We start from the raw sequence: 57,671 nt of genomic DNA, 5'->3' as shown, positions 1-57,671 counted from the left end.
CGTCGTGGCGGGCGGCGGCGAGGAGCGCGTTCTCGGTCACCGTGTCGCCGCGCTCGGTCAGCACGATCGGGCGGTCGGGGACGACCGACGGCTCGACCTGCGCGTGGTAGAGGCCCTCGGTCGCGGTGATGTCCAGGCCGAAGCGGCGCAGCGCGATCATGTGCGGCTCGATGGTGCGCGTACCGAGGTCGCAGCCGCCCGCGTACGGCAGCTTGAAGCGGTCGAGGCGGTGCAGCAGCGGGCCGAGGAACATGATGATCGAGCGGGTGCGGATCGCGGCCTCGGCGTCGATCGCCTCCATGTCCAGCTCGGCCGGCGGAACGATCTCCAGGTCGACGCCTTCGTTGATCCAACGGGTGCGTACACCGATGGAGTTGAGGACCTCCAGGAGCCGGAAGACCTCCTCGATCCGGGCGACGCGGCGCAGGACCGTACGGCCCTTGTTGAGGAGCGAGGCGCAGAGCAGCGCGACACACGCGTTCTTGCTCGTCTTGACGTCGATGGCGCCGGAGAGCCGACGGCGGCCGACGACCCGCAGATGCATGGGGCCGGCGTAACCCAGGGACACGATCTCGCTGTCGAGTGCTTCGCCGATGCGTGCGATCATCTCAAGGCTGATGTTCTGGTTGCCGCGTTCGATGCGGTTGACGGCGCTCTGGCTGGTGGCCAGGGCCTCGGCGAGCTGTGTCTGCGTCCAGCCGCGGTGCTGGCGGGCGTCACGGATGAGCTTGCCGATGCGTACGAGGTAGTCGTCTGCCATGGCGTCACGTTATCTCAGATATGAGATGACGCTCGCGAGGGGGTGGACCGTCAGGGTGACGGAGTGTGCGCAATGGGGTGACGCGGTTCATAGAGCGGCAGTTCGGCGCCGCTCGGCAGCCGGATGGCGGCGAGCAGCCCCCAGCCCTGATCGGTGATGGGCCGTGAGATCTCGGTCCCGCGGTCCTCGAGCGTGGTCAGCGTGCCGGTGATGTCGTCGCACATCAGATAGAACTCGTGCTTCGATTCGGCCGGGGAGGGGTGTACGGCGACCTCCGCCGGCGGCAGCCTGAAGATGAGCCAGCCCTCGCCCGCGTCGACGTGGTCGAACTCGAGCACGTCCCTGAGGAACGCGCGATCCGCGTCCGCGTCGGAGGTGTAGAGGATCACATGCGCGCCGCTGAACATGGACCGATCCTCGCCTCCCGCCCGGAGCGCGGCAATCGCTCCGCGGCCGTACGGGGGTCCTTCCTCCGGCCCCGTCGCGGCCCGAGCGCTCCCGAGTGCTCGCCGCCCCCGGGTCGACCCCGGTCATGCTTTGTGCGCCCGAGGGCATGCCGGGCATGACCCGGCGGCGGTCATGTACTAGAGTTATCTCGACATCGAGATATCTGCCGAAAGACGCACCGCAGCCGCGCCAGCCGGTAAGGGTTACCTAACTAAGTCTTACCTTAGCGGACCGGCGAGGAGCCATCGCGGCAGGATGCGGTCAGAACGCGCACATTGATGAAGGAGACTGTCGTGTCGGCGAACAGCTTCGACGCCCGCAGCACGCTGCGCGTGGGCGACGAGTCGTACGAGATCTTCAAGCTGGACAAGGTCGAGGGCTCCGCGCGCCTCCCCTACAGCCTGAAGGTGCTCCTGGAGAACCTGCTCCGCACCGAGGACGGCGCGAACATCACCGCCGACCACATCCGTGCGCTCGGCAGCTGGGACTCGCAGGCGCAGCCCAGCCAGGAGATCCAGTTCACGCCGGCCCGCGTGATCATGCAGGACTTCACCGGTGTGCCCTGCGTCGTCGACCTCGCCACCATGCGTGAGGCCGTCAAGGAGCTCGGCGGCGACCCGGCGAAGGTCAACCCGCTCTCCCCGGCCGAGCTGGTCATCGACCACTCCGTCATCGCCGACAAGTTCGGTACGAAGGAGGCCTTCGGCCAGAACGTCGAGCTGGAGTACGGCCGCAACAAGGAGCGCTACCAGTTCCTGCGCTGGGGCCAGACCGCCTTCGACGACTTCAAGGTCGTCCCCCCGGGCACCGGCATCGTCCACCAGGTCAACATCGAGCACCTGGCCCGTACCGTCATGGTCCGCAACGGCCAGGCGTACCCCGACACCCTCGTCGGCACCGACTCGCACACCACCATGGTCAACGGCCTCGGCGTGCTGGGCTGGGGCGTCGGCGGCATCGAGGCCGAGGCCGCCATGCTCGGCCAGCCGGTCTCCATGCTCATCCCGCGCGTCGTCGGCTTCAAGCTGACCGGCGAGCTGCCCGCCGGCACCACCGCCACCGACCTCGTGCTCACGATCACCGAGATGCTGCGCAAGCACGGCGTCGTCGGCAAGTTCGTCGAGTTCTACGGTGAGGGCGTCGCCGCCACCTCCCTCGCGAACCGCGCCACCATCGGCAACATGTCGCCCGAGTTCGGCTCCACCGCCGCGATCTTCCCGATCGACGGCGAGACCCTGAACTACCTCAAGCTCACCGGCCGCTCCGAGCAGCAGGTCGCGCTCGTCGAGGCGTACGCCAAGGAGCAGGGCCTCTGGCTGGACCCGTCCGCCGAGCCCGACTTCTCCGAGAAGCTGGAGCTCGACCTCTCCACGGTCGTCCCCTCCATCGCCGGCCCGAAGCGCCCGCAGGACCGCATCGTCCTCGCGAACGCCGCCGCGCAGTTCGCCCAGGACGTCCGCAACTACGTCGACGACGTGGACGAGGCGGGCAAGGAGTCCTTCCCGGCCTCCGACGCCCCGGCGAACCACCCCGACGGCGCCCCGTCGAAGCCGGTCACCATCACGGCCCCCGACGGCTCGACCTACGAGATCGACCACGGCGCCGTCACCGTCGCCGCGATCACCTCCTGCACCAACACCTCGAACCCGTACGTCATGGTCGCCGCCGCGCTCGTCGCGAAGAAGGCCGTGGAGAAGGGCCTGACCCGCAAGCCGTGGGTCAAGACCACCCTCGCCCCGGGCTCGAAGGTCGTCACCGACTACTTCGACAAGGCGGGCCTGACCCCGTACCTCGACAAGGTCGGCTTCAACCTCGTCGGCTACGGCTGCACCACCTGCATCGGCAACTCCGGCCCGCTGCCGGAGGAGGTCTCCAAGGCCGTCAACGAGCACGACCTCGCGGTCACCTCGGTGCTGTCCGGCAACCGCAACTTCGAGGGCCGGATCAACCCCGACGTCAAGATGAACTACCTGGCCTCCCCGCCGCTGGTCGTCGCGTACGCCCTCGCGGGCTCCATGAAGGTGGACATCACCAAGGACGCGCTCGGCATCGACACCGAGGGCAAGCCGGTCTACCTGGCCGACATCTGGCCCTCGGAGGCCGAGGTCAACGACGTCGTCGCCAACGCCATCGGCGAGGACATGTTCAACAAGTCCTACCAGGACGTCTTCGCGGGCGACGCCCAGTGGCAGGCGCTGCCGATCCCGACCGGCAACACCTTCGAGTGGGACCCGCAGTCCACCTACGTCCGCAAGCCCCCGTACTTCGAGGGCATGACGATGGAGACCACCCCGGTCACCGACATCAGCGGCGCGCGCGTGCTGGCGAAGCTGGGCGACTCGGTCACCACCGACCACATCTCCCCGGCCGGCGCCATCAAGGCCGACACCCCGGCCGGCAAGTACCTCACCGAGCACGGTGTGGAGCGTCGTGACTTCAACTCCTACGGCTCGCGCCGAGGCAACCACGAGGTCATGATCCGCGGCACGTTCGCCAACATCCGCCTGCGCAACCAGATCGCGCCGGGCACCGAGGGCGGCTACACCCGCGACTTCACGAAGGACGGCGCCCCCGTCTCCTTCATCTACGACGCCTCGCGCAACTACATCGAGCAGGGCATCCCGCTCGTCGTGCTCGCGGGCAAGGAGTACGGCTCCGGCTCGTCCCGCGACTGGGCCGCCAAGGGCACCGCGCTCCTCGGCGTCAAGGCCGTCATCGCCGAGTCGTACGAGCGCATCCACCGCTCGAACCTCATCGGCATGGGCGTCCTGCCGCTGCAGTTCCCGGAGGGCGCCTCGGCGGCCTCCCTCAGCCTGACCGGCGAGGAGACCTTCTCCTTCACCGGCGTCACCGAGCTGAACGAGGGCCGCACCCCGCGCACGGTCAAGGTCACCACCGACACCGGTGTCGAGTTCGACGCGGTCGTCCGCATCGACACCCCGGGTGAGGCGGACTACTACCGCAACGGCGGCATCATGCAGTACGTGCTGCGGAACCTGATCCGCGGCTGATCCACACGGCCACCCGGCACACGGACCGGCCGCCACCCCGCTCGGGGTGGCGGCCGGTCCGCGTCGTTCCCGCGCCCTATCCTGCGCGCCATGGACGGTGACAACGGCCTCGACAGCGATCTGGACCGGCTCGACCGCGACGCGCTCGTCGCAGAGGTGCGGCGGCTGCGGGCCGGTATCCGCGCCCACCGGGACAGCTCGGGCCACGACCTGTGCTGGCACCACCCGCGGCTGTGGGGACTGCTGCCCGAGCGCGTCGAGCCGGAGGTGGCCGTTCCGCCCTGGCCCCGGTTCCTGCGCGGCTGCGTCCGCTACCGCGAGGCCCTGGACCGCGAACTCCCGGCCGCGCCCACGCACGACCGGGAGTACGAAGGCCCCGGGAGCTAGGCGCTTGCGTTCAGATCATCCGATCGTCGGGCCGGGTGTGCCGACGGTGCCTCGCGGCAGAGGGGGATAGGATGCCCGCTCGACCCGTTCCCGTGCGAGGAGGAGCACATGCTGGATGAGGTGACCACCAGGTTCATCGGGACAGCGGCGAAGCTGGCCCCCGACGTGCTCGCCTCCGTCTACGAACACATGGTGCGCCTCCGCGGCCAAGGAGGCCGCGAGGCGAGCCGCGCGCTCAAGCTCTCCGCTTCGCACGAGTCCGAGTTGCAGGCCAAGGTCACGTCGACCCTGCTGGCGCGTGCCGAGGAACTGAACTCGTTCCGCTCCGGCCTGCTCTCGAACGCCAAGTCCGCGTACGTCATTGCCGCACGGGCGGTTCACCGTCGCGAAACGCTCGCGCGAGAGCATTACGACGTGATCCTCCGGCCTTTCGCCGCGGCGGGCGTCGAGATCCCGCTCCGCGAGGACGATCCGGCGTCATGACCGTCGGTCAGTGCCAGTTTTCAGCCCGGTAGACGTACCAGAGCGCCGCCAGGCCCTCAGCCCGTGAGGCCTCGGCCGCCATGGCCATGGCCTCGGCCCGGTCGTAGGGATCTTGAGGCCTCCTGTCCGGCACGGACCGTGTCATGACCAGGTACCCGCACGCTGTGCGCTGCCACGCCGCGTGTGAGGCGGCCGAACCGCTCGACACGGCGTCGTAGGACGGATCGCCCGACGGGGACCGCGACGGATTCACGAGCGGCTCGCCCCGCGGTACCGGCCACTCCCGCACCCCCTCGCCGTCCCTGTACACGGCCACCTTCTGGGCATGGCGAAGAACCATGTAGCCCATGGGGATCCACTGGACCAGATGTCCGCCGTAGTCCTTGTCGGGATCGGCGAACGCGTACGTGGTCCGGCGCCAGCCGTAGATCAGGTACGGCGCGGTCTCCCCGTCGCCCTCACCGCTCAACGGGTCGATGCGGTCGGCCTCGACGGGCGGGTAAGGGTAGGGATCTTCCATACCCCGATCGTGCCAGACGGCTCGTCGCGCTCGCCGGGCAGTCGTCGCAATGGCCGTCCGGCTCAGCCGGGGCCCCTGTGTGGGGCCCCGGCCGCGTGCCGGTGAGCGCGAACGGTCGTGGAGTCCACCGAGACCGCCCGGTTCGACAAGGTGTCGCCGTCCGCCGCCAGGGCTCGCGGACCAGGCGAGACTTCCACGGACACGACCTAGGACAGCAGCTCCACCTCCGCCAGCGTCGCGCCCGCGCCGGCCGCCACCAGGCGATACTTCGCGTACGTGCCCGGTGCGGCGACCGTGAAGGCCCGCGTCTGACGGTCCCAGGTGAAGGACTCGCCCGTCCGCCGGTCCAGGTCCGTCCAGCCGGCGCCGTCCGCCGAGCCCTGGAGGACCCAGCCCGCCGGCGCCTTGTCCCGTACGGACGAGGTCAGCGTGTACTGGACCGCGCGGACCGGCTTCGCCACCGGCAGCTCCACGGAGGCGACGGGGGCCGCCGTGGCCGAGGTGTCGTCGAAGAGCGCCCCGGTCCCGCTGATCGCGTCCGTGCGCGGCGCGGGCACCTTGTCGTCCCGGGTGATCGAGACCGGGCCGGCGTCGGCGCCCGTGCCCCAGGCCGACGGCCTCGGGCCCATCTCGAACTTCAGCGTGCCGCCCCGGGCGAGGAGGTTGTGCGGCAGCGCGGTGGAGTTCCACCGCTCACCGTTCACCTTCACCCCCTGGACGTAGATGTTCCGCGCGCTGTTCCTGGGCGCCTCGACGACCAGCGTGCGTCCGTTGTCCAGACGCAACGTCACCTTCTTGAACAGGGGCGAGCCGATCGCGTACTCGCCGCTGCCCATCACCAGCGGATAGAAGCCGAGCGCGGAGAAGAGATACCAGGCGGACTGCTCGCCGTTGTCCTCGTCGCCGTGGTAGCCCTGGCCGATCTCACTGCCGGTGTAGAGCCGGGAGAGCACCTCGCGGACCTTCTCCTGCGTCTTCCAGGGCTGCCCGGCCGCGTTGTACATGTACGGGACGTGGTGGGCGACCTGGTTGGAGTGGCCGTACATGCCCATCCGGACGTCGCGTGCCTCGGTCATCTCGTGGATGACGCTGCCGTAGGAGCCGACGAACTCCGGGCTCGCCGTCTCCGGGGTGGAGAAGTACGAGTCCAGCTTCCCGCCGAGGCCGGAGCGGCCGCCGTAGAGGTTCGCCAGACCACGCGAGTCCTGCGGCGCGGTGAACGCGTAACCCCAGCCGTTGGTCTCGGTGTAGTCGTGGCCCCAGATCCTCGGGTCGTACCGGTCGGAGGGCACCCGCCACGCGCCCTTGAGGTCGCGGCCCTGGAAGAAGCCGGCCTTCGCGTCGAAGAGGGAGACGTACTTCTGGGCCCGGGAGAGGAAGTACGCGGCCTCCTCCTGGTACCGCTTCTTTCCGGTCTTCTTGTGCAGCGCCTCGGCCATCTTCGCGATGCCGTAGTCGTTCAGATAGCCCTCCAGGGACCAGGACAGTCCCTCGTGGGTCTCGGTCGAGGCGTACCCGAGGAAGGGGGAGGTCTCCATGCCCTTGCGGCCGACACCACGGCTCGGCGGGACGACGGTCGCGTTCTTCAGAGCGGCCTCGTACGCCGCCTCGGCGTCGAAGTCCACGCCCTTGACGTAGGCGTCGGCGAACGCCACGTCGGAGGAGGTGCCGGTCATCAGATCGGCATAGCCGGGGGAGGACCAGCGGGAGATCCAGCCGCCGTCCTTGTACTGCTGCACGAAGCCGTCGACCAGCTCACCGGCCTTGTTCGGGGTGAGGAACGAGTAGGCGGGCCAGGTCGTGCGGTAGGTGTCCCAGAAGCCGTTGTTGACGTACACCTTCCCGTCGACGATCTTCGCGCCGGTACGGGTCGGGGTGTCGGGGCCGGCCATGGGGGAGAAGGGGCTGGCGTACTGGTGCTTAGAACCCACCTTCTCGAAACCGGAGTTGGGGTAGAGGTAGAGCCGGTACAGGCTGGAGTAGAGCGTGACGAGCTGGTCGTGGGTGGCGCCCTCGACCTCCACCCGGCCGAGGATCGCGTCCCAGGCGTCCTGCGCCCGGTCCTTCACCGTCTCGAAGCCGGTGCCGGCCGGGATCTCGTCCGCGAGGTTCGCCTTGGCCTGGTCGACGGAGATCAGTGAGGTGGCGAGGCGCAGGGTCACCGTGCGGTCCGCGCCCGCGTCGAAGCGGAGATGCCCCTTCACGCCCTGCGCGGCGGAGGCGGTGACCGGGGCGTCGAAGACGCCGTACACGAACATCCGGGTCGCGCCGGTCGAGAGGCCGCTCTTCACGTCGGAGAACCCGGTGAAGGAGCCGGTCGCCGCGTCGAGCGTCAGGCCGCCCTCCTCGGTGACGTTGTCGAAGACGACGCTCGCCTCCTGGCCCGGGTAGGTGAAGCGCATCATCGCCGCGTGATCGGTCGGGGCCATCTCGGCCTTCAGGCCGTTCTCGAAGGTGACGCCGTAATAGTGCGGCCTGGCCGTCTCCTTCTCGTGGCGGAAGGCCAGAGCCCGCTTGACCCGGTCGGTCTCCGGCGTTCCGGCGGCCGCGGACGGCATCACCTGGAAGGTCTGGCGGTCGCCCATCCAGGGGCTCGGCTCATGGCTCGCGGCGAACGCCTGCACCGTGGGCAGATTGTCGGCGTTGTTGCCGCGCGCGTACTCGTACAGCCAACTCTTGGAGGCCGAATTGGTGACGGGTGTCCAGAAGTTGAAGCCATGCGGGACAGCGGTGGCGGGGAAGGTGTTGCCGCGCGAGAAGGAGCCGCTGGAGTTGGTGCCGCGGGTCGTCGAGGCGTAGTCGGAGAGCCGGTCGAGCCGCTGCTCCGGCGCCTTCGGCCGCAGCTCGATGTCGTCGATCCAGCCCTGGAACTTCGCGGGCCCCTGGGGCGAGTCGTACGCCACCAGGATCCGGTCCACGGTCTTGCCGGCCGCGACCGAGCCGATCCGTGCGCTCACCTGGTTCCACTGGTTGACGTAGAGCCGCTTGGCCGCGCCCTGGCCCCGCGGGGTGAGGAGCCCGCCGTGGGTGTCGGTGGCGCGCAGCTCGCTCAGATAGGTGCCGTCGGTGAAGGCCAGGTCCACGGAGACGTGCGTGGCCGGATAGTCGAGGTCGGTCTCGGGGAGCGACGGGAAGATCCGGTACGACAGCTCGGTGTTCCGGACGATCGCCGTGTCCACGTCGAACACCTTGTTGTACGAGTAGGCCCGCCCGTCCGCCTTGTGCGTACCGGCGTAGCGCAGCGCCCGCTTGCCCGTGAAGCCCGCGTTGGCCTTGGCGGTGGGGGAGCCGCCGGGGCCGCGGTCGACATGGCTGCGCATCTCCTCGGGGACGGGGGTGGAGGTGTCCCCGTTCGAGAACTGAACGTCGGCGAGCTGGGTGAGACCTGCGCCGCCGTTCTTGGTGATCTCCAGCCGGTAGTGGGAGTAGGCCGTGTCACCGGTGAAGTCGTACGTCTTCGTCTCGAAGCGCTTGGCGAAGCTCTGGCCGGCCCTCGTGTCGAGGACCTTCCACTCCTTGCCGTCCGCCGAGCCCTTGAGGGTCCAGTCGCGCGGGTCGCGCTCGGCGGCGTCGTTGGCCGACGTCATCGCGTACGTGACGACCTTGACCGGCTCGGCCAGGTCGAACTCGATCCAGGCGGTCGGTTCGAAGACCAGCCACTTGGTTCCCGGCTGGAGGTCGACCAGGTTCTCCTTGGTCTCGCCCGCGCTCGCGTGTTCGCCGCTGGCGCGCAGCTCCACCACCTTGTCGGTGACATTGCCGGGGATGCCACTGGCGAAGCCGCCGTCCACCCCCGATGTCCTCTTCGTTCCGTCAGGACCGACTTCGACGGTGTCACGCCAGGTCGGCTGGGTTTCGTCCGGCTCGAAGGAGGTCGTGAACTCCCGCACCGGCGTGCCGGGTCGAGCGGGGAGGGCGAAGGAGGTGGAGGGCGCCGCCGTCACGATCAGCGCGGCGGCCGCGAGGAGGGCGGCCGCCCGGGTGTGCGGGTACACGCGCCTGCTTCTGTGCGTGGGTCGAGGTCTCGGTCCGGGGCGAAGTCGGGCCTGCATTCGGTGTCGTCACTCCCGCCGCTCTTTAGACAACGTTGTCAACTGAAACGCGCAGGCTTCAGTAGGGGGCCAAGTGGCGCCATGTGTCAAGGGTGTTAACGGAAACGCGAGGGAGAAAACGGTGCAGATGCGGCGCGGATATCCCCGAGGTCTCAACTCGGGAAAGACTGCCGCTCAAACCCGCTTTCGATCTTGCTCAGTCGAAGGGAAGTGGACTATACCTGTCGGCGCACGACCCAAGCTGCATTCGAATGCGGTGGCGGGGCCCTTCGCCTGCGGCGAGAGTACGGGCGACCGGTACACCGCCTGAGTCCTGAATGAAGGCGAGGACTTGAGCATGGGATCCACCTCCGCGCACAACAATGAGGGCCTCGGCCGCCGCGACCTGATCAAGCGCTCCGCCGCTCTCGGTCTGATCTCGGTGCCGACGATGAGCTTCCTGTCGGCCTGCGCCTCCGGTGGCGGCGGCAGCAACGACAAGGTCGAGAAGGGGACCACGTCGGCGAAGAACCCGCTCGGCGTGAACGAGTCGGCTCCGCTGGACTTCGTGCTCTTCGACGGCGGATTCGGCCAGCAGTACGCCAAGGACGCGGTGAAGGTCTACGAGACCAACTACCCCAAGGCGAAGGTCAAGTTCACCGCCACCCAGAAGATCACCACCGAGCTCCAGCCGCGCTTCAACGGTGGCAACCCGCCGGACCTGATCGACAACTCGGGTGCCGAGCAGATGGACATGGGCGTGCTCGTCGGCAAGCAGCAGCTGGCCGACCTCACCCCGCTGCTCGACGCCGCCTCGATCGACGACCCGAACAAGAAGGTCCGCGACACCCTGCGCCCGGGCATCGTGGAGATGGGCCAGTTCGACGGCGACCCGGTCTGGGTCCTCTACTACGCCTACACCGTCTACGGCGTCTGGTACTCGCAGAAGCTGCTCGACTCGCTCGACGCGAAGTACCCCGAGACCTGGGACGAGATGCTGGCCGTCTGCGAGAAGGCCAAGAAGAAGGGCATCGCGGGCTGGACGTACGCGGGCAAGCACCCGTACTACATCCCCTTCTCGCTCTACCCGATGATCGCCAAGGTCGGTGGCCGCGAGGTCCTGGACGCGATCGACAACCTGGAGCCGAAGGCCTGGGAGCACCCTGCCGTCAAGACGTGCTTCGAGGCGTACTACGAGCTCTACAAGAAGGGTTACATCCTTCAGGGCACCCCCGGCCTCGATCACATCCAGTCGCAGACCGCCTGGACCGAGGGCAAGGCGCTCTTCATCCCGAACGGTTCATGGGTGGAGAACGAGGCCGCGAAGACCATGCCCGCGGACTTCGACCTCGCCGTCTCCGCACCGACGGGTATCGACGCCTCCGACAAGATGCCGTTCGGCACCATGTGGGCCTCCGGCGGTGAGCCCTTCATCGTCCCGGCCAAGGCGAAGAACGTCGAGGGCGGCATGGAGCAGCTGCGCATCATGCTCAGCGAAGCCTCCTCGAAGAACTTCACCAAGTCCGTGAAGTCGCTGACCGCGTACAACGGCGGCACCGACGGCATCGAGCTGACCCCGGGCCTCAAGTCCGGTGTCGCGGCGCTCGACAAGGCCGGTCAGAACGTCGTCAACCCGCGCCTGCAGGACTGGTACGTGGCGCTGCAGAAGGAGAAGATCGGCGTCGCCGGCCTCGGCGAGATGATGGCGGGCCGCGCGACCCCGGCCGAAACGATCAAGAAGATCCAGAAGTACGCCGACGAGGCGGCCAAGGACTCCTCCATCAAGCACTACAAGCACCAGTGAGCTGTGCCGGGGCCCCTTCCCGCCGACCGGGAGCGGGCCCCGGCTCCTTGCGTACGGCACTCGGGCCACGCACGGCACCAGCGGCTTCTCCGCGGGAAGATCGGGGTCGGTAGGAATGCAACACGGCAAGTACCGTTTCATCGTGGGGTTCCTGGCGGCCCCCCTGGCCATGTACGCGCTGTTCGTCATATGGCCCTTCATCCAGTCCATCTATTACTCGTTCACGGACTGGAGCGGCCTCAGCCCTGATTTCCAGATGGTCGGGTTCGACAACTACAGCAGAATGCTGGACGACGACATCTTCTGGAAATCGCTGCAGCACAGCCTGACCTTCGCGGTCGTGCTGCCGCTGGTGACGGTCGGGCTGGCGCTGTTCTTCGCGTTCATGCTGAATGTCGGCGGTCGGCGCCGCAAGGGAGCGGCCGTCGCCGGTGTGCGGGGCTCCTCCTTCTACAAGATCGTCTATTTCTTCCCGCAGGTGCTGTCCATCGCGATCGTGGCGCTCCTCTTCCAGTTCGCCTACAACCCCAACAGCGGCGCCATCAACTCCGTACTCAAGGGAGTCGGGCTCGGCAGCGTCCAGCCGGACTGGCTGGGCGACCCCAACCTCGCCCTCATCTGCGTGATGGTCGTCCTGGTCTGGTCCACCGTCGGCTTCTTCGTGGTCCTCTTCTCGGCGGGCATGGCCTCCATCCCCAAGGACTTCTACGAGGCGGCGCTGCTCGACGGCGCGAACCGGATCACCACCTTCTTCAAGATCACCCTGCCGCTGCTCTGGGACACCGTGCAGTCCGGCTGGATCTACATGGGCATCCTGGCGCTCGGCGCGGAGTCCTTCGCCGTCGTCCAGATCATGACGGTGGGCCCCAACGGGGGTGGCCCGGACTACTCCACCATCGTCATGCCGCTGTACGTCTACCAGAAGGCCTTCCGGGACGGTCAGGCCGCCTACGCCACAACGATCGGTGTCGCGCTGCTCGTCGTCACGCTGGCCTTCGCGGCGGTCGTGATGCGGTTCGGCCGGCGCGAGCGGCTGGAGTACTAGATGAAGACCACCGACACCCCGTCCACCGGCACCGGCGACCTGCCCGGGCCGCGCGAGGCCGCCGACATGTCACCGCGGAAGACCGCGGGCCCGGCCGGCCCCGCGCCCGGCAAGGAGAGCAAGGGCGAAGGCGCGACCCTCAACGTCTTCTCCCACGGCATCCTGATCCTCTGGGCGATCATGGTGGTCATGCCGCTGCTGTGGGCGGTCATGACCTCCTTCAAGACCGACCGGGCGATCTTCACCTCGCCGTGGGCGCTCCCGGACAAGCTGCACTTCGAGAACTGGGCACGAGCCTGGACCGAGGCGCACATGAGCGACTACTTCCTCAACACCATCCTGGTGGTGGGAGGTTCGCTCACCGGCACGCTGCTCTTCGGGTCGATGGCCGCCTATGTGCTCGCCCGCTTCGAGTTCCCCGGCAACCGCTTCATCTACTTCCTCTTCATCGGCGGGATGAGCTTCCCGATCATCCTCGCCCTGGTGCCGCTCTTCTACGTGCTGCAGAACATGGCCCTGCTCAACACGCTGCACGGCCTGATCCTGGTCTACATCGCGTACTCGCTGCCGTTCACCGTCTTCTTCCTGACGGCCTTCTTCCGCACCCTGCCGACCTCCGTGGCGGAAGCGGCCTTCATGGACGGCGCCTCGCACACCCGGACCTTCTTCCAGGTGATGCTGCCGATGGCCAAACCCGGCCTGATCAGCGTCGGCATCTTCAACTTCCTCGGGCAGTGGAACCAGTACCTGCTGCCCACCGTGCTCAACACGGAGCCCGAGAAGAAGGTGCTCTCCCAGGGCCTGGTGCAGCTCGCGGTCAGCCAGGGCTACAAGGGCGACTGGTCGGGTCTCTTCGCGGGACTGGTCATGGCCATGCTCCCGGTGCTCGCCGCGTACATCATCTTCCAGCGACAGGTGGTGGCCGGTCTCACAGCCGGCGCGGTCAAGTAGGAACCGCTCGACCCAGGCCCCGGCGGGCGTTCCCGCCGGGGCCTCGCGCATGTCCGCGGGGGCGCCGGCCACCCGGCTCGTCCGAGCTGCCCCCCGCTCAAGGTCTTGACGGGGCACACCCCGAACAGCTCATCTTAGAGTTCACAAGTTGGAGAAGGAGCCGGGGTCTCATTGGCGCGGCCCCAGCAGGCGGGAGTGGATGAGTCGATGGAGACTCCGGGGTCGCAGACATCTCTGCACAGGGCCAACCTCGAACGGGTCGTGCGCGCGGTGCGCATGGCCGGCTCGCTCACCCAGGCGGAGATCGCCCGTGCGACCGGCCTGTCGGCCGCCACGGTGTCCAACATCGTGCGGGAGTTGAAGGACGGCGGGACCGTCGAGGTCACCCCCACCTCCGCGGGCGGCCGGCGGGCCCGCAGCGTCTCGCTCTCGGGTGACGCGGGCATCGTCATCGGCGTCGACTTCGGCCACACCCACCTCCGGGTCGCCGTCGGCAACCTCGCCCACCAGGTCCTCGCCGAGGAGGCCGAGCCACTGGACGTGGACGCCTCCTCCGCGGAGGGCTTCGACCGGGCGGAGACGCTGGTCAAGCGGCTGATCGCGGCCACCGGCATCGGCCAGGACAAGGTCATCGGCGTCGGTCTCGGCGTGCCCGGCCCGATCGACGTCTCCTCGGGCACCCTCGGCTCCACCTCGATCCTCCCGGGCTGGACCGGGATCAACCCCGCCGACGAGCTCTCCGGCCGCCTCGGCGTGCCCGTGTACGTCGACAACGACGCCAACCTCGGCGCGCTCGGCGAACTCGTCTGGGGCAGCGGCCGGGGGGTCAAGGACCTGGCCTACATCAAGGTCGCCAGCGGTGTCGGCGCCGGCCTGGTCATCGACGGGCGCGTCTACCGCGGCCCCGGCGGCACCGCCGGCGAGATCGGGCACATCACCCTCGACGAGTCCGGCCCCGTCTGCCGCTGCGGCAACCGCGGCTGCCTGGAGACCTTCACCGCCGCCCGCTACGTCCTACCGCTGCTCCAGCCCAGCCACGGGCCCGATCTGACCATGGAGCGGGTCGTCCAGCTGGCCCGCGAGGGCGATCCCGGCTGCCGCCGGGTGGTCGCCGACGTCGGCCGCCACATCGGCAGCGGCATCGCCAACCTGTGCAACCTGCTCAACCCCAGCCGGGTGGTGCTCGGCGGCGACCTCGCGGAGGCCGGCGAGCTGGTGCTCTCCCCGATCCGCGACTCGGTCTCCCGGTACGCCATCCCCAGCGCCGCCCGCCAGCTCTCCCTTGCCCCCGGGGCCCTCGGCGGCCGCGCCGAAGTGCTCGGCGCGCTGGCTCTCGTACTGAGCGAAATGGGCGATTCGACCCTGCTCGAGAGCGCCCTTCCCGCCGCCGCTCCGGCCTCCACCCCTGCCTTCACTTAGAAAACGGATGGCACCGTTGTCATCTCGTTAAGGATTTACTCCTTGACGTCGACGTTGCGGCCGAGTTGACTTCCAGCCACCTCGGCCGCAACGTCGCGGCCTCGTCAGGGAGGCAACCCCACATGAACGCAATGATGCGTCGCGTCGTCATAGGCACGGCCGCGGTATCCATGGCCCTCTCCGTCGCCGCCTGTGGCAAGGCGGGCGACAGCGGCTCGGGTTCGGGCGGCACCAGCGGGAACGGCGGAGACGGCAAGACCATCGGTCTGCTGCTGCCGGAGAACAAGACCACGCGCTACGAGACCTTCGACCGCCCGATCATCGAGGCGAAGATCAAGGCCCTCTGCTCGGACTGCGAGGTCAAGTACAACAACGCCGCGCAGGACACCGAGACGCAGAAGAAGCAGTTCGACGCGCTCGTCACGCAGGGCGTGAAGGTCATCATCCTGGACTCGGTCGACTACAAGGCCACCAAGTCCTGGGTCCAGCACGCCAAGGAGCAGGGCGTCTCCGTCGTCGCGTACGACCGCCTGGCCGAGGGCCCGATCTCCGCCTACGTCTCGTACGACAACGAGAAGATCGGCCGCCTCCAGGGCGAGGGCCTGGTCAAGGCCCTCGGCGACAAGGCCAAGGACGCCAACGTCGTCATGATCAACGGCTCGCCGACCGACCCGAACGCCCCGCTGTTCAAGAAGGGCGCCCACAGCGTCCTCGACACCGGCGTCAAGAAGGTCGTCTACGAGCAGGACATCCCCGACTGGTCCCCGGACGAGGCCAACAAGAAGATGGGCGCCGCCATCGACTCCCTGGGCAAGAGCGGCTTCCAGGGCGTCTACTCCGCCAACGACGGCATGGCCGGCGGCATCATCACCGCCCTGTCCAAGCAGGGCATCAAGGTCCCGGTCGGCGGCCAGGACGCCGAGCTCGCCGGTCTGCAGCGCATCCTGAAGGGCGACCAGGCCTTCACGATCTACAAGCAGATCAAGCCGGAGGCCGAGACCACCGCCGAGATCGCCGTCCGCCTGCTCAAGGGCGAGAAGATCGACGACCTGGTTCCCACCAAGGTCACCAGCCTGACCGGTGAGTTCAAGGACATCCCGGCGAAGCTGTACGACGCGCAGGTCGTGACCAAGGAGAACATCGGCTCCACGATCATCGCCGACGGCGTCTACGAGGCCGGGGCCCTCTGCGTCGGCGAGTACAAGGCGGCCTGCGAGGCGGCGGGCATCAAGTAACCCCACCGCCGGCACGCCCCCAGGAGGCCCGCACAGCGCCTCCGGAGGGACCGGTCCGGTCCGGCGCACCCCGCCCCGTTCAACGCCCCGCAAGCGGGGGCGGGGCGCCGGACTTCTCTCGCACCCCTCATGTGCTCCCCTGCACCACCATCCCCGCCGGTCAGGCGGCGAAGGAGATGATTCACGTGTCCGCTACGCCCGTGCTGGCGTTGCGCGGGGTCTCCAAGCGGTTCGGCGCCGTCCAGGTGCTCACCGATGTCGAACTGGAGATCCATGCCGGAGAGGTCGTCGCCCTGGTGGGCGACAACGGCGCCGGCAAGTCGACCCTCGTCAAGACGATCTCGGGTGTCCACCCGATCGACGAGGGCACCATCGAGTGGGACGGCCGGCCCGTCCAGATCACCAAGCCGAACGACGCCCAGGCCCTCGGTGTCGCCACCGTCTACCAGGACCTGGCGCTCTGCGACAACCTCGACGTCGTCGCCAACCTCTTCCTCGGCAGCGAGCTGCGCTCCGCGTCCGTCCTCGACGAGATCGCGATGGAGAAGCGCGCCAAGGAGCTTCTGGACACCCTGTCCATCCGCATCCCCTCGGTCCGCATCCCCGTCGCGGCGCTCTCCGGCGGTCAGCGCCAGGTCGTCGCCATCGCCCGCGCCCTGATCGGCGACCCCAAGATCGTGATCCTGGACGAGCCGACCGCCGCCCTCGGCGTCGAGCAGACCGCACAGGTGCTCGACCTGGTGGAGCGGCTGCGCGAGCGCGGCCACGGCGTCATCCTCATCAGCCACAACATGGCCGATGTGCGCGCCGTCGCGGACCGGGTCGCGGTCCTGCGCCTGGGACGCAACAACGGTGACTTCAAGGTCGCCGACACCAGCCACGAGACGATCATCGCCGCCATCACCGGTGCCACGGACAACGCCGTGACCCGTCGGCAGGCCCGTACGGCCTCGGCCACGGCCACGAAGGAGGACGCGAAGTGAGCGACCTCGCCAAGACCCCCGACACCGGGACCGCCGCGGCCCCCGAGGCCACGGAGACCTCCGCCGCCCCGATCCCCGCCGTCGACCCGCGCCTGCTGGTCCGCGAGGAGGGCATCAAGGGCTACTGGACCGAGTTCAGCCGCAAGATCCGCGGCGGCGAACTCGGATCCCTCCCCGTCGTCCTGGGCCTGATCGTCATCGCGATCGTCTTCCAGGTCCAGAACGGCAACTTCCTCTCCGCGAGCTCCGTCGCCAACATCGCGGTCTACTCCTCCGGCCTCGGCATCATGGCCGTCGGCATCGTCTTCGTCCTCATCCTGGGCGAGATCGACCTGTCGATGGGCTCCGTCGCCGGCGTCGGCGCGGCCGTCTGGGCCGTGCTCAACGTCACCAACGGCGTGAACGACCTGCTGTCGGTCGTCCTCGCCGTGGCCTCCGGTCTTCTGATCGGCCTGCTGCACGGCTTCTTCTTCGCCAAGATCGGCGTCCCGGCCTTCGTGGTCACCCTCGCCGGCTTCCTCGGCTGGAGCGGTCTGCAGATCTGGCTGATGGGCAAGGAGGGGTCGATCAACGCCCCCTCCGGCTCCATCGTGGAGAACCTCACCGCGTACTACTTCGAGGACAAGGCCGCCGCGTACGGCCTCGCCCTCGTGGCGGTGCTCGCCTACGCCGGCTCGCTGCTGCTGGACGCCAAGCGCCGCAAGGCCGCCGCCCTGCCGTCCCGCCCCGTCAGCGAGATCGTGCTGCGGACGACCGTCGTCGCGATCCTCTGCTTCGTCGTCGCCTACGTCTTGAACGAGCCCCAGGGCGCCCGCGGCCTGCCGCTGGCCCTCGTCCTCTTCGTGGCCGTCCTCGTGATCGCCGACTTCGTCGCCCGCCGCACCCTGTTCGGCCGCAAGGTCTTCGCGGTCGGCGGCAACGCCGAGGCCGCCCGCCGCGCCGGTATCAACGTCGACCGGATCCGCATCGTCGTCTTCGGCGTCTCCGGCATGCTCGCCGCCTTCGGCGGCCTGTTCGTGGCCAGCCTCTCCGGCGGCGCCACCAAGAGCCTCGGCAGCGGCAACACGCTGATGCTGGTCATCGCGGCGGCCGTCATCGGCGGCACCAGCCTCTTCGGCGGCCGCGGCAAGGTCTGGTCGGCGCTCCTCGGCATGATCGTCATCCAGTCGATCCAGCAGGGCCTGAACATGATCGGCATGGCCAACGAGATCCAGTACATGATCACCGGCGCGGTGCTCCTCGCCGCCGTCGTGATCGACTCGGTCTCCCGCCGTACGCAGAAGACCGCGGGCCGCGCGTAGCCGCGGCGCGTAACCCTCACCACAGTGCCCGGCGCCGCAGAACCGGCGCCGGGCACTGCTGCGTCTGGCCCTGTGTACCGCCTGTACGCCCACCGGCGTGTCGGCCGCACGAGTGGCGCGGAACGCACCGCCCGATGACGAGGGCCACGGGCGGAACATTAGACTCGACAAAATCGGCAAGCTCGACCAGCTCAAACGCAAGGAGGCACGGGTGGCATTGCTGACCCGTATCAGGGGACCGCGCGATCTGGACCGGCTCTCCCCGGCACAGCTGGAGCAGCTGGCGGAGGAGATCCGGACGTTTCTCGTGGACGCCGTCTCCAAGACCGGCGGTCACCTCGGGCCCAACCTCGGCGTGGTCGAGCTGACCATCGCCCTGCACCGCGTCTTCGATTCCCCGAAGGACAAGGTCCTCTTCGACACCGGCCATCAGAGCTACGTCCACAAGCTGCTCACGGGCCGCCAGGACTTCTCCCGGCTCAAGATGAAGGGCGGCCTGTCCGGCTACCCCTCGCAGGCCGAGTCCGAGCACGACGTCATCGAGAACTCGCACGCCTCCACCGTCCTCGGCTGGGCCGACGGGCTGGCCAAGGCCAACGAGGTCCTGAAGAAGGACGACCACGTCGTCGCGGTCATCGGCGACGGGGCCCTCACGGGCGGCATGGCCTGGGAGGCGCTGAACAACATCGCCGCCGCCAAGGACCGCCCGCTCGTCATCGTCGTCAACGACAACGAGCGGTCCTACGCGCCGACGATCGGCGGGCTCGCCAACCACCTGGCCACGCTGCGTACCACCGACGGCTACGAGCGCTTCCTCGCCCGCGGCAAGGACATCCTCGAGCGCACCCCGGTCGTCGGCAGGCCGCTCTACGAGACGCTGCACGGCGCGAAGAAGGGCCTCAAGGACTTCATCGCCCCGCAGGGCATGTTCGAGGACCTCGGCCTGAAGTACGTCGGCCCCATCGACGGCCACGACATCGAGGCCCTGGAGTCCGCCCTGACGCGCGCCAAGCGCTTCGGCGGCCCGGTGATCGTCCACTGCCTCACCGAGAAGGGCCGCGGCTACCAGCCCGCCCTCCAGGACGAGGCCGACCGCTTCCACGCCGTCGGCAAGATCCACCCCGACACCGGGCTTCCGATCGCCTCCTCCGGCGCCGACTGGACCTCGGTCTTCGGCGAGGAGATGGTCAAGCTCGGCAAGGAGCGCCAGGACATCGTCGCGATCACCGCGGCCATGCTCCAGCCCGTCGGACTCGACAGGTTCGCCAAGGCGTTCCCGGAGCGGGTGTACGACGTCGGCATCGCCGAGCAGCACGCCGCGGTCTCCGCCGCCGGCCTCGCCACCGGTGGGCTCCACCCGGTCTTCGCCGTCTACGCGACCTTCCTCAACCGCGCCTTCGACCAGGTCCTGATGGACGTGGCCCTGCACAAGTGCGGCGTCACCTTCGTCCTGGACCGGGCCGGCGTCACCGGCACCGACGGCGCCTCCCACAACGGCATGTGGGACATGTCGATCCTCCAGGTCGTCCCCGGCCTGCGGCTCGCCGCCCCGCGCGACGCCGACCAGGTCCGGGCCCAGCTGCGCGAGGCCGTCGAGGTCACCGACGCCCCGACCGTCGTCCGCTTCTCCAAGGGCGCCGTCGGCCCCGCCGTACCGGCCCTGCGCCGTATCGGCGGCATGGACGTGCTCCGCGAGCCCGGCAGCGACCGTCCGGACGTCCTGCTCGTGTCCGTCGGCGCGCTGGCGCCGATGTGCCTGGAGATCGCCGGCCTGCTCGACGCGCAGGGCATCTCCACCACCGTCGTCGACCCGCGCTGGGTCAAGCCGGTCGACGAGGCGATGGCCCCGCTCGCCGAACAGCACCGGGTCGTCGTCACGGTCGAGGACAACATCCGGGTCGGCGGTGTCGGCTCCGCCGTCGCGCAGGCGCTGCGCGACGCGGGCGTGGACGTACCGCTGCGCGACTTCGGCATTCCGGCGCGCTTCCTCGACCACGCCTCCCGCAAGGAGGTCATGGCCGAGATCGGGCTCACCGCCCCGGACATCGCCCGTCAGGTCACGGGGCTCGTCTCGCGCCTGGACGGTCGCTACGAGGACAGCGCGGAGGCCGTGGAGCCCGCTCGCGACTGACCCCCGCCACCGAGCATCGCCATTGGGCCGGTCGGACCACCTCAGGGGTGGCCGACCGGTCCTTTCGTGTGAAAGCCGCTCTCCTGGACGCGCGCCGTCACCCCCGCCTCTCGATCATGGGTCCTGTGACCGACGGCACGGAGGTACGACGGTGAGCACGGACCAGCAGCCGCCACAGGCGAGCTCCGGGATGTTCCGGACCAAGACGGTCGAGCAGTCGATCCGCGACACGGAAGAGCCCGAGCACGCGCTCAAGAAATCGCTCTCCGCCTGGGACCTGACCGTCTTCGGCGTCGGAGTGATCATCGGCACCGGCATCTTCGTGCTCACCGGCAAGGTGGCCAAGGAGAACGCGGGCCCCGCCACCGCGCTCGCCTTCGTCGCCGCCGGCATCGTCTGCGCGCTGGCGGCCCTCTGCTACGCCGAGTTCGCCTCGACGGTCCCCGTCGCCGGATCGGCGTACACCTTCGCGTACGCCTCCATCGGCGAGCTGCCCGCCTGGATCATCGGCTGGGACCTCGTCCTGGAGTTCGCGCTCGGCACTGCGGTGGTCGCGGTCGGCTGGTCCGGATACGTCCGCTCCCTGATGGACAACGTCGGCTGGCATCTACCAGCGGCCCTCGAAGGGCCGGACGCGCCCGGCGGCACCTTCGACATCCTGGCCTTCCTGCTGGTCCTGGTGCTGACCGTGATCCTGGTCCTCGGGATGAAGCTCTCGGCCCGGATCACCGCGCTCGTCGTGGCCATCAAGGTCACGGTGGTCATGATCGTGATCATCGCGGGTCTCTTCTTCATCGTGGGCGACAACTACGACCCGTTCATCCCCCCGGCGGTGTCCCCGCCCGACGGCGCGTCCGGCTGGGACTCCCCGCTGGTCGAGCTGATCTTCGGCTATGAACCGACCAACTTCGGCGTCATGGGCATCTTCACCGCCGCCTCCGTCGTCTTCTTCGCCTTCATCGGCTTCGACGTGGTGGCCACCGCCGCCGAGGAGACCAAGCTCCCGCAGCGCGACATGCCCCGCGGCATCCTGGGCTCGCTGTTCATCTGCACCGTGCTGTACGTCGCCGTCGCGCTTGTCGTGACCGGTATGCAGCACTACAGCCGACTCTCGGTGAGCGCCCCGCTCGCGGACGCCTTCAAGGCCACCGGGCACCCCTTCTACGCCGGCGTGATCAGCTTCGGCGCGGCCGTCGGTCTCACCACCGTCTGCCTCATCCTGCTGCTCGGCCAGACGCGTGTGTTCTTCGCGATGAGCCGTGACGGACTCCTGCCGCGCTTCTTCTCCGTCACGCACCCCCGCTTCAAGACCCCGTACCGCCCCACCATCCTGCTCGGCGTGCTCATCGCGATCGTCGCCGGCTTCACCAGCATCAACGAGCTGGCGACCCTGGTGAACATCGGCACGCTCTTCGCCTTCGTGATCGTCGCCGCCGGTGTGATCGTCCTGCGCCGCAACCGCCCCGACCTGCCCCGCGCGTTCCGCGCCCCGTGGGTGCCGGTGCTCCCGATCCTCTCCATCGCCGCGTCGCTCTGGCTGATGCTCAACCTGCCCGGCGAGACCTGGTTCCGTTTCGCCGTCTGGATGGCCATCGGCATCGTCGTCTACTTCCTGTACGGACGCGGCCACAGCCGCCTCGGCAAGGCCGGCAAGGACGCGGTCTACTAGCACCTGACCCGCCGGACACTCCCTAGGCCGGCAGGGCGCTCGGTCCCACGCACCGGGCGCCGTGCTCGCCCACCCGCCGCCGCAGTTCACGGTCGGCCGTGACCACCAGGCACGGCCGGCCGGCCGCGTCACGGGCCAGGTCCACGATCAGGTCGTCACCGCTGCCGGGCGCGTCCTCGACCCGTACGCCCGGCACCGACTCCACGCCCCGCGCCCGTCCCTCCACGACGAGGACGATCTCGAAAGGGCCGCCCTCCGGGCCACCCCGGCCCGCGAGCCGGTCGCGCAGCCGCTCGGCGGCGCCGCGCCGGTCGCGCCACCACCCGTCGGGGACGGCACCGACGACATTGGCACCGTCGACGATCAGAAGAGGCAGATCCATACGCCCAGGATGTCAGCCCCCGGTGGCCGGGGACTTCTTCGCCGACTCCGGTATCGGCAGGTCCGCGCGGATCGCCTGCCACAGCCGGGAGGCGTTCGGCTCCGCGGCGACGACCCGGTTCGGGTCCCTCTTGTCGTACGCCACCGGCAGCATGATCGTCTCCATGGCGCCCGGATCGACGCCGTTCATCGAGCGGGCGAACGCGCTCAGCGCGGTCAGCGAAGCCAGCTCGGAGTCGGTGGTGAGCGCCTTGGTCGCGGAGTCGGCGATCTTGTAGGTCTTGGCGGGGCTGCTCAGCAGGTCCTGCTTCTTCACCTCGGTGAGCAGGGCCAGCAGAAACTTCTGCTGGTTCCCGATGCGGCCGAGGTCGCTGCCGTCCTTGACGCCGTACCGGGTCCGTACGTACGCGAGGGACTGCGTGCCGTTCAGCCGCTGCGGACCGGCCGCGAGGTCGAGCCCGCCCGGGCCGTTCTCGATGGGCTCGTCGAGATGGACGGTGACGCCGCCGATCGCGTCGACCAGGTCCTTGAAGCCGGCGAAGTCGATCTCCATGTAGTGGTCGAGCCGGACGCCCGACATCTTCTCGACCGTCTTCACGACACACGCCGGACCGTACTGCGCGTACACCGAGTTGAACATCACCCGCTGCGCGGACGGGGCCGTACCGCCGTCGGACTTCCGGCACGCGGGCCGGGTGACGAGCGTGTCGCGCGGGATGCTGATCGCGGTGGCCCGGGTCCGGCCCTCGGGTATGTGCACCACCAGCGCGGTGTCCGAGCGGGCCCCGGCCACCTTGCCGCCGTCCAGCGCCCCGTTGGCGCCCGCCCGCGAGTCCGAACCGAGCACCAGCAGGTTCTGCCCGGCGGTCGGCCGCCGCGGCGGACGGTCGTCGCCGAGCGCCTTGTCGAGGTCGACGCCCTTGATGTTGCCGTCGATGCGGGAGTAGCTCCAGTACCCGGTGGCGCCCGCGCCCACCACGGCGATCAGCAGGGTCCACAGCAGAGCGCGTCGGACGCGCTGCCCGCGCGTGCGGGGTCTGCGCCGGGAGGCGCGCCCACGGGGCGGGGTCGAGTTCTCCGTCATGGGTTCGCACTATAGACAGGCTTTCGACTCCCGTTCGGGGTACGGGATTTCAGGCCGTCCGGGACGGACGGCGGCCCCGGCACCAGGAAGAGGTGCCGGGGCCGCCGGATCCGCGTGCCGTGCCGGGGTTATGCCGGGACGCTCGCCACGCCCTGGGCGAGGAAGCGCTTGCCGTTCACCCGCTCGGAGACGCCCTCACGGTCGAGGTACGGCGTGATGCCGCCCAGGTGGAAGGGCCAGCCCGCGCCGGTGATCAGGCAGAGGTCGATGTCCTGCGCCTCGGCGACGACACCCTCCTCCAGCATCAGGCCGATCTCCTGCGCCACCGCGTCCAGGACGCGGTCGCGGACCTGCTCCTCGGTCAGGACGACATCGCCCTGCTTGAGGAGGGCGGCGACCTCCGGGTCCAGCTCCGGACGGCCGGAGTCGTAGACGTAGAAGCCGCGCTTGCCGGCCTCGACGACCGCCTTCAGGTTGGGGGAGACCTTGAAGCGCTCCGGGAAGGCGCGGTTCAGGGTCTCGGAGACGTGCAGACCGATGGCCGGGCCGACGAGCTCCAGGAGGACCAGCGGCGACATCGGCAGGCCGAGCGGCTCGATGGCCTTCTCGGCCGTCTCGACCGGGGTGCCCTCGTCGATGACGTTCTGGATCTCGCCCATGAAGCGGGTCAGGATGCGGTTCACGACGAACGCCGGGGCGTCCTTGGTGAGAACCGCGGTCTTCTTCAGCTTCTTCGCCACGCCGAAGGCGGTGGCGAGCGAGGCGTCGTCCGTCTTCTCGCCGCGCACGATCTCCAGGAGCGGGAGGATCGCGACCGGGTTGAAGAAGTGGAAGCCGACCACGCGCTCCGGGTGCTGGAGCTTGGAGGCCATCTCCGAGACGGAGAGCGAGGAGGTGTTGGTGGCGAGGATCGCGTGCGCCGGGGCGACCGCCTCGACCTCCGCGAACACCTTCTGCTTGACGCTCATCTCCTCGAACACGGCCTCGATGATGAAGTCCGCGTCCGCGAAGCCCGCGGCCTTGTCCAGGACACCGGAGACGAGGCCCTTGAGACGGTTGGCCTTGTCCTGGTTGATCCGGCCCTTGCCGAGCAGCTTCTCGATCTCGGCGTGGACGTAGCCCACACCCTTGTCGACGCGCTCCTGGTCGATGTCGGTCAGCACGACCGGCACCTCGAGGCGGCGCAGGAAGAGCAGGGCCAGCTGCGAGGCCATCAGACCGGCGCCGACGACACCGACCTTGGTGACCGGGCGGGCCAGGGACTTGTCCGGGGCACCGGCCGGGCGCTTGGCCCGCTTCTGCACCAGGTTGAAGGCGTAGATGCCGGAGCGCAGCTCGCCGCCCATGATCAGGTCCGCGAGGGCCTGGTCCTCGGCGTCGAAGCCCTTCTGCAGGTCGCCGTCCTTGGCCGCCGCGATGATGTCCAGGGCGCGGTACGCGGCCGGGGCCGCACCGTGCACCTTGGAGTCGGCGATGAACCGGCCCTTGGCGACGGCCGCGTCCCAGCCCTCACCGCGGTCGATCTCGGGACGCTCCACCGTGACGGTCCCGTTGAGGACGGAGGCCGTCCAGATCAGCGACTGCTCCAGGAAGTCGGCGCCCTCGAAGATGGCGTCGGCGATGCCGAGCTCGAAGACCTGAGCGCCCTTGAGCTGACGGTTCTGGTTCAGCGAGTTCTCGATGATGACCGAGACGGCCTTGTCGGCACCGATCAGGTTCGGCAGGATCGCGCAGCCGCCCCAGCCCGGGACGAGACCGAGGAAGACCTCGGGCAGCGAGAAGGCCGGCAGGGCCTTGGAGACGGTGCGGTAGGTGCAGTGCAGACCGACCTCGACACCGCCGCCCATCGCCGCGCCGTTGTAGTACGCGAAGGTCGGCACGGCGAGCGACGAGAGACGCTTGAAGACGTCGTGGCCGCCCTTGCCGATGGCGAGCGCGTCCTCGTGCCGCTTCAGCAGCTCGACGCCCTTGAGGTCGGCGCCGACGGCGAAGATGAACGGCTTGCCGGTGAGGCCGACGCCGACGATCTCGCCGTTGGCGGCCTCGGCCTCGACCTGGTCGATGGCGGTGTTGAGGTTCGCCAGCGACTGCGGGCCGAAGGTGGTCGGCTTGGTGTGGTCGAAGCCGTTGTCCAGCGTGATCAGCGCGAACTTACCCGCGCCCGCGGGCAGTTCGAAGTGCCGTACGTGGGCACTGGTGACGACCTCGTCCGGGAACAGCTCGGCCGCACCCTTCAAAAGCTCTGCGGTGGTGCTCACTTGCTGCCTCCGGCGTCCTTGTGGTTCGGGTTCTCCCAGATCACGGTGGCGCCCATGCCGAAGCCGACGCACATCGTGGTGAGGCCGTAGCGGACCTCCGGCTGCTCCTCGAACTGGCGGGCCAGCTGCGTCATCAGACGCACGCCGGAGGAGGCCAGCGGGTGACCGTAGGCGATCGCGCCGCCGTACTGGTTGACGCGGGCGTCGTCGTCGGCGATGCCGTAGTGCTCGAGGAACGCGAGGACCTGAACGGCGAAGGCCTCGTTGATCTCGAAGAGGTCGATGTCCGCGATGGACAGACCGGCCTTGGCGAGGGCCTTCTCGGTCGCGGGGATCGGGCCGTAGCCCATGACCTCCGGCTCGACGCCGGCGAAGGCGTACGAGACGAGGCGCATCTTGACCGGGAGGTTGTTCTCCCGGGCGAAGTCCTCGGAGGCGATGATCGAGGCGGTGGCGCCGTCGTTGAGACCGGCCGCGTTACCGGCGGTGACGTTGCCGTGGACGCGGAACGGCGTCTTCAGGTTCGCCAGCGACTCCAGGGTGGTGCCCGGGCGCATCGGCTCGTCGGCGGTGACCAGGCCCCAGCCGGTCTCGCCGGCCTCGGCGTTGGTGCGGCGGACCGAGATCGGCACCAGATCCTGCTGGATCTTGCCGTCGGCGTACGCCTTGGCGGCCTTCTCCTGCGAGCGCACGGCGTACTCGTCGGCGCGCCGCTTGGTGATGCTCGGGTAGCGGTCGTGCAGGTTCTCGGCGGTCATGCCCATGAACAGGGCGGACTCGTCGACCAGCTTCTCGCTCACGAAGCGCGGGTTCGGGTCGACGCCCTCGCCCATGGGGTGGCGGCCCATGTGCTCGACACCACCGGCGATGACGGCGTCGTACGCGCCGAAGGCGATCGAACCGGCGACGCTGGTCACGGCGGTCAGCGCACCGGCGCACATGCGGTCGATGGAGTAGCCCGGGACGGACTGCGGCAGCCCGGCGAGGATGCCGGCGGTGCGGCCGAGGGTCAGACCCTGGTCACCGATCTGCGTGGTCGCCGCGATGGCGACCTCGTCGATCTTCGCGGGGTCGAGGCCGGGGTTGCGGCGCAGCAGCTCCCGGATGGCCTTCACGACGAGATCGTCGGCGCGGGTCTCGTGGTAGATGCCCTTCGGGCCCGCCTTGCCGAACGGGGTGCGGACGCCGTCGACGAAGACGACGTCCCTGACGGTACGAGGCACGATGGCTCTCCTCCAGGGTGCGGGATGGCACTGCACTGCTGCCGCGCACGCCTAAGCGCGCGCTTGCTCCCCCATGCTACTTGCGGGTAACCATGCTGCCCAGCCCCCGGGGCCGGAGCGGCGAAGGTCACATCCGGGGACGGGTACGCGAAAGCCCCCGGCGGCAGGGGCCAGGGGCTTTCACGGAGGCGGCGCACGGCTACGCGGTCACCGACAGTGCCGTCAGCAGGAGCGGGGTCACCAGCTCCACCTGCCAGGGGCGGGCGCCGTAGCCGGTCAGGGCGGCGGCGACCGCGTCGGAGGTGGCCGGGGCCGGCGGTTCCCAGCAGAGACGGCGGACCGTGTCCGGGGTGATCAGGTTCTCCTGTGGGAGGTTCAGCTCCTCCGCCAGGGCCGAGACCGACGCGCGGGCCGCCGACAGGCGGGCGGCGGCGGCCGGGTCCTTGTCCGCCCAGGCGCGCGGCGGCGGCGGGCCGGCGACCGGCTGTCCGGGCTGCGGGAGCTCCTGGTCCGGGAGAGCCTTCGCCCGGTCCACCGCGGCCTGCCACTGCTCCAGCTGGCGGCGGCCCATGCGGTGGCCGAAGCCCGGCAGCGCCGTGAGGGCCGCGACGTTCACCGGCACCGCCAGCGCGGCCTCCACGATCGCCGCGTCGCTCAGCACCTTGCCGGGCGAGACGTCCCGCCGCTGGGCGATCCGGTCCCGGGCCGTCCACAGCTCGCGGACCACCGCCATCTGGCGACGGCGCCGCACCTTGTGCATGCCGGACGTGCGCCGCCACGGGTCCTGGCGCGGCGGGGCGGGCGGGGCCGAGGCGATCGCGTCGAACTCCTGCAGGGCCCATTCCAGCTTGCCCTGCCGGTCGAGCTCCTTCTCCAGTGCGTCACGCAGGTCGACGAGCAGCTCGACGTCCAGCGCGGCGTACCGGAGCCAGGGCTCGGGCAGCGGGCGGGTGGACCAGTCCACCGCGGAGTGGCCCTTCTCCAGGGCGTAGCCGAGGACGGACTCGACCATCGCCCCGAGTCCGACCCGGGGGAAGCCCGCGAGCCGGCCGGCCAGCTCGGTGTCGAAGAGACGCGTCGGCACCATGCCTATGTCGCGCAGGCAGGGCAGGTCCTGGGTGGCGGCGTGCAGGATCCACTCGGTCCCGGCGAGCGCCTCGCCGAGGCCGGAGAGGTCGGGGCAGCCCACCGGGTCGATGAGCGCGCTGCCCGCGCCCTCGCGGCGCAGCTGGACGAGGTAGGCGCGCTGGCCGTAGCGGTAGCCGGAGGCGCGCTCGGCGTCCACGGCGACCGGGCCGCGACCGGCGGCGAAGGCCGCGATCACGTCGGCCAGGGCCTCGTCGGTCGCCACCACGGGCGGAATGCCCTCGCGGGGCTCCAGCAAGGGGATCGGCAGCCCGTTCGCAGGGACGTCGTCGTCCGGAGGGGCGCCCCCGGTGGTTCGCAGTGCTGTGTCTGCTGCGGTCTCTTGGGCGTCGGTCACCTGTCAAGGGTATCTGCGAACGGCAAGCGCCTGTCGACGGAACGTTCCGTCGACAGGCGCCGATCTCGCGTCGACCGCTCGGGGAGCGGTCCCGTTCAGTGGATGATGCCGGTGCGCAGGGCCACCGCGACCATGCCGGCGCGGTCGCCGGTGCCCAGCTTGCGGGCGATCCGGGCGAGGTGGCTCTTCACGGTCAGCGCGGACAGGCCCATCGAGACGCCGATGGCCTTGTTCGACTGGCCTTCGGCGACCAGCCGGAGCACCTCGACCTCGCGGCCGGAGAGCTCGCGGTAGCCGCCCGGGTGGCTCGGGGCACCCGGGGGGCGGCGGTGGCCGAGGCGGGCGGCCGCGGCGCCGATGGGGGCGGCGCCGGGGCGGGTGGGATGCCCGATGTTCGTACGCGTACCGGTGACGACATAGCCCTTGACGCCGCCGGCCAGGGCGTTGCGTACGGCGCCGATGTCGTCGGCCGCGGAGAGGGCGAGGCCGTTGGGCCAGCCCGCGGCGCGGGTCTCGGACAGGAGCGTCAGCCCGCTGCCGTCGGGGAGGTGGACGTCGGCCACGCAGATGTCGCGGGGGTTGCCCACGCGGGGGCGGGCCTCCGCGATGGACGACGCCTCGATGACGTCTCGTACTCCAAGGGCCCACAGGTGGCGGGTGACGGTGGAGCGGACGCGCGGGTCGGCCACGACGACCATGGCGGTCGGCTTGTTGGGGCGGTAGGCGACCAGGCTTGCGGGCTGCTCGAGGAGAACGGACACACGGCCTCCTGGGGAGATGCGGGACGGAGCCGGCTCGGGGAAGAAGCCGGGGGCGACCCGAGCGGTGAAGGGGTCATTGACCTCTTCGGCAGCTGAGGCGCCCGCCTTTAGGGAAAGATCACGATTTGCTGAGTAACAATTCGGGCAATTCGGACGCGTGATCGATCATCCTACGAGTGATCCTCCGTCCGAGTGACCCGCGGCAATCCCGTTCCAGGTGTCCGGAGGGTCGGCTTCGGACACCCCCTAGGGCTGCTGCGGTCCCCGGCGCTGGGGCAGCGAGACGACCCCCGCGCCCGACGTGGTGCCCGCCCCCGGATCGGGTGACGACGGAGGCAGCCCCGCGATCTGACAGAGCAGATCGCACCACGCCGCCAGATGTCCCCCGGTGTCCGGGACCCCGGCGAGCCCCTCTCGCGGCGTCCAGGACGCCCGGATCTCGATCTGGGTCGCCGGACGGCGGTCCGCGAGCCCTCCGAAGTAGTGGGAGCCCGCCATCGTGACGGTGCCGCTCGCCTCCCCGTACGGCAGGCCGCGCGCCTCCAGGGCGCCGGTCAGCCAGGACCAGCAGACCTCCGGAAGGAGAGGGTCCGCGGCCATCTCGGGCTCCAGTTCCGCCCGTACCAGCGTCACCAGCCGGAACACGCCCTTCCAGGCGTCGTGCCCGGCCGGGTCGTGGAGCAGGACGAGCCGGCCGTCGGCCAGGTCCTCCTCACCCTCGACGACGGCCGCCTCCAGCGCGTACGCGTACGGGGCGAGCCGCTGCGGCGGCCGGGTCGGATCGATCTCGATCTCCGGCCGCGGCCGGGCCGAACGCAGAGCCTCGACCGCCCGCCGGAACGCGGGCGGCACCGGGTTCGCCTCCGTGCCGGCCGAGGTGGTGCCCGCCGTCTCGCCCGCCCCTTCGTCGCCGTCGGAATGATCGGAAAAATGTCCCTGAGCCGCAGCCATGCGGGGAAGAGTAGGCGGAACGGGGCCCTCGCGCAGGGAGGGACACCCGGCCCGGGCGAGCGGCTTCCGCGCACATGCGAAGATTCTGGGCGTGAGTGCCAACGACGCCCCCTCGGGCCAGCAGACGAAGCAGCAGCCGCAGACGTACGACTCTCCGTTCCTGAAGGCGTGCCGGCGCGAGCCCGTGCCCCACACGCCCGTCTGGTTCATGCGGCAGGCCGGGCGCTCGCTGCCCGAGTACCTGAAGGTCCGCGAGGGCATCCCGATGCTCGAGTCCTGCATGCGGCCCGAGCTGGTCACCGAGATCACGCTGCAGCCCGTACGCCGTCACAAGGTGGACGCGGCGATCTTCTTCAGCGACATCGTCGTCCCGCTCAAGGCCATCGGCGTCGACCTCGACATCAAGCCCGGCGTCGGTCCGGTCGTCGCCGAACCGATCCGCACCCGCGCCGATCTGGCCCGGCTGCGCGACCTGACCCCCGAGGACGTCTCGTACGTCACCGAGGCCATCGGCATGCTCACCGGCGAGCTAGGCGCCACCCCGCTCATCGGCTTCGCGGGCGCGCCTTTCACCCTCGCGAGCTACCTCGTGGAGGGCGGTCCGTCCCGCAACCACGAGCACACCAAGGCGCTGATGTACGGCGACCCCGAGCTCTGGGCCGAGCTGCTCGACCGTCTCGCCGACATCACCTCGGCCTTCCTCAAGGTCCAGATCGAGGCCGGCGTCTCCGCCGTCCAGCTCTTCGACTCCTGGGTGGGCGCGCTGGCCCCCGCCGACTACCGCCGTTCGGTGATGCCGGCCTCGACGAAGGTCTTCGACTCGGTCGCGTCCTACGGTGTGCCGCGCATCCACTTCGGCGTGGGTACGGGGGAGCTCCTCGGCCTCATGGGCGAGGCGGGCGCGGACGTCGTCGGCGTCGACTGGCGCGTCCCGCTGGACGAGGCCGCCCGCCGTGTCGGCCCGGGCAAGGCGCTCCAGGGCAACCTCGACCCGGCCGTGCTGTTCTCGTCACGGGAGGCCGTGGAGGCCAAGACGGACGAGGTCCTGGCCGCCGCGAAGGGCCTGGACGGGCATGTCTTCAACCTGGGCCACGGCGTGCTGCCGACGACGGACCCGGACGCGCTGACGCGTCTGGTGGAGTACGTCCACACGCGCACGGCCGGCTGAGCCGGGAACCGGCGCGCCGCCGCCCACCGCCCCCTCGGGCGGGAAGCGGCGGCGCGGTGGCTCAGTACTCGCAGTTGGAGGGCGGGCTGCCGAACTCGCAGTTGGAGGGCGGGCTGCCGACGACGCGGCAGACGTCGGAACCGGCGCCGGCGTCGACGACGCCTCCCTTCGCGAGGACGCGCGGGTTGTCGGTGCCGGCTTCGACGACGCCGCCGTTCGCGAGGAGGCGCAGGTAGTCGTCGCCCGCGTCGCCGTAGACCTGCCCGCTGGGCGCGACGCCTCCCTCCACCTCGACGTGGTCGCCGCCGGCACCGGCGCCGACGATGCCGCTGACCGTGCCGTCCTCCGTGACGTTCACATAGTCCCGGCCGTCGCCGGCGGAGACCGTGCCGCCGACAGGGCCCGTCAGGACGATCATGTCGGCGCCGCCGAGGCCGCTGACCGTGTCGCCGGAGTCCACCGAGGCGCACGCGATGTAGTCGTTGCCGGCCGTCCCGGTCGTTTCCGTCGGGCTGCGGAAGGCCGTTGACCGTGCACACGGTCGCGGCGTGGGCGGGCGTGCCGAAGGCGACCGGGGCGATGACGAGGGAGGCGGCGCAGAGTGTGCGTACAGTGAGTCTGATCGTGTGATCGAGTCACCCATGGTGATCAAAAGGGCGCAACCCGTCACCATGAGTCACTGTGCCGCTCGGGCCACCCGCGGCCCGGACCGCTCCGCCACGCGGACTACCCCGCCGCCCGTACGGCCGCCAGCGCCTTCCGCGCCGCGATCAGGACCGGGTCCCACACCGGGGAGAAGGGCGGGGCGTAGCCGAGGTCCAGGGCCGTCATCCGCTCCACCGTCATCCCGGCCGTCAGTGCCACGGCCGCGATGTCCACCCGCTTCCCCGCGCCCTCCCGGCCCACGATCTGCACCCCGAGCAGCCGGCCCGTACGGCGCTCGGCGAGCATCTTCACCGTCATCGGGGCCGCGCCCGGGTAGTAGCCCGCCCGGCTGGTCGACTCGACCGTCACCGTGACGTACTTCAGCCCGACCTCGCGGGCGTCCTTCTCCCGCAGGCCCGTCCGCGCGATCTCCAGCTCGCACACCTTCGACACCGCCGTGCCGACCACGCCCGGGAACGTGGCGTACTCACCGCCCACGTTCGAGCCGATGACCTGACCGTGCTTGTTGGCGTGCGTCCCCAGCGCGATGTGGCGCTCGCGGCCCGACACCAGGTCGAGGACCTCGACGCAGTCGCCGCCCGCCCAAATGTTCTCGTGGCCCCGCACCCGCATCGCGAGATCGGTGAGCAGTCCGCCGTACGACCCCAGCGGCAGCCCGGCCGCCCGGGCGAGAGCCGTCTCCGGCTCCACGCCCATGCCGAGGACCACCACGTCCGCCGGATACTCGGCCTCCTCCGTCGCCACCGCGCGGACCCGGCCGTCCTCACCCGTAAGGATCTTGGTGACGGCCGACGAGCCGACCGTCGTGATGCCCAGGCCGTCCATCGCCTCGTGCACCAGCCGGCCCATGTCCGGATCCAGGGTCGACATCGGCTGCTCGCCCCGGTTCAGGACGGTCACCTCGTAGCCCCGTTTCAGCAGCGCCTCGGCCATCTCCACGCCGATGTAGCCCGCCCCCACGACCACCGCCCGCCGGCCCTTCGCGCGCTCCAGCGAGTCGAGCAGCGCCTGCCCGTCGTCCAGGGTCTGCACCCCGTGCACGCCAGGGGCGTCGATCCCCGGCAGCGACGGCCGCACGGGACGGGCGCCGGTCGCGATCACCAGCTTGTCGAAGCCCGTCCACGCCTCGGCGCCCGACTCCAGGTCCCGGGTGCGCACGCGCTGCCCGGGCACGTCCAGTTCGGTCACCTCGGTCCGCATCCGCAGATCGATGTCCCGTGCCCGGTGCTCCTCGGGGGTGCGCGCGATCAGTTCGTCGCGCTCGTCGACGTCGCCGCCGACCCAGTACGGGATGCCGCAGGCCGAGAACGAGGCGAAATGACCGCGCTCGAAGGCGACGATCTCCAGCTCCCCGGGCTCGCGCAGCCTGCGTGCCTGCGACGCGGCGGACATGCCCGCCGCGTCGCCACCGATGACCACCAGTCGTTCGCTCATACGAACACGCTACGTCGGGACGGTCGTTCAGTCCTCCCGCTGCGCCGAGGAAGCCGAGGGCGCGTCAGCTCCGGGCGCGGGAGCCGCCGTCGTCCCGGTCGGCGGGTGCTGCCGGGCCGCCCGCGGCGGCCAGGGCCCCCGGGGGGCACGGCGGGGCAGGCGCGGCCTGACGAGCCACCGCCACACCGCGTACACGGCCACGGCCAGCGCCAGCCACGGCGCCAGCGCCGCCAGCACGACGCCCACCCAGGCCAGCGCCGTCACCAACGCGCTCCAGCCGCCGGAGAGCGCCTCGAGGAACCCCGGACGGTCGTCGTCCCGCTCCGCTCGATCCGTCTCCTTCTCGGTGAGTTCGAGGGTGATCGTCGCCAGTGTCGTACGGTCCTTCAGCGAGGCCTGCTGGGCCAGCAGCGACTCCAGATCGGCCTGACGACGGCTCAGCTCCCCCTCCAGGGTGACCACGTCGCTCAGCCCGGTCGCCCGGTCCATCAGCTTGCGCACCCGCTCCACGCTGGCCCGCTGGGTGGCGATCCGGCTCTCCACGTCGACCACCTGCTCGGTGACGTCCTTCGCGTCCGCCGTGCGGGAGAGCAGCCTCCCGGTGCCCGCGAGCTCGCGCAGGACCGACTCGTACCGCTCCTGCGGCACCCGCAGGACGACCCGCGAGGCCACGTGCGTGTCGTCGACCCGCTCGGTCGACTCGTTGGAGACATGGCCGCCCGCGGCCTCGGTGACGCGCCGGGCCGTCGCCAGCGCCTCGGCCGCGTCCCCGACCTCCACGGACAGCTCGGCGGTGCGGACGACGTGCTGCCGGGGCACGGCGGCGGGCTTCTTGGCGTCCGACCCCTGGCCCTGGCTCTGGGCCTGGTCCTGCCCCTTCCCGGACGTGTAGCCCCGGTCGGCGGCCCCCTCGGCCCCCGGAGCCGCCTTGGCGTCGCTCAGGCTCTTCTCGGCGCCGGCGTCGTCCGACGCTCCGCAGCCGGCCAGTGCCAACGAAGCCGTCAGCAGCGCCACGGCCGCTCTTCGTGCTCCACGCATGTGGGTCCCCCCGGAGGTGGTGACGAGTGTTGCCGGTTCGACGTGCCGGACGGGGCGCGGGTTGCCCTCGCTCGATAGCGAAGCGGTCACGTTCCGGCCTCGGAACGGGTCGCGCGACCGATTTGAGAGAGTGGACCCATGAACGCGGACACCACGGGCAGGTCGCTGGGGCACGTCGTCGTCGTGGGGGGCGGCATCGCCGGACTCGCCGCCGCCCACCGGCTGGTCACGGCCGGCCTGCGGGTCACCCTCCTCGAAGCCGGCGACCGGCTCGGAGGCAAGCTGCTCGCCGGGGAGATCGCCGGCGCCCCCGTCGACCTCGGCGCCGAGTCGCTGCTCGCCCGCCGCCCCGAGGCGGTCGCCCTCGCGGGAGCCGTCGGCCTCGAGGACCGGCTCCAGGCACCGGCCACCACCACCGCGTCCGTCTGGTCCCGGGGTGAGCTGATCCCCATGCCCAAAGGCCATGTGATGGGTGTTCCGGCGGACGGCGAAGCGGTCGGCGGACTGCTGTCCGACGAGGGTGTGCGGCGGGTCGGACAGGACCGCGACCTGCCGCCGACCGAGATCGGCGACGACATCGCCATCGGCGCGTACGTCGCCGAGCGGATGGGCCGCGAGGTCGTCGACCGGCTGGTCGAGCCGCTCCTCGGCGGCGTCTACGCCGGTGACGCCTACCGCATCTCGATGCGGGCCGCCGTCCCCAAGCTCTTCGACGCCGCCCGCGTCCACCCCACCCTCACCGCCGCCGTCCGGGCCGTCCAGCGGGCGGGCGCCGCCACCCCCTCCGACGCGGCCGGCGCGGGAACGGGTCTCGGCGGCTCCGCGTTCATGGGCATCCGGGGTGGCATCGGCACCCTGCCCGGCGCGGTGGCCGACGCGATCCGCGCCGCGGGCGGCGAGATCCTGACCCACGCCCCGGTGACGGAGCTGCGCCGCGTCCCGGCGGGGGAGGGCGGAGCGTACGACGTCTCCACCGCCGCCGCGGGCCTGTCCGCCGCAGCCGTGGCCGGCGCCGCCGTGGCCTCCGCCTCCGCCACCGCACAGCTGTCCGCCGCCACCGACGCCCGGGGCACTCGGTGGCGGATCGTCGCGGGCGGCCGCGTCCTCCTCGCCGACGGCGTCGTCCTCGCCACCCCGGCCCGGGCCACCGCCGCGCTGCTCGCCGCGGAGGCGCCGGCCGCCGCCGCGGAGCTCGACACCGTCGAGTACGCCTCGATGGCCCTGGTCACCCTCGCCTTCCGGCGCTCCGACGTCCAGGGCCTGCCCGGCTCCGGGTTCCTGGTGCCGCCCGTCGACGGACACACCATCAAGGCCTCCACCTTCTCCAGCCAGAAGTGGCAGTGGGTCACGGACGCCGCTCCCGACCTCTTCGTGCTGCGCACCTCCGTCGGCCGGTACGGAGAGGAGGAGCAGGTCCACCGCGACGACACCGACCTCGTCGCTGCGTCGACGAAGGACCTCGGCGCCGCCACCGGCCTCGCCGCCCGGCCCGTCGCCACCACCGTCACCCGCTGGATCGGCGGCCTGCCCCAGTACCCCGTCGGCCATCTCGCCCGCGTCGCCCGCGTCCGCGAGGCCGTCACCGGCCTGCCCGGACTGCGCCTCGCCGGAGCCGCCTACGACGGTGTCGGCGTCCCCGCCTGCATCGCTTCCGCCCACCGCGCCGCCGACGAGATCGCCGCGGAGATCGCCGACGAGATCATCGCCACGCCGGAAACGGCGGACCCTGGTGCGGGGCACTGTCCGTGACGGGCGAGAATAGGCGTATGAGTGCGCCCGAAAAGATCCCGAACGCCGGTAAGAAGGCGAAGGACCTCAACGAGGTCATCCGCTACACCCTGTGGTCCGTGTTCAAGTTGCGCGACGTCCTGCCCGAGAACCGCGCCGGTTACGCGGACGAGGTCCAGGAGCTCTTCGACCAGCTCGCCGCCAAGGACATCACCGTCCGCGGCACGTACGACCTCTCCGGTCTGCGCGCCGACGCGGACGTGATGATCTGGTGGCACGCCGAGACGAGCGACGAGCTCCAGGAGGCGTACAACCTCTTCCGCCGCACCAAGCTGGGCCGCACCCTGGAGCCGGTCTGGTCGAACATGGCGCTGCACCGCCCCGCCGAGTTCAACAAGTCGCACATCCCGGCCTTCCTGGCCGACGAGACGCCCCGCGACTATGTGAGCGTCTACCCCTTCGTGCGCTCCTACGACTGGTACCTGCTGCCGGACGAGGACCGCCGCCGGATGCTCGCGGACCACGGCAAGATGGCCCGTGGCTTCCCCGACGTCCGCGCCAACACGGTGGCCTCGTTCTCGCTCGGCGACTACGAATGGCTGCTGGCCTTCGAGGCCGACGAGCTGTACCGGATCGTCGACCTGATGCGTCACCTGCGCGGCTCCGAGGCGCGGATGCACGTCCGCGAGGAGGTCCCGTTCTACACCGGCCGGCGCAAGAGCGTCGCCGAGCTGGTGGCCGGCCTGGCCTGACGGCCCGGCCCAGGGCCTGTCCGGCCCCGATCAGCCGGACAGCCCCTGACGACCTGGTGACATCCCGGCGCCCAGCCGGGCCGTCACCCCTCGACCCGGAAGATCAGACGGTGCGCGGAACTCCGCCCGCCGCTCCAGCGACACCGGGTCCGGCTCCGGGTGCGGCGCGCACGACGCGCGCCGCACCGGCGTCTTTCCCGGCACGGCCCCGGTGAGCAGATACCTCTCCAGATGGCCGTTCACGCAGGCGTTCGGCCCGCCGGCGATGCCGTGCGTACCGGCGTCCCGCTCGGTCACCAGGGCCGATCCCCACAGCCTGCGCTGCAGTTCCCGCGCCCCCTCGTACGGCGTGGCCGCGTCCCGCTCGGCGGCCAGGATGAGCACCGGCGGAAGCACCCCCGCCCCGGTCCGCACGTCCAGCGGCTTCTGCCGCGGCGTCTTCCAGTAGGCGCAGGGCAGATTCGTCCAGACGTTGTCCCACGTCTCGAACGGGGCCAGCTTCGCGAGCCGGGTGTTGTCCCGGTCCCAGACGGCGAAGTCCTCCGGCCAGGGGGCGTCGTTGCACTCCACCGCCGTGTAGACGGCGGTCCCGTTGCCCGGGTCCCCGCCACCCTGTCCCGACGGCTCCCGTACCGGGGCGGCCTGTTCGATCAGCGGCTTCGGATCGCCCTTGAGGTACCGCGAGAGCGCGGTGGCCCTCGGCGCCCAGAAGACGTCGTCGTACCCGGCCCGGAGCATCGCCGCGTGCAGCTGACCCGGACCCACCTTCCCGCCCGCCGGCCGCGCCGCGAGTTCGGCGCGCACCTTCTCGTAGCTCCGCTTCACCTCGTCCGCCGTCGTGCCCAGGCCGTACACCTTGTCGTGCTTGGCGACCCAGGTGCGGAAGTCGGCCCAGCGGCGCTCGAAGGCGAGCGACTGGTCGAGGTTGTTGACGTACCAGATCTGCCGAGGATCGGGATGGACCGGCGCGTCGAAGACCATCCGGCGCACCCGCTGCGGGAAGAGCGTCGCGTACAGCGCGCCGAAGTAGGTGCCGTAGGAAGCGCCCATGTACGTCAGTTTCGGCTCGCCGAGCGCCGCGCGCAGCACCTCAAGATCGCGGGCGTTGTTGAGCGAGTGGTAGTGCCGCAGCCCCGCGCCGGTGCGGGTCGCACAGCCCTGGGCGTAGGTCTTCGCGCGGGCGATCCGCTCCTGCTTGAAGACCTCGGACGGCTCGGTGGGCGCCGGGGTGGGGCCCATGGCGCGGTCGGCGGGATCCTGGCAGGACACCGGGGCGGAGCTGCCCGTGACGCCGCGCGGCGCGTAGCCGACCAGGTCGTACGCGGCGGAGATCCGCTTCCACGCGGGCAGCTTCGCGACCAGCGGGAAGTACGTCGAGGAGGCCCCGGGGCCGCCGGGGTTGAAGACGAGAGCGCCCTGGCGGCCGGCGGCCGGGCCCGAGGCCTCGATCCGGCTGACGGTGAGCCCGATCCGGGTGCCGTCCGGGTCGGCGTAGTCGAGCGGGACCCGGACCGTGCCGCACCGGACGGACGCGGGCAGCTTCTCGGCCGCCGGGCACGCGCCGAAACGGATGCCCTCGGCGGCCGCCCGGCGGGCCGCCGTCAGGGTCCCCACGGTCTCGGCGGGCGGAGTGTCCAGGGCCCCGGCGGGCGCGACGGCCAGGGAGGTGAGGACCAGCGAACCGAGGGCTCCGTACAGTGCGAGCGATCTCATCGGCCCTACCCTTCGTACGCGCAGGCAAGTGGGGACGAAGGGATCGTTCGCGGGCGGAGACGGGAAGTAAAGGACCGATGGGTGGTGTCGGGGGCAAATGCCCCCCGACGCGCCCCCCGCGCGGTCCGGGCGCCGGTGTGGCGGTTCAGCCGCTGGAACTCGATCCGCCGCAGCTCGAACCACTGCTGCTGGAACAGGAGCTCCCGCTGGAGCTGGAGCCGCCACTGGAGCCGCCGCAGCTGGAGCCACCGCAGCTGGAGCCACCGCCTCCGCCTCCGCCGGAGCAGGATCCACCGGAGCAGCCGCCCCCGCCGCCGCCCGCACCGCAGCCTCCGCCGCCGCTCTCGCCACCGGCACTGGCCGCGCACCACACCGTGACCAGAGCCGCGGAGTCGGAGCCGTGGGTGTGGGTTCCGCTGCGGCTCCGCGCCCGGGGGCCGTGGATCCGTGCCGCCGTCAGCAGCTGCTCCCGCAACACCGGGTCCGGCACGGCGCGCAGCCCGTGAAGGGCCACCAGATGACCGGCGTCGGCGAGATGACCGTACGACCGCCCGTACGAGGCGACGGCGCGGCGGCCCGCCGGGGTGACCCGGGCGGAGGCGATCGAACCACAGACCACGGCCGTGATCCCCGCGCCGAGCACGGCGGGCAGCACCGTGAGGATGAACGGGACCGGGAAGTCGTGGCCCTCCACGTTCGTGAGCTGGACCATGGTGAGGACGATCGAGACGGGCAGCAGCGCGAGGCAGCTGATGCCCACGGCGGCGCTCCAGCGGACCGCGGAACGGCGCACGGCGGGCGGCACGATCAGCCCGCGCGCCGCCAGGCCGTCGCCGATCTCCTGGACGGCCGGGTGCCGCATCGCGACCAGGCGCAGGTGGTGCAGGGCGCCGTGCGGCGCGGCCGCGTGCTCCTGGAGGACGGCGCGCTCGACGTGGTCGTGGGCGGTGGGGCGCAGAACGGAGACGATGCCCGGTCCACCGATCGCGATCCGGCCGTCCATCCGGAGCGCGGTGAGGGCGGCGTCGACGACCCTGGCCGGACCTCCGTTGAGGAAGGCCGCCTCGTGGCGGTCGACGAGCGGGACGCCGGGGCCGGTGCGGGCGCGCGTGCGGGATGCCTTGACGATCAGGAGGACCACGGCGGCGGCAGCGGCCAGGTAGAACGGTACGGCGAGTGCGTTCATGTCCCTCTCACCTCCTGACGAGTGCGGCGCGGGCGGCCCGGGCCAGGCGGGTCGCCCGGCCGGGCGGGCGGGAACCGGAGCGGTCCTGCCACCAGTGGGTGAGGCGGCGGCGCGCCTCGGGGTCCTCGGGGCGGCCGGCGACGAGCAGTTGCTCGACGAAGTCGAGCGCGTCGCGGCGGTAACCGCCGGTCATGGGGCGGGATCTGGCGTACGCGAGGAACGCGGGGCGGTAGCCGTCGCCGAGGATCTCCGGCAGCTCGGGGGCCACCTTGGCGACCACGTCGGCGCGCTTGGCCGCGAGCGCCCGACTCTGCACGCCGAGCCGCCGGGTGTCGAACCCCTCGGGCGCGGGCGTCCCGGCGACCAGCGCCGACAACAACGCGGCCTCCACGACGGCCACCCGCCCCCGGGCACCGTCGCCCGCGGCGGGTGCGTTCTCTCCCGCGGCGCTTTGCTGGTGGCGTTCGGGCGCGCGGGGGTGGGAGGCGCCCCGCGCGCCGGCTCCGGGGGCAGGCCTCCCGGGTCTGGTGGGCTCGGCGGGGGCGGCCTGGTGGTGGCGTTCGGGCGCGCGGGGGTGGGAGGCATCGCGTGTGTCGGCTCCGGGGGCAGGCCCCCCGGGCCTGGTGGGCTCGACCAGGGAGTGTTGGGCGCTCGTCGCAGGAGCGGCCGGGGGCTGCGGCATCGGGCCGCCGGAGGCGCGTGCGCCCGCGCCGATGAGCAGCGGGCGCTCCGCGCGGGGCACCGCCTTCGCGGCGGCTCCGCGGCGGGGTGTCCTCGGCTCGGGGGCGATGCCTCCGTGGTCGGGCGATCCCGCCTCCGGTGCGACGCCCCCACGGCGGGGCACCGCCTCCGCGACGCCTCCACGGCGGGGCACCGCCTCCGCGGCGGCTGCGCGGCCGGGCGCTCCCGGCTCCGGCGCGGCGGAGCCGCCACGCGGCGCTCCCGCCGCGGCCAGCGTCGCGCGGATCGCGGTGAGTTCCGCCGCCAGTTCCTCCGCGGGCGGGAAGTGGTCGTCGCGCTCCAGCAGGACCCCCGGCGGGGAGACCCGGGAGGCCAGGTCGGACAGGACGGCGAGGACCGCGGGCGGGACCGGGTGGGCGTGGGTGTCGTGCCAGACGCCGTCGCGCTCCAGACCGCCCGCGACATGGACGTACGCGATCGCCTCGACAGGGAGTTCCGAGAGGGCCTTCGACGGGTCCTCGCCACGGTTGACGTGGTTGGTGTGGAGGTTGGCGACGTCGATCAGGAGCCGTACCCCCGTACGCTCCACCAGCTCCGCGAGGAACTGCCCCTCCGTCAGCTCCTCGCCCGGCCACGAGATCAGCGCCGCGATGTTCTCCAGCGCCAGCGGCACCGGAAGCGCGTCCTGCGCGATCCGGACGTTCTCGCAGAGCACGTCGAGCGCGTCCCAGGTGCGGGGTACGGGCAGCAGGTGCCCTGCCTCCAGCACCGGGGTCGCGGTGAGCGGGCCCCCGGCCCGTACGAACGCGATGTGCTCCGTCACCAGCGGCGCTCCCAGCGCCGTCGCCTTCGCCGCCAGCTCCGCGAGCCGCCCCGCATCCGGCCGGTCCGCGCCGCCGAGCCCCAGCGAGACCCCGTGCGGGACGACCGTGACGCCGCGCGAGCGCAGCCGCGCCAGCGAGTCGGGGAGGTGTCCCGCGCAGAGGTTCTCCGCGACGACCTCCACCCAGTCGACGCCGGGCAGCGCTTCCACCGCCCCCGCGATCTCCGGCCGCCAGCCGACGCCGATGCCGAGTTCCGTCATGTCCCCCTCCTTCAGTCCCTCACGTGATGGCCCCGCCGGATCCGTTCGAATCCAGCCAGGGGGACGTTCAGAGGTTGATTTGAGGTTCCGGACCGGGCAGCCCTACGAGTGCGGGGTGACGATCCCCGCCTCCGGCACCGGGCGCGAGGTGAACGACTGGTCCGTCCCCGACGGGCGGGCCGGCGAGGGAACGGCGGGCGACGGCACCACCCCCGGGCCGGTCGGGCTCGCCGTCTTCCGGCCCGCCGCCTCGTTCGCCAGCGCGTCGAAGTCGACCATCCCGGTGGCCTCCAGCATGGTGATGTGGTCGAGCACCGTCTGGTTCGCGTCGCTCGCCAACTGCCGTATCAGGGCGTTGCGGGTGGTGTGCCGGACCTCCGCGATCAGCGCGAACACCTTGCCGTGCGCGTTGCGCAGCAGGTTCGCGAACTTCCGCTCGTACTCCTCACCGCGCGCCGCGGTCAGCTCCCGCAACCAGCCCTGCTGCTGCTCGGTGGGCTGGTTGGGCAGCTCCACGCCCAGCTTCGCCGCCACGTCACGGGCCCGCCGGTCCAGATCCGTGTGGCCCACGACCAGATGGTCGCCGCAGTCCACGATGGCCTGGCTGGGGGCGCGCTCGATGGCCTGCTGGCCGGCCGGGAGCTCCCACAGGCCGGCGAGCCGCACCTTGACCAGCAGGTCCCGGTCCGTGGCCGAGAGCGGCCCCCACTGGGTGGCCACGGTGGAGGCGTTGAGGTTGGCCTGGCCGGTGCCGGAGCGATCGGCATAGGACCAGACGGGGAAGGCGAGGGCGCCGACCGTCGCGACCAGCGCCGCGATGATGAGTACCGTCCCGTTGACGCGTAGCGACAAGGTGTCTCCCGAGCGTGCGTGCGGTGTCACCGCAGACTGAACCGTCAACCAGGCGGCTCTTCAACCCGCTTGGCGATATCGGGAGATACGAGGGGCGGGACGGTCGTGTTCAGTCCGGGACGGAACCGGGCATCGCGCCGCTGGGCGGTGGCGTGCTCTTCAGCGGATGGGGGCTGACGGGTGACCGCGCCAAGTAGCGGGCGAGGGTGCCGCGGGTGCGTCGGAGTTCGTCGATGTGCTCGTCCATGGCCGTCATCTGCCCCTGGAGGATGGCCCGCAGGTCGGCGCACCAGTCGAACTCCGGTGCCTCCCGCGCCTCACCCCGGACGCAGGGCAGCACCGAACGGATCACCTCGGTGGACAGGCCCGCGTCCAGCAAGGCGCGCACGTGCCGCACGGTGACGACCGCGTCCTCGTCGTAGTCCCGGTAGCCGTTCTGCCCGCGCCCGGCTTCCAGGAGGCCCTGCGCCTCGTAGTACCGCAGCAGCCGCGCCTTGACCCCCGTACGCCGGGACAGCTCTCCGATCAGCATGGTGCCCCGTCCTTCGTGCCTGGGCTTCGGCCTTGACCTTCACATCGGTGTCAAGCCTTAACGTCGTTCCACCGGGCGGGCATTCCGCACAGGTGCCCGGCTCAAGACCGGCTGATGCTGAGGTGATGCACGGTGTCCTTCGTTGTCCAACGTAACGGCCTGACGGCGACCGCCGAGGAGCTGACGCCTCTCGCCTTCGCGGGCTACGCCCACTTCACCGCCCTGCAGGTCCGGGACGGCCGGGTCCGGGGGCTCGACCTCCACCTGGAACGGCTGCGATCCGCCTCCCTGGAGATGTTCGGGCGTGCTCTGCCCGACGACCGGGTCCGTTCCTACCTGCGGGCGGCGTTGCGGGCCGGTCCGACCGACCTCTCACTGACCGCCACGGTGTACTCCCCGGCAGGCGAGTTCACCGTGGCCGGCCCTGAGGTGGAGCCCGAGCTGCTGGTCCGTACGGGGCCGGCGGCGACCGGCCCCGAGGGCCCGCTGTCCCTTGCGGCGGTCGCGTACGAACGGGAACTCCCGGCCGTGAAACATGTCGGCGAGGTGGCCAAGACGTATCGCCTCCGCCAGGCCGTCGAACAGGGATGGGACGACGCGGCCTTCATCGACCGGCAGGGCCGGCTGAGCGAGGCCACGATCTGGAACCTGGCATTCTGGGACGGCGACAGCGTGGTGTGGCCCGTGGCCGAGATGCTGACGGGCACGACGATGGGGATCGTCCGTCGCCAACTGGAACGCCTCGGTGTCCCCCAGCGCACCCAGGAGATCTCCCTCGACGACCTGCCCGCGCTGGCCGGAGCGGTCGTCATGAACTCCTGGACCCCGGGAGTCCCGGTGCACCGCATCGGCTCGGTCCCCCTCCCGGACGCCCCGCTCTTCCTGAAGCGGCTGCACCGGGCCTATGAGGCGGAACCTTCCCTGCCGCTGTGAACCCGGGTCCGCCGCAGGCGCAGGCGCGAACCGAAGAGTTCGCTTCCCTCGGCTACGACGGTCTTCCCTGGGGCGATCTCCGTGAACCCGGCGTCCCGCACCACCGGCAGTCCGCTCGTGCTCAGCTCGCCCCAGTGAGCCGGGTCCGCCGTCCGCACGGCCAGCGGGAAGCCGGCCTCGCGCCACGCCTCGCGGTCGGGTTCCGTCATCGCCCACCAGAGCAACTGCGCGCCGTGCCCGGCCTGCGCCATCGCCTTGCCCGCCGACATGTCGAGCTCCGGGTTGAGCCACAGCCGCGCCGCCCCCGCGGGTACCGCCCCGGGTTCGGCGGGGTCCTCCAGGTGGGTGCCCGAGACCTGGAGCCTGGCCAGGTCCTTGGGCCAGCCGTCCAGCGGGACCGGCGGGAACACCCGTACCTCCGCGGTGTCACCGTGCACGGTGATGCCCGGCAGCGCACCCGCTCGCCGCCACTCCGCGCCGCGCGCCCGGCGCACGACCTTGCGGATCCGGGCGTCCTGCCAGTCGGTCATGGCCCGCGCCCACTCCCCGTCGCCGTGCGCGCGTTCGTCGGCGAGGATCTCCAGGACCGCGCGGGCGGCCGTCTCCAGCGCGTCGGTGCGGGCCGGGGGCTCGGCCCGCTCGATCCGGACGACGAGGGGGAGGACGAACTGGGGCCTGTCGTCCAGGGAATCGGTCTCGTTGCTGCTCACCCGGCAAGTCTGCCACTGCGCGAGAGAAGCGATTCTTGTAGGAATGGGAGGTTCCGGGTCAGGATGCACCTCATGAAGAGCGGTCTTTTCTCCGGCGAACACCTCGCCGAGGCGGCGACATCCCCAGGTATGACCCTGCAGAACACCAAGTGTGTCAAGTACGCGGTCAACGGCGAGATGCACGCACGGCAGGGCGCGATGATCGCCTTCCGCGGCGACCTGCAGTTCGAGCGCAAGGGCCAGGGCATCGGCGGCATGCTGAAGCGCGCCGTCACGGGCGAGGGCCTGGCGCTGATGGCCGTCCGCGGCCAGGGTGAGGCGTGGTTCGCGCACGAGGCGCAGAACTGCTTCATCGTCGAGATCGAGCAGAACGACGCGCTCACCGTGAACGGCCGCAACGTGCTCTGCTTCGACTCGACCCTCTCGTACGAGATCAAGACCGTGAAGGGCGCCGGCATGACCGGCGGCGGCCTCTTCAACAGCGTCTTCTCGGGGTACGGCAAGATCGCCCTGGTCTGCGACGGCAGCCCGATCGTCATCCCCGTCAGCGCCCAGGCCCCGGTCTTCGTCGACACCGACGCCGTCGTCGGCTGGAGCGAGCGGCTGCACACCTCACTGCACCGCTCGCAGTCCTTCGGCTCGATGATGCGCGGCGGCTCGGGCGAGGCCGTCCAGCTCAAACTGGAGGGCGAGGGCTTCGTCATCGTCCGGCCGAGCGAGCTGACCCCGCAGAAGGCGTCGGCCAGCTGAAGCCGCTGGAACCCCTGAAGCTGGAGCGGGTGGGCCGCCGTTACGGCTTGCGCGGACCGTGGGTGCTGCGGGGCGTGGACCTCGTCCTGCCCGCCGGCACCCTCGTCCGGATCACCGGCACCAACGGCACCGGCAAGTCGACCCTGCTGCGCCTGATCGCGGGCATCGACGCCCCCTCGGAGGGCCGGATCCAGGGGCGGCCGCCGCGCACGGCGTACGTCCCCGAACGCTTCCCGGCCGCCCTGCCGTTCACCGCGCGCGGCTATCTCGTCCACCTCGGCCGCGTCCAGGGGCTCGGCCGGTCGCAGGCGGCGGCGAGGGCGGGGGAGTGGCTGGACCGGTTCGCCGCGGGAGCCTTCGCCGACACCCCGCTCGCCGAACTCTCGAAGGGCAGCAACCAGAAGGTCGCCGTCGCCCAGGCCCTGCTCGCGGAGCCCCGGCTGCTCGTCCTGGACGAGGCGTGGACCGGCCTGGACACGGGAGCCCGGCAGGAACTCGACCGCGCGGTCCGCGCCCGCGTCGCGGCCGGAGGGACGGTGGTCTTCGTCGACCACGACCCCCGCCGGCTCGCGGGGGAGGCCGACGCGGTCCACGCGGTGGAGGCGGGCCGGGTACGCGGGGCCGCTGAGGACGGGGAACAGGGGCGCGAGCCGATGCCGGCCTCGGGGCCGGTGCCGGACCTCGGGCCAGCGCCCGACTCCGCGCCGGTGCGGCGGGCCACACCGGCGCCGGACCTCGGACCAGTGCCCGACCTTCGACCAGCGCCCGACTCCGCGCCGGTGCGGCGGGCCACACCGGTGCCGGACCTCGGGCCGGTGTCGCACGCCACACCGGTGCCGGGCTCCGGGCCGGGAACGGTCGACGACGAGCCGGTCCGGGTGCGCATCGTGGCCTCCGGCGGCGGCACGCTGCCCGAGGGCCTGCCGGGGGCGCCCGCGTGCGCCCCCGGGCCCGATGCCACGACCGTCCTCACCGTCGACGCGGCGCACTCCGACGCGCTGCTCCGGGAGCTGCTGACCGCCCGCCCGGCCTGGCACATCCACCACCTCAGTACCGAAGGCGTACGGGTATGACCGCACTGCTCCGCTATCACACCGCCCTGCTCCTGCGGTCCCAGCGCTGGCTCGCGCCCTTCCTGCTCTACGCCGCGTACCTCGGCGTGGGCCTCCGCGCCGGGGAGCCCGTGCTCGGCGCCCTCGGCTACGCGTCCGCCGGGCTGCTCCCCGTGACCGCCTGGGTCGTACGGATCTGCCTCGGCCAGGAGCCCGCCGCGGCCCGGAGCGTGGTGGCCGCCGCGGCGGGCCGGGAGCGGGCGCATCTCGCGGCGGTGCTGGCCGGCGGCGGGTGCGCGGCGCTCGTCGGCACGGTCGCCGCCCTCGGGGTGACCGCGATCAGCGACCTGCGCCGGGTCGACCCGCTCGCCGCCGGTGCCGCCGGGCTCCTCGCGACGGCCGTCTGCGTCCTGACCGGCACGGCCGTGGGCACCCTGTGCGCCCGGCCGTTCCTGCCCGCCCGCGGCCCGTCCCTCGCGGCCCTCGTCCTCGGCTCACTGCTCGCCCTGGTGACCAGCGGCTCCCCGGCGAAGTCCGTCATGACGGGCCTGGTCACCGGCTCCCGTACCGCGACCGTCCCGCTGCCCTGGTTCGCCCTGGCCGGAGCCTCGCTGATCGCGGCCGGCGCCGTGGCGCTGGCATGTCGGGCCACGGCCTGGCGCGAGTGAGTACCCTCGATGACATGGACGCAAGGGACGCCGGGGACGGGAACATCCCTTACCGCGAGCCCGCGGGCCGGCCGGCGGCGCGGCCTTCGGACACGGTGGCCGACGAGCCGTACGCCACGTGTGTGCTGTGCGGGGAGCCGACCGAGTACCCCGAGTCGACGAAGGGCATCACCCTCTGCCCGGTCTGCGAATGGCGCGAGGCGGAACGCTCCGCCTGCTCCGGTTAGAAAGCAGCCGCAGGCCCAAGGAGCCCCAGGGCCGGAAGCTCCGCTTCCTTCCACCCCTGCCGCCGCCGGGTTGACGTGCCTTACTGTGTCCTCGGCCTTCACACTTTCCGCACGGGAGCGACCGTCCCATGAACGTTTCGACCGCGCCATTCGTTTCCGCGGTCATCCCCGTGTACAACTCCATGCCCTACCTGGTCGTGGTCCCGCCCACCGCCGACGGCCGTCCGCACGAGGGACAGCCGGCCGTACAGACCCGGGCGGTGCCGCCGCCCTCCATCCCGTCCCGGATCAAGAACACACCAGGCCGGGCGGTCCGCGTGCCGAGGCAGCGGAGCCGCTGATCCGGAACCCGTCCCCTCCGGGGACCCTCTGACTCTCCGGCGCCACCGGCGCCCGATCCGTCACAAGCCGAACATGTTCACGGCGGCCGGGCGCACCATGCCCGGCCGCGCACGATGGAGACACAGTTGAAGACAGCCCTGTCCCCGGAGACGGCCGCGCCGGCTCCGGCCGAGAGACCCGCGCCCTCCCGGCGTACGCCCCAGGACCTCGCCGGGCCCCTGGTCCGGCGCTGGGCCCCCGCTGCGGGCGAGTGCGCGGTCGCCGTCCTGACGGCGCTCGGATTCACGTACTGGGGGCTGACGGTCGCCAACAGCCCGATCACCCGGGTCGGCCAGGTCAGCGGTCTGTCGAACCTTCAGTTCCGGCTGGCGGTGCTCGTCCTCGTGGTCGTCGCCGTCGTGGCCTGGGCGACCGTGCGCGGCAGCGCGCGGGTGCGGGCGCTGACGGTCCGGCTGGCCGCCGCGGCCGTCGCCGGACTGACCACCGGTTTCCTCGGCGCGGGGCAGGTCTTCGCGCTGCGCGGCACCCCCTGGCCGCTGAACGGTCCGTACGGGGACAACAACCGCATCCTCGGCTGGGCGGAGGAGGTGATGCACACCGGCTCGATGGACGCGTTCTATCCACCCGCGGTGCCGTACCTCCTCGGGTACGCCGCCAAGGCCGGATTCCTGGACGGGCAGCCCGCGTTCGGGCTGAAGTGGCTGTTCATCGCCTTCGTCGCGCTGACCGGCCCGGCCGCCTATCTGGCCTGGCGGATGTGTCTGAAGCCGCTTCCCGCGCTCGCCGTCGGCCTGCTCCCGGCGCTCCAGCAGACCCTGCCCCACAAGCCGTACAGCCCGTTCGTGCTGGTACTGATCGTGCCCCTGATAGCCAAGCTGCTGCTGTGGCTGCGCGCGTCGCCCCGCTTCGGCAGGCGCGGGACGGTGGGGCGTGGAGCCCTCCTCGGCGTGCTGTTCGGCCTGCTCTTCCTCATCTACTCCGGCTGGCACCTCTGGTCGCTGCCGGGCGTCCTGATCTCCGCGCTCTTCTTCTTTCCGTGGCGCACCGGCCCGCTGCGCGGACTGCTGTTCCTCGGCAGCGCGCTGGGCGGGTTCCTGCTGGTGGCAGGGGTGTATCTGCGGGTGCTGCTCGGCGCCACCAGCACACGCGACCAGTGGTGTTCCGGCTACACGCTGACCGAACCCGCCTACATCGGCACGACCCCGCTCAGCGGCCTGGCCTGGGACGAGCCGGGGGAGTACCCGGGCATGGGCGAGTTCTCCGGGCTGCACATGTACGCGGTCGTGGTCCTCATCGGGCTCGGTCTCGCCGTCGCTCTCGGTCTGCGCAAGGCCGTCGTCGTCGCGCCGCTCGCGTGCTTCGGCAGCGCCTGGCTCATCCGGTTCTGGCTCGCCGGGCACATGGAGGCGGACCAGCAGGTGCAGCTGTTCCCGCGCACCATCATGCAGATCCAGGTCACGCTCACCGCCCTGGCGGTCCTGGCCTGCGTGCTGGCGGTGGGGAAGCTCGCACCGCTCGTCCGGAGCCTGGCCGACGACGGTCCGCGCCGGCCCCGGCAGTTCACTGCCGTGGGGGCGCTCCTGGCCCTCGCCCTGGCCGGCGGGATGATCGGCTCGTTCTTCAGCAACCAGTATCTGCCGACCGCGCCCGGCGAGAAGCTCGCGGGCTCGCTGGCCTGGAACTCCCACCAGTTCCGCAAGCCCGACGGGAGCTGCCCCAAGTACGCGGACGGCGACACGTGCCGGGCGTACCCGAAGCGGAACGTCGTCCATGTGTCGAAGCCCGTCGACACGATGGTGTGCGAGTTCCCGTGGCGGAAGGTGACCTCCGACGGGTCCGTCAAGCTGCTCCTGACCCAGCCCTGAGTCCTAGGGTCAAGGCGCCCTTTCCGGCGGTCGTGTCCCACCGGACGCCGGGAAGGGCGTGGGCGTGTCAGGGGGTGGCCATCAGCTCGGAGACCTTGACGAAGCGGTAGCCCCTGGCCCGCAGCTCCGGGACGATGCGGCGGATCGCCTGTTCCGTGACGGGTGCCGCGCTGCGGGTGCAGTGCATGACCACGAGCGAGCCGGGCTTCACCCCGTCCAGGACCTGCTGGGCGACGGCGTCACCGTCCTTGGCGAACGCGTCGCCGCTGACGACGTCCCACTGCACCGCCGTCACCCGGGCGGGTGCGAGGGCGTGCAGCGCCTCGTCGTCGTAGCAGCCGCCGGGAAAGCGGAAGTACGGCACGACATTGCGCGCCCCGGCCTTGCGGAAGGCGTCGAAGGCCCGCCGTACGTCGGCGGCCATGTCCTTCTTCGGCACCGTCGGAAGCCCGTAGCAGGGGGAGGCGAAGGAGTAGTGGCTGTAGGAGTGGTTGGCGATCTCGAAGCGGGGGTCGTTGCCGATGGAGCGTGTCTGGTCGGGGTACTCCTCGGCCCAGCGGCCCGTCATGAAGACGGTGGAGTCGACCCCGAGCCGGCGCAGCGTCTCGATCAGCGCCGGGTTGTCGAACCGTTCACCGGCGGCCGCGCGCGGCCCCTGATCGGCCGTCATGTCGGCGTCGAAGGTGAGCGCGACGACCTTCTCCCGGCCCTTGGCCCGGTGCGTGTACACCGGTGTGAGGCCGCCGGGCCCCGGTGCCATCGTGGGCGGCGCCTTGCGTACGGTCGCCGGTCCGGGGGCCGCGCCGGCCGACGGGGCGTGGGAGGTGCCGGACGCCGTCGGGCGGTCGGACGGAGCCGTGATGCCGGCCGTACCCCCGCCGCAGCCGACAAGAACGCCGACAAGAACACCGACAAGAACGACGCCCAACAGAGAGAGCGACGACATTCTTCGTACAGAAATGGTCACTCACGGAAATTAGCCGATCATTCGGCAAGCAACCGCTTCCGGCACTCGGCGACGTCGAAGTCGCCCTCCGGGTACTGCGGGTCCAGCGCCCGCAGATGTTCCAGGAGCAGCGCGCTGATCGCCCAGTTGCGGTACCACTTGCGGTCCGCCGGAACCACGTACCAGGGCGCCTCCTCCGTCGAGCAGCGCTCGAGCGCGATCTCGTACGCCTGCCGGTACGCGGGCCACAGCGCGCGCTCGTCGATGTCGCCCGGGTCGAACTTCCAGTGCTTCTCCGGGTCGTCGAGCCGCGCCAGGAGACGCTTGCGCTGCTCCTCGTACGAGAGGTGCAGGAACACCTTGACGACCGTGACGCCCTCGTCGGCGAGGGACTTCTCGAAGCGGTTGATCTGGCCGTAGCGGCGGTCGATGTCGCGCCGGGGCGCCAGCTCGCGGACGCGCGCGACGAGCACGTCCTCGTAGTGCGAGCGGTCGAAGATGCCGATCTCACCCGGCACCGGCAGGGCCCGCCTGATCCGCCACAGGAAGGGGTGGGCCCGCTCCTCGGCCGTGGGCGCCTTGAAGGACCGGACACGGCAGCCGGCCGGGTTGAGGCAGCCGATCACATGCTTGATCGTGCCGCCCTTGCCGCTGGTGTCCATGCCCTGAAGGACGAGCAGCAGCCGGCGGTGGTCGCCGGCCGTGCTCGCGGCGTAGAGACGCTCCTGGAGACCGGCGAGGGCCGGCTCCATCAGGGCGGTGGCCCGGACGCCGGCCGCCTTGTCGGCGGGGCCGCCGGACGACGGGGCGGCGGCCGAGGTGTCGTACGAGGAGAGGTCGACCGGCCTGCCGACGGGCACGCGCAGCAGTTCACGCAGGGCCACGGGCGGTGTCGGCCGGGCCGGAGCCGACGCTTCCTTCGCCGCGGCCTTCCCCCCGTCCGTCCTGAAGTCCTTCTTCGCCACCCCGCACCCCTTCCCGTCCGCCCTGCGTCTTCCCCCGATCCTGCGACGGAACCGACGGACTCGCGAGCGCGCGCGACCGCCCGGTGTGGTGGAAGAGCAGGTTCAGCAGGAACGCGGCGAGGGCGGCGCTCGTGATGCCGCTGCCGAGGATGATCCGCGACCAGGCCGGGAAGCCGTCGTAGATCCCGTCCGCCACCTCCGGCAGCAGGCCCACGCCGAGCGCGACGGCCGCGATCGTGAGGTTGTGCCCCCGGTCCAGATCGACCCGGCGCAGGGTGTTCACACCGACCATCGTGACCGTGGCGAACAGGACCAGGCCCGCCGCTCCCACCACCGGGCCCGGCAGCGCGGCCACCACCGCGCCCATGCGCGGAACCAGGCCGAGGGCGACGAGGAGGCCGCCCGCGACGGCGGTGACATGGCGGCTGGCGACCTTGGTGATACCGATCAGGCCCACGTTCTGGGTGAAGACCGTGTCCATGAAGGAGTTCATCGCACCGCCGAGCACACCGGACACGCCGTCCGCGGCGAGGCCTCGGGCCAGGTCCCTGTCCGTGACCGGCCGGCCGGTGGCCTCGCCGACCGCGAGCATCGAGGCGGTCGACTCGGTGAAGATGACCAGCATCACGACGCACATCGCGACGACGGCGGTCGGCGGGAACCGCGGCGCCCCGAAGTGGAACGGCGCGGCGAGCCCCAGCCAGTCGGTGCCGGTGACCCCGGAGAAGTCCGTCAGCCCCATCGGTACGGCGGCCAGCGTGCCGAGCACCAGGGCGAGCAGGATTCCGATCTGTCCCAGGAACCCACGGGTGAAGCGCGCGAACAGCACGATGAGGACCAGCACGCCCGCCGCGAGGGCGAGCCGCTCGCCCGAGGCGTAGTCCGCCGCCTCCGGGTCGTTGCCGGTGATCAGACCGCCCGCGACCCCGATCAGCGAGAGGCCGACGACCGTGATGACCGTGCCGCTGACCAGCGGAGGGAAGAACCGCACCAGCCGCGCGAACGGCACCGCGACCAGGAGGCCGAAGAGTCCGGCGGCGAGCATGGAGCCGTACACGGCCTGCATGCCGTACTCCTGCTCGATCAGGATCATCGGGGTGACCCCGGCGAAGGTGGCGCCGGTGACGATCGGCAGTCGGATGCCGAGCACCTTCCCGACGCCGAGGCTCTGGATCAGGGTGACCAGGCCCGCCACCAGCAGATCGGCGTTGATGAGCAGGGCGATCACCGACGGATCGAGACCCGCCGCGGCGCCGAAGACGAGCGGGACGGTGACACAGCCGGTGTACATGATGAGGACGTGCTGCGCGCCCAGCGCGGCGAGCCGTCCGAGCGGGGGCCGTCGGTCGACGGGGTGGATGGTCATGCGTGCGGGTCCTCCGAGTACGGGTGCGAGGACCTGCATTGACGCAGGTGATCTTTGTCGGCGGAGGGCGGCCGCGTTGCGTGCGTGTAACGCGGCCGCTCCCCGGCACCTCAGCGGCTCAGCGCCACGGGCCCGTCACCGCGAACGTCGTGCCCGGCGTGTAGCAGTTGACGTACATGGTCCGCCGGTCGGGGGAGAACGCGACGCCCGCGAACTCGCCCCACTCCGGGGCCTGCGGGGTGCCGATGTTCTGCGCGTTGCGGGCCACGGCGTACACCTCGCCGCGCCGGGTCAGGCCGTAGACGTGCTGGGCGCCGTCGCCGTCCTCGCAGACCATCAGCCCGCCGCTGGGCGCCAGGCAGATGTTGTCCGGGGACTCGCCCGGCAGCTGGATGTCCGTGCTCGGCCCGAAGACGACGACCAGCGTGAGCCGGCGGTGGTCCGGCTCGTACTTCCACACCTGGCCGAAGTGGGTCGCCGCGGAGCCGTCCTTGGTGCGGGCGAAGCTGGAGACGAAGTACACCGAGCGTCCGCCCCAGTAACAGCCCTCCAGCTTCTGCGCGTGCGTGATGCCCTTGGGGCCGAAGTCCTGGAGACGGATGGGCGTCACGGTCGCCTGCGGGTCCGGTACGGGGACCCACTCGACGCCGTCGAAGCTCGCGCCCGTCTCCTGGATCACGGAGAGGTCGGGGACGCCGGGGACGCGCATGGCCTCCAGCGCTCCGCCCGCGCGCAGCGAACCGGTGCCGCCCAGCGGCTTGTGGGGGAGGAAGCGGTAGAAGAGCCCGAAGGGCCTCTCGAAGGCGTCCTCCGTCTCGTACACGATCCCGCTGCGCGGGTCGACGGCGATCGCCTCGTGCTGGAAACGGCCCATCGCGGTGAGGGGTACGGCTCCGGTGCGGTGCGGGTTCGCGCCGTCGACCTCGAAGATGAACCCGTGGTCCTTGGTGTAGCCGTTGGTGCCGGCCTTGTCCTCGGTCTCCTCGCAGGTGAGCCAGGTGCCCCACGGGGTCGGCCCGCCCGCGCAGTTGACCGCGGTGCCCGCGATGGCGACGTACTCGTCGCAGACGTCGTCGCGGCCGTCGAGCTCCAGCGCCGTACAGCCGCCCTTGGCCGCGGGGTCGTAGGTCAGGCCCTTGACGGTCGGGACGCCGATGCGGCCGGTGGCCCGGTTCTCGTGGTTGCGGACGAGGTGCACGCGACCGCGCCGGCCGGCGAAGGCGCCCATGCCGTCGTGGTTGCTTGGGACGAGACCCTGCCCCGAGCGGAGCCGGTCGCCCTCCCGGGAGAGGACTTTGTAGCGGAAGCCCTCGGGGAGATCGAGGAGCCCGGCCGGGTCGGGGACGAGGGGGCCGTAACCGGTCGTGTCGCCGGCGGCGGTGGCGCTGCCGGCGAAGAGTTCGGAGAGGGCTCCGGCGAAGGCTATGCCGGCGACGGACGCGCCGGTGCGGGAGAGGATCTGACGTCGTGTTGCGGACAGCTCTGGGGACATGAGGTGACCACTGCTTCCCGTTGGCGGACAGGATGTGACGTGGCACACGTGTACGTGTGACCCGCATGTGTGTATCACGCACTGTGGTGACACGTGAACCATGCGGGCCACAACGGCCTCAAGTGACGATCAGTCAGACCAGCTCGTCGGTCAGACGAGTTCGGCGGTCAGCGTGATCGTCGTTCCCGTCAGCGCCTGGCTGACGGGGCAGTTCTTCTTGGCGTCCTCGGCCATGGACCGGAACTCGTCCGCGTCCAGGCCGGGGACCTCGCCGCGCACCGTCAGGTGGATGCCGGTGATGCCCTCGCCCGGCTGGAAGGTGACGTCGGCCTTGGTCTCGAGGCGGGTCGGCGTGTTGCCGGCCTTGGCCAGGCCGTTGGAGAACGCCATGTTGAAGCAGGAGGAATGCGCGGCGGCGATCAGCTCCTCGGGGCTGGTCCTGCCGTTCGCCGCCTCGTCGGTGCGAGCCGGCCAGGACACCGGGTACGAGCCGAGGCCGGAGGAGTCGAGCGTGACGACCCCGCTGCCCTTGAGGAGGTCGCCCTCCCAGACGGCGTGTGCGGAACGGGTTGCGGCCATGGTGAATCCCTTTCGATCGGGTATGGCCCCCAACCTACTGCCCCACCAGACCCTTTGCGTCGCGAGCGAGCGCGGTGAGCCGGGAGATCGCCCGGAAGTACTTCTTCCGGTACCCGCCCTTCAACATCTCTTCACTGAACAGCCGGTCGAAGGGCAGTCCGGAGGCGAGCACCGGGATCTCCCGGTCGTACAGCCGGTCGGCGAGGACCACCAGCCGCAGCGCCGTCGACTGGTCCGGGACCGGCGACACGTCGGTGAGGCAGACCGCGCTCAGGCCGTCCGTGAGGGCGCCGTACCGGCTCGGGTGGACCTTGGCCAGGTGGTCGAGGAGGTGCGGGAAGTCGTCGAGCGAGGCGCCCGGGGTCGCGTACGCCGCCTTCGCCACCTGCTCGTCGGAGAACGGGGCGGGCGCCTCGGGCAGCCCGCGGTGGCGGTAGTCCTCACCGTCGATCCGCAGCGGCCGGAAGTGGGCGGACAGCCCCTGGATCTCGCGCAGGAAGTCGGCGGCGGCGAACCGGCCCTCGCCCAGCTTGCCCGGCAGCGTGTTGGAGGTGGCGGCCAGCGCCACACCCTCCTCGACGAGCCTGCTGAGCAGGGAGGAGACGAGAACGGTGTCGCCCGGATCGTCCAGCTCGAATTCGTCGATGCACAGCAGCCGGTGCCCGCTGAGGGTCTTCACGGTCTGCTGGAAGCCGAGCGCGCCGACCAGGTTGGTCAGCTCCACGAAGGTGCCGAAGGCCTTGAGAGCGGGCTCGGCGGGGGTGGCGTGCCAGAGGGAGGCGAGCAGATGGGTCTTGCCGACGCCGTAGCCGCCGTCCAGATAGACACCGCGCGGCCCGGCGGGGGTGGCAGGCTTCTTCGCGAACCAGCGACCGAGGACCGGGCGCTTGCCCGAGCCGGTGGCGTGGGCGCCGCCGAGCCCCTCGGCGAAGGAGCTCAGCACCTTGACGGCGTCGGTCTGGCTCGGCTGGTTCGGGTCGGGGAGGTACGTGTCGAAGCGCACCGAGTCGAACCGCGGCGGTGGCACCATCTCCGCGACGAGACGGTCGGCGGGGACATGCGGCTCTCGGGAGCAGAGCGAGAGCGGGGCCGCTTCGGTGGAAGCCGCTTCGGTGAGGGCACGGGTCGACACAGTTCCCCACTGTAAGCGCCGTGTCAGACTGCGGGGATGCGACGCCTGTTCCCTGTGACGGACATGACAGCAGCCGATGCCACGGCCGGGGACCGGGAGTGGTCCCTCGACGAGCTCGCCGACGCCTACGCGTACCCGGAGGGTGACGGCGTGTGGCTGCGGGCCAACATGGTCTCCTCCCTCGACGGCGCCGGTCAGCACGACGGCCGGTCCCAGCCCCTCTCCTCCGACAGCGACATGCGGATCTTCGGGACGCTCCGCGGACTGGCCGACGTGGTCGTCGTGGGGGCGGAGACGGTACGTCTCGAGGGGTACCGCCCGGCCCGGGCCCGGGAGGCCTTCGCGAAGCGCCGGGCCGCCGCCGGGCAGGGGCCCGCCCCGGTGATCGCCGTGGTCACCGCCTCCCTGAACCTGGACTTCTCGCTGCCGCTGTTCACCGAACCGCTGGTGCCGACCCTGATCCTGACCGGGGCGGCCGCGCCCCCGGAGCGGGTGGGCGCCGCCGAGATGGCGGGCGCGGAGGTGGTGGTCGCGGGTGACGGCCCCGGGGTGGACGCGGCCCGCGCCGTGGCCGTGCTCGCCGAGCGCGGCCTGCGGCGGCAGCTGACCGAGGGCGGGCCCCGGCTGCTCGGCCAGTTCGTGGCGGCGGACGTGCTCGACGAGCTGTGTCTGACGGTCTCGCCGACGATGACGGCCGGGGACGCGCAGCGGATCGCCGGAGGCCCCTCGGTGGCCGTCCCGAAGCGCTTCGCGGTGGCGTCGGTGCTGGAGGAGGCCGGGTTCCTCTTCACCCGCTACCGTCGGATCTGACACGTACCGGAATTTGCCGTTCCGGTTAGCTTCCGCTGGGCACACTTACTCTCGCAGACCCCGTGTGGGCACGGGGAAGGATGGTTTCCGCAGAAGGGCTCCTGAGGTGTTCACAAGCGTTTTGATGATCGAGAAGCCCCTGACGTCCGTCGACGTGGAATTCGTCACCACCCTGCACGGCGACGAGGGTGTGTCCTTCATCGTGCTGATGCAGCCGCGCGGTGACCAGGCCGATGTCCTGCTGCGCGCCATCGACGACGTCGCCATGGGCGACCTGAAGGAAGCCGCCCGCGAGGGCGAGAAGCCGGAGGGCAAGGCGGCCCGCCGACCGGCGGAAGAGGCGCTGGAGCACTCCCTCCAGGCGCTCCGGGACGCCGGCTGCGAGGCGGTCGGCCAAGTGGTGGAGGACCATCCCCTCAACAAGATGCAGGCGGTGGTGGCGGAGTCGGACGCCGACGAGGTGATCGTGCTGACGGCCCCGCACTACGTGGAGGAGTTCTTCCACCGGGACTGGGCCTCCCGGGCCCGTCACAAGGTCGGCGTACCGGTCCTCAAGCTCTTCGCGCACAGCGAGGAGCCGGAGTAGCGAGGAGTGGAGAGCGATGCGGGCCGCCCGGCCCAGGGGCCGGGCGAGGAGTGACGGACCCGCGTGGGCCGCCCCGGGCGCGACGCCCGGGGCGGC

General features: G+C 71.2%; 49 protein-coding genes and 1 pseudogene (1 of these 50 running past the window's edge). 24 read left to right on the top strand and 26 right to left on the bottom strand.

All coding sequences use genetic code 11. The features are described from left to right. A protein-coding gene (locus tag ABZY12_RS15390; protein WP_356890311.1) for a UDP-N-acetylglucosamine 1-carboxyvinyltransferase crosses the window boundary here: on the bottom strand, positions 1–760 show its start. It extends 770 nt beyond the left edge of the window; 760 of the gene's 1,530 nt are visible here — the first part of the coding sequence; it begins with the start codon at positions 758–760; its stop codon lies off the left edge, out of view. A gap of 50 nt (positions 761–810) precedes the next feature. After that, positions 811–1,167: a VOC family protein gene (locus ABZY12_RS15385; RefSeq protein ID WP_356890309.1), complete on the bottom strand. Its 357-nt coding sequence runs from the start codon at positions 1,165–1,167 to the stop codon at positions 811–813. A 333-nt stretch (positions 1,168–1,500) separates the two neighbouring features. On the opposite strand from ABZY12_RS15385, the gene acnA reads away from it, so the two are divergent. From acnA to ABZY12_RS15370, 3 genes are all read left to right on the top strand, one after another. Further along, positions 1,501–4,218, top strand: a complete 2,718-nt coding sequence (acnA, locus tag ABZY12_RS15380; protein WP_356890307.1) for an aconitate hydratase AcnA — start codon at positions 1,501–1,503, stop codon at positions 4,216–4,218. Positions 4,219–4,308: 90 nt separating this feature from the next. Continuing rightward, positions 4,309–4,605 (top strand): hypothetical protein, encoded by a 297-nt coding sequence (locus ABZY12_RS15375; protein ID WP_356890305.1) that lies wholly within the window; start codon positions 4,309–4,311, stop codon positions 4,603–4,605. 108 nt (positions 4,606–4,713) lie between these two features. Beyond that, positions 4,714–5,088 (top strand): hypothetical protein, encoded by a 375-nt coding sequence (locus ABZY12_RS15370; RefSeq protein WP_356890303.1) that lies wholly within the window; start codon positions 4,714–4,716, stop codon positions 5,086–5,088. A gap of 7 nt (positions 5,089–5,095) precedes the next feature. On the opposite strand, the gene ABZY12_RS15365 is transcribed toward ABZY12_RS15370, so the two are convergent. Further along, positions 5,096–5,608, bottom strand: coding sequence for a hypothetical protein (locus tag ABZY12_RS15365; RefSeq protein WP_356890301.1), 513 nt, complete (start codon positions 5,606–5,608; stop codon positions 5,096–5,098). 206 nt (positions 5,609–5,814) lie between these two features. Then, positions 5,815–9,660 (bottom strand): GH92 family glycosyl hydrolase, encoded by a 3,846-nt coding sequence (locus tag ABZY12_RS15360; protein ID WP_356890299.1) that lies wholly within the window; start codon positions 9,658–9,660, stop codon positions 5,815–5,817. Positions 9,661–9,997: 337 nt separating this feature from the next. Between ABZY12_RS15360 and ngcE the strand changes: the two genes are divergently transcribed. The 9 genes from ngcE (at position 9,998) to ABZY12_RS15315 (ending at position 22,177) form a co-directional block, all read left to right on the top strand. Next, positions 9,998–11,443, top strand: a complete 1,446-nt coding sequence (gene ngcE, locus ABZY12_RS15355; protein WP_356890297.1) for an N-acetylglucosamine/diacetylchitobiose ABC transporter substrate-binding protein — start codon at positions 9,998–10,000, stop codon at positions 11,441–11,443. 115 nt (positions 11,444–11,558) lie between these two features. Further along, positions 11,559–12,488, top strand: a complete 930-nt coding sequence (locus ABZY12_RS15350) for a sugar ABC transporter permease (RefSeq protein ID WP_356890295.1) — start codon at positions 11,559–11,561, stop codon at positions 12,486–12,488. Then, a complete protein-coding gene (locus ABZY12_RS15345) occupies positions 12,489–13,439 on the top strand; it encodes a carbohydrate ABC transporter permease (protein ID WP_356890293.1) in 951 nt (316 codons plus the stop codon). A 207-nt stretch (positions 13,440–13,646) separates the two neighbouring features. Then, positions 13,647–14,858, top strand: coding sequence for an ROK family transcriptional regulator (locus ABZY12_RS15340; protein WP_356890291.1), 1,212 nt, complete (start codon positions 13,647–13,649; stop codon positions 14,856–14,858). 131 nt (positions 14,859–14,989) lie between these two features. Continuing rightward, positions 14,990–16,093: a substrate-binding domain-containing protein gene (locus ABZY12_RS15335; RefSeq protein ID WP_356890419.1), complete on the top strand. Its 1,104-nt coding sequence runs from the start codon at positions 14,990–14,992 to the stop codon at positions 16,091–16,093. A gap of 176 nt (positions 16,094–16,269) precedes the next feature. Next, positions 16,270–17,076 carry an ATP-binding cassette domain-containing protein gene (locus ABZY12_RS15330; protein WP_356890289.1) on the top strand — a complete coding sequence of 269 codons (807 nt, stop codon included), beginning with the start codon at positions 16,270–16,272 and terminating at the stop codon, positions 17,074–17,076. A 71-nt stretch (positions 17,077–17,147) separates the two neighbouring features. Beyond that, positions 17,148–18,377 (top strand): sugar ABC transporter permease, encoded by a 1,230-nt coding sequence (locus tag ABZY12_RS15325; RefSeq protein WP_356890417.1) that lies wholly within the window; start codon positions 17,148–17,150, stop codon positions 18,375–18,377. A gap of 211 nt (positions 18,378–18,588) precedes the next feature. Further along, a complete protein-coding gene (gene dxs, locus ABZY12_RS15320; RefSeq protein WP_356890415.1) occupies positions 18,589–20,508 on the top strand; it encodes a 1-deoxy-D-xylulose-5-phosphate synthase in 1,920 nt (639 codons plus the stop codon). A 190-nt stretch (positions 20,509–20,698) separates the two neighbouring features. Then, complete coding sequence (locus ABZY12_RS15315) at positions 20,699–22,177, top strand: amino acid permease (protein WP_356890413.1); 1,479 nt, start codon at positions 20,699–20,701, stop codon at positions 22,175–22,177. A gap of 22 nt (positions 22,178–22,199) precedes the next feature. On the opposite strand, the gene ABZY12_RS15310 is transcribed toward ABZY12_RS15315, so the two are convergent. From ABZY12_RS15310 to ABZY12_RS15280, 7 genes are all read right to left on the bottom strand, one after another. Next, positions 22,200–22,559: an NTP pyrophosphohydrolase gene (locus ABZY12_RS15310; protein WP_356890287.1), complete on the bottom strand. Its 360-nt coding sequence runs from the start codon at positions 22,557–22,559 to the stop codon at positions 22,200–22,202. Between the two features lie 12 nt (positions 22,560–22,571). After that, positions 22,572–23,642 carry an LCP family protein gene (locus ABZY12_RS15305; protein WP_356890285.1) on the bottom strand — a complete coding sequence of 357 codons (1,071 nt, stop codon included), beginning with the start codon at positions 23,640–23,642 and terminating at the stop codon, positions 22,572–22,574. A 128-nt stretch (positions 23,643–23,770) separates the two neighbouring features. Beyond that, positions 23,771–25,900, bottom strand: a complete 2,130-nt coding sequence (locus ABZY12_RS15300) for a 3-hydroxyacyl-CoA dehydrogenase NAD-binding domain-containing protein (RefSeq protein ID WP_356890283.1) — start codon at positions 25,898–25,900, stop codon at positions 23,771–23,773. Further along, the gene (locus tag ABZY12_RS15295; protein ID WP_356890282.1) at positions 25,897–27,123 is read right to left on the bottom strand and encodes an acetyl-CoA C-acyltransferase; all 1,227 of its coding nucleotides are present in this window, start codon (positions 27,121–27,123) and stop codon (positions 25,897–25,899) included. The genes ABZY12_RS15300 and ABZY12_RS15295 overlap by 4 nt, the downstream gene beginning before the upstream one ends. A 199-nt stretch (positions 27,124–27,322) precedes the next feature. Beyond that, positions 27,323–28,606 (bottom strand): ribonuclease D, encoded by a 1,284-nt coding sequence (locus tag ABZY12_RS15290; RefSeq protein ID WP_356890281.1) that lies wholly within the window; start codon positions 28,604–28,606, stop codon positions 27,323–27,325. 95 nt (positions 28,607–28,701) lie between these two features. Then, the gene (locus ABZY12_RS15285; RefSeq protein ID WP_015037008.1) at positions 28,702–29,367 is read right to left on the bottom strand and encodes a response regulator transcription factor; all 666 of its coding nucleotides are present in this window, start codon (positions 29,365–29,367) and stop codon (positions 28,702–28,704) included. Positions 29,368–29,613: 246 nt separating this feature from the next. Further along, entirely contained in the window at positions 29,614–30,318 is a 705-nt protein-coding gene (locus tag ABZY12_RS15280; RefSeq protein WP_356890280.1) for a DUF3000 domain-containing protein, read from the bottom strand. Between the two features lie 91 nt (positions 30,319–30,409). Here ABZY12_RS15280 and hemE point away from each other — a divergent pair, with 91 nt between their 5' ends. After that, on the top strand, positions 30,410–31,486 hold the full coding sequence (gene hemE, locus ABZY12_RS15275; protein ID WP_356890278.1) for a uroporphyrinogen decarboxylase: 1,077 nt from the start codon (positions 30,410–30,412) through the stop codon (positions 31,484–31,486). Positions 31,487–31,547: 61 nt separating this feature from the next. Here the strand turns inward: hemE and ABZY12_RS15270 are convergent, their stop codons facing one another. The 3 genes from ABZY12_RS15270 to ABZY12_RS15260 form a co-directional block, all read right to left on the bottom strand. Then, positions 31,548–31,946, bottom strand: coding sequence for a hypothetical protein (locus ABZY12_RS15270; protein ID WP_356890276.1), 399 nt, complete (start codon positions 31,944–31,946; stop codon positions 31,548–31,550). 266 nt (positions 31,947–32,212) lie between these two features. Next, on the bottom strand, positions 32,213–33,586 hold the full coding sequence (locus ABZY12_RS15265; protein ID WP_356890274.1) for an FAD-dependent oxidoreductase: 1,374 nt from the start codon (positions 33,584–33,586) through the stop codon (positions 32,213–32,215). A gap of 27 nt (positions 33,587–33,613) precedes the next feature. Next, entirely contained in the window at positions 33,614–34,624 is a 1,011-nt protein-coding gene (locus ABZY12_RS15260) for a DUF4349 domain-containing protein (protein WP_356890272.1), read from the bottom strand. 138 nt (positions 34,625–34,762) lie between these two features. Here ABZY12_RS15260 and hemG point away from each other — a divergent pair, with 138 nt between their 5' ends. After that, complete coding sequence (hemG, locus tag ABZY12_RS15255) at positions 34,763–36,373, top strand: protoporphyrinogen oxidase (protein ID WP_356890270.1); 1,611 nt, start codon at positions 34,763–34,765, stop codon at positions 36,371–36,373. Positions 36,374–36,390: 17 nt separating this feature from the next. Then, positions 36,391–37,104, top strand: a complete 714-nt coding sequence (gene hemQ / locus ABZY12_RS15250) for a hydrogen peroxide-dependent heme synthase (protein WP_356890268.1) — start codon at positions 36,391–36,393, stop codon at positions 37,102–37,104. Positions 37,105–37,134: 30 nt separating this feature from the next. On the opposite strand, the gene ABZY12_RS15245 is transcribed toward hemQ, so the two are convergent. The 5 genes from ABZY12_RS15245 to ABZY12_RS15225 form a co-directional block, all read right to left on the bottom strand. Next, positions 37,135–38,817, bottom strand: a complete 1,683-nt coding sequence (locus ABZY12_RS15245; RefSeq protein ID WP_356890266.1) for an alpha/beta hydrolase — start codon at positions 38,815–38,817, stop codon at positions 37,135–37,137. Between the two features lie 145 nt (positions 38,818–38,962). Beyond that, positions 38,963–40,003: a TIGR04222 domain-containing membrane protein gene (locus ABZY12_RS15240; protein WP_356890264.1), complete on the bottom strand. Its 1,041-nt coding sequence runs from the start codon at positions 40,001–40,003 to the stop codon at positions 38,963–38,965. A 7-nt stretch (positions 40,004–40,010) separates the two neighbouring features. After that, positions 40,011–41,768, bottom strand: coding sequence for a DUF692 family multinuclear iron-containing protein (locus ABZY12_RS15235; RefSeq protein WP_356890262.1), 1,758 nt, complete (start codon positions 41,766–41,768; stop codon positions 40,011–40,013). 102 nt (positions 41,769–41,870) lie between these two features. Continuing rightward, positions 41,871–42,620 (bottom strand): DUF4142 domain-containing protein, encoded by a 750-nt coding sequence (locus tag ABZY12_RS15230; RefSeq protein WP_356890260.1) that lies wholly within the window; start codon positions 42,618–42,620, stop codon positions 41,871–41,873. A gap of 109 nt (positions 42,621–42,729) precedes the next feature. Beyond that, positions 42,730–43,152: a MerR family transcriptional regulator gene (locus ABZY12_RS15225; RefSeq protein WP_356890258.1), complete on the bottom strand. Its 423-nt coding sequence runs from the start codon at positions 43,150–43,152 to the stop codon at positions 42,730–42,732. A 132-nt stretch (positions 43,153–43,284) separates the two neighbouring features. Between ABZY12_RS15225 and ABZY12_RS15220 the strand changes: the two genes are divergently transcribed. Continuing rightward, complete coding sequence (locus ABZY12_RS15220; RefSeq protein ID WP_356890256.1) at positions 43,285–44,085, top strand: aminotransferase class IV family protein; 801 nt, start codon at positions 43,285–43,287, stop codon at positions 44,083–44,085. Here the strand turns inward: ABZY12_RS15220 and ABZY12_RS15215 are convergent. Continuing rightward, positions 44,055–44,795 carry a peptidyl-tRNA hydrolase gene (locus ABZY12_RS15215; RefSeq protein WP_356890254.1) on the bottom strand — a complete coding sequence of 247 codons (741 nt, stop codon included), beginning with the start codon at positions 44,793–44,795 and terminating at the stop codon, positions 44,055–44,057. The genes ABZY12_RS15220 and ABZY12_RS15215 overlap by 31 nt on opposite strands. Positions 44,796–44,867: 72 nt before the next feature. Between ABZY12_RS15215 and ABZY12_RS15210 the strand changes: the two genes are divergently transcribed. The 6 genes and pseudogenes from ABZY12_RS15210 (at position 44,868) to ABZY12_RS15185 (ending at position 49,699) form a co-directional block, all read left to right on the top strand. Further along, a complete protein-coding gene (locus ABZY12_RS15210) occupies positions 44,868–45,545 on the top strand; it encodes an AIM24 family protein (RefSeq protein ID WP_356890252.1) in 678 nt (225 codons plus the stop codon). Between the two features lie 14 nt (positions 45,546–45,559). After that, positions 45,560–46,144, top strand: a pseudogene (locus tag ABZY12_RS15205) (ATP-binding cassette domain-containing protein); the annotation flags it as partial. Positions 46,145–46,614: 470 nt separating this feature from the next. Continuing rightward, on the top strand, positions 46,615–47,265 hold the full coding sequence (locus ABZY12_RS15200; RefSeq protein WP_356890250.1) for an ABC transporter: 651 nt from the start codon (positions 46,615–46,617) through the stop codon (positions 47,263–47,265). A 14-nt stretch (positions 47,266–47,279) separates the two neighbouring features. Continuing rightward, the gene (locus ABZY12_RS15195; protein ID WP_356890248.1) at positions 47,280–47,492 is read left to right on the top strand and encodes a hypothetical protein; all 213 of its coding nucleotides are present in this window, start codon (positions 47,280–47,282) and stop codon (positions 47,490–47,492) included. Between the two features lie 128 nt (positions 47,493–47,620). After that, positions 47,621–47,833 (top strand): hypothetical protein, encoded by a 213-nt coding sequence (locus tag ABZY12_RS15190; RefSeq protein WP_356890246.1) that lies wholly within the window; start codon positions 47,621–47,623, stop codon positions 47,831–47,833. Positions 47,834–47,959: 126 nt separating this feature from the next. Further along, complete coding sequence (locus ABZY12_RS15185; RefSeq protein ID WP_356890244.1) at positions 47,960–49,699, top strand: hypothetical protein; 1,740 nt, start codon at positions 47,960–47,962, stop codon at positions 49,697–49,699. A gap of 67 nt (positions 49,700–49,766) precedes the next feature. Here the strand turns inward: ABZY12_RS15185 and ABZY12_RS15180 are convergent, their stop codons facing one another. From ABZY12_RS15180 to zapE, 6 genes are all read right to left on the bottom strand, one after another. Further along, positions 49,767–50,645 (bottom strand): polysaccharide deacetylase family protein, encoded by an 879-nt coding sequence (locus ABZY12_RS15180; RefSeq protein WP_356890242.1) that lies wholly within the window; start codon positions 50,643–50,645, stop codon positions 49,767–49,769. Positions 50,646–50,683: 38 nt separating this feature from the next. Further along, positions 50,684–51,529, bottom strand: coding sequence for a PPK2 family polyphosphate kinase (locus ABZY12_RS15175; RefSeq protein ID WP_356890240.1), 846 nt, complete (start codon positions 51,527–51,529; stop codon positions 50,684–50,686). Next, positions 51,516–52,976 carry a nucleobase:cation symporter-2 family protein gene (locus ABZY12_RS15170; protein ID WP_356890238.1) on the bottom strand — a complete coding sequence of 487 codons (1,461 nt, stop codon included), beginning with the start codon at positions 52,974–52,976 and terminating at the stop codon, positions 51,516–51,518. The genes ABZY12_RS15175 and ABZY12_RS15170 overlap by 14 nt, the downstream gene beginning before the upstream one ends. Before the next feature lie 118 nt (positions 52,977–53,094). Beyond that, positions 53,095–54,468 carry an alkaline phosphatase PhoX gene (locus ABZY12_RS15165; RefSeq protein WP_356890236.1) on the bottom strand — a complete coding sequence of 458 codons (1,374 nt, stop codon included), beginning with the start codon at positions 54,466–54,468 and terminating at the stop codon, positions 53,095–53,097. A 150-nt stretch (positions 54,469–54,618) separates the two neighbouring features. Continuing rightward, positions 54,619–55,047: an OsmC family protein gene (locus tag ABZY12_RS15160; RefSeq protein ID WP_356890234.1), complete on the bottom strand. Its 429-nt coding sequence runs from the start codon at positions 55,045–55,047 to the stop codon at positions 54,619–54,621. 34 nt (positions 55,048–55,081) lie between these two features. After that, the gene (gene zapE, locus ABZY12_RS15155; RefSeq protein ID WP_356890232.1) at positions 55,082–56,179 is read right to left on the bottom strand and encodes a cell division protein ZapE; all 1,098 of its coding nucleotides are present in this window, start codon (positions 56,177–56,179) and stop codon (positions 55,082–55,084) included. Positions 56,180–56,215: 36 nt separating this feature from the next. Between zapE and ABZY12_RS15150 the strand changes: the two genes are divergently transcribed. Both ABZY12_RS15150 and ABZY12_RS15145 read left to right on the top strand, forming a co-directional pair. Beyond that, positions 56,216–56,989 carry a pyrimidine reductase family protein gene (locus ABZY12_RS15150; RefSeq protein WP_356890230.1) on the top strand — a complete coding sequence of 258 codons (774 nt, stop codon included), beginning with the start codon at positions 56,216–56,218 and terminating at the stop codon, positions 56,987–56,989. 106 nt (positions 56,990–57,095) lie between these two features. Beyond that, positions 57,096–57,575, top strand: coding sequence for an indole-3-glycerol phosphate synthase (locus ABZY12_RS15145; protein WP_356890228.1), 480 nt, complete (start codon positions 57,096–57,098; stop codon positions 57,573–57,575). Positions 57,576–57,671 lie beyond the last annotated feature (96 nt).

It is taken from the genome of Streptomyces sp. NPDC006551 (genome assembly GCF_040611675.1).
Taxonomy (GTDB): Bacteria; Actinomycetota; Actinomycetes; order Streptomycetales; family Streptomycetaceae; genus Streptomyces.
The sequence above is the reverse complement of the archived record's forward strand: the minus strand, read 5'-3'. Positions and strand labels throughout refer to the sequence as shown.

Bases quoted from the DNA above. Each gene is read 5' to 3' on its own strand.
- ABZY12_RS15335 (WP_356890419.1), top strand. From the start codon at position 14,990: ATGATGCGTCGCGTCGTCATAGGCACGGCCGCGGTATCCATGGCCCTC.
- ABZY12_RS15180 (WP_356890242.1), bottom strand. From the start codon at position 50,645: ATGTCGTCGCTCTCTCTGTTGGGCGTCGTTCTTGTCGGTGTTCTTGTC.
- ABZY12_RS15245 (WP_356890266.1), bottom strand. From the start codon at position 38,817: ATGAGATCGCTCGCACTGTACGGAGCCCTCGGTTCGCTGGTCCTCACC.
- ABZY12_RS15330 (WP_356890289.1), top strand. From the start codon at position 16,270: ATGATTCACGTGTCCGCTACGCCCGTGCTGGCGTTGCGCGGGGTCTCC.
- ABZY12_RS15170 (WP_356890238.1), bottom strand. From the start codon at position 52,976: ATGACCATCCACCCCGTCGACCGACGGCCCCCGCTCGGACGGCTCGCC.
- ABZY12_RS15190 (WP_356890246.1), top strand. From the start codon at position 47,621: ATGAACGTTTCGACCGCGCCATTCGTTTCCGCGGTCATCCCCGTGTAC.
- ABZY12_RS15365 (WP_356890301.1), bottom strand. From the start codon at position 5,608: ATGGAAGATCCCTACCCTTACCCGCCCGTCGAGGCCGACCGCATCGAC.
- ABZY12_RS15225 (WP_356890258.1), bottom strand. From the start codon at position 43,152: ATGCTGATCGGAGAGCTGTCCCGGCGTACGGGGGTCAAGGCGCGGCTG.
- ABZY12_RS15385 (WP_356890309.1), bottom strand. From the start codon at position 1,167: ATGTTCAGCGGCGCGCATGTGATCCTCTACACCTCCGACGCGGACGCG.
- ABZY12_RS15165 (WP_356890236.1), bottom strand. From the start codon at position 54,468: ATGTCCCCAGAGCTGTCCGCAACACGACGTCAGATCCTCTCCCGCACC.
- ABZY12_RS15370 (WP_356890303.1), top strand. From the start codon at position 4,714: ATGCTGGATGAGGTGACCACCAGGTTCATCGGGACAGCGGCGAAGCTG.
- hemQ (WP_356890268.1), top strand. From the start codon at position 36,391: ATGAGTGCGCCCGAAAAGATCCCGAACGCCGGTAAGAAGGCGAAGGAC.
- ABZY12_RS15200 (WP_356890250.1), top strand. From the start codon at position 46,615: ATGACCGCACTGCTCCGCTATCACACCGCCCTGCTCCTGCGGTCCCAG.
- ABZY12_RS15235 (WP_356890262.1), bottom strand. From the start codon at position 41,768: ATGACGGAACTCGGCATCGGCGTCGGCTGGCGGCCGGAGATCGCGGGG.
- ABZY12_RS15340 (WP_356890291.1), top strand. From the start codon at position 13,647: ATGGAGACTCCGGGGTCGCAGACATCTCTGCACAGGGCCAACCTCGAA.
- ABZY12_RS15260 (WP_356890272.1), bottom strand. From the start codon at position 34,624: ATGCGTGGAGCACGAAGAGCGGCCGTGGCGCTGCTGACGGCTTCGTTG.
- ABZY12_RS15375 (WP_356890305.1), top strand. From the start codon at position 4,309: ATGGACGGTGACAACGGCCTCGACAGCGATCTGGACCGGCTCGACCGC.
- ABZY12_RS15310 (WP_356890287.1), bottom strand. From the start codon at position 22,559: ATGGATCTGCCTCTTCTGATCGTCGACGGTGCCAATGTCGTCGGTGCC.
- ABZY12_RS15150 (WP_356890230.1), top strand. From the start codon at position 56,216: ATGCGACGCCTGTTCCCTGTGACGGACATGACAGCAGCCGATGCCACG.
- ABZY12_RS15240 (WP_356890264.1), bottom strand. From the start codon at position 40,003: ATGAACGCACTCGCCGTACCGTTCTACCTGGCCGCTGCCGCCGCCGTG.
- hemG (WP_356890270.1), top strand. From the start codon at position 34,763: ATGAACGCGGACACCACGGGCAGGTCGCTGGGGCACGTCGTCGTCGTG.
- ABZY12_RS15305 (WP_356890285.1), bottom strand. From the start codon at position 23,642: ATGACGGAGAACTCGACCCCGCCCCGTGGGCGCGCCTCCCGGCGCAGA.
- ABZY12_RS15345 (WP_356890293.1), top strand. From the start codon at position 12,489: ATGAAGACCACCGACACCCCGTCCACCGGCACCGGCGACCTGCCCGGG.
- ABZY12_RS15280 (WP_356890280.1), bottom strand. From the start codon at position 30,318: ATGGCTGCGGCTCAGGGACATTTTTCCGATCATTCCGACGGCGACGAA.
- ngcE (WP_356890297.1), top strand. From the start codon at position 9,998: ATGGGATCCACCTCCGCGCACAACAATGAGGGCCTCGGCCGCCGCGAC.
- ABZY12_RS15160 (WP_356890234.1), bottom strand. From the start codon at position 55,047: ATGGCCGCAACCCGTTCCGCACACGCCGTCTGGGAGGGCGACCTCCTC.
- ABZY12_RS15315 (WP_356890413.1), top strand. From the start codon at position 20,699: ATGTTCCGGACCAAGACGGTCGAGCAGTCGATCCGCGACACGGAAGAG.
- ABZY12_RS15350 (WP_356890295.1), top strand. From the start codon at position 11,559: ATGCAACACGGCAAGTACCGTTTCATCGTGGGGTTCCTGGCGGCCCCC.
- ABZY12_RS15195 (WP_356890248.1), top strand. From the start codon at position 47,280: ATGGACGCAAGGGACGCCGGGGACGGGAACATCCCTTACCGCGAGCCC.
- ABZY12_RS15210 (WP_356890252.1), top strand. From the start codon at position 44,868: ATGAAGAGCGGTCTTTTCTCCGGCGAACACCTCGCCGAGGCGGCGACA.
- ABZY12_RS15360 (WP_356890299.1), bottom strand. From the start codon at position 9,660: ATGCAGGCCCGACTTCGCCCCGGACCGAGACCTCGACCCACGCACAGA.
- ABZY12_RS15265 (WP_356890274.1), bottom strand. From the start codon at position 33,586: ATGAGCGAACGACTGGTGGTCATCGGTGGCGACGCGGCGGGCATGTCC.